Source organism: Burkholderia sp. MSMB1459WGS, from assembly GCF_001534535.1.
Lineage (GTDB): Bacteria > Pseudomonadota > Gammaproteobacteria > Burkholderiales > Burkholderiaceae > Burkholderia.
This window is the reverse complement of record NZ_LPMU01000041.1, coordinates 1-56,702: the sequence shown is the minus strand read 5'-3', so window position 1 is coordinate 56,702 and position 56,702 is coordinate 1. Positions and strand designations below refer to the sequence as shown.

The window sequence follows — 56,702 nt, the reverse complement described above, 5'->3', positions numbered from 1 at the left end:
GCCGCACGCGCGACATGCGGCTGCGCGGCGCGGTGCTGGCGGTCGCCACGCTGCTGACGACGCCGTACCTGTGGAACTACGAGCTGACGTGGCTCGGCATCGCGCTCTTCTGCCTGATCGCGCACGGCCTCGACGAAGGCTGGATGCCCGGCGACCAGGGCATCGTCGTGCTGGCGTGGCTGCTGCCGATCTTCGAAATGCTGAACCGGCTGATGAAGCTGCCGCAAATCGGGCCGGTCGTGCTGCTCGCGGTGCTGTTCGTCGTCGTGCGCCGCACGGCGCTCGCATCCCGGAGCGCATGATGAAAACGCCGTCGTTCGCCCGCCACGCGCACCCGGCAGCCGACGTGCATCCGGAACTCCCGATCGCCGGCCCGCGACGCTATCCGCACTGGCTCAATCGCGATCGCGTGCGCCTCTACGCGGCCGCCGTGCTGCTGACGGAGCTGCTGTTCGTCGTCATTTACCTGGTCCGTTTGCACTTGTCGCACGACGGCGCGCTGCAGCCGCTGTCGCAGGACTTCTCGCCGGTCTGGAGCGCCGCATGGCTCGCCGCGCACGGGCACGGCGCCGACGCGTGGCATTACTCCACGTTGTTCGCGGTCCAGAAGCTCGCGCTCCCGACGATGACGCTCGCGGACGGCACGCTGCCGTGGCTCTATCCGCCGACGATGCTGCTGCTCGTGCTGCCGCTCGGCTGGCTGCCGTACACGCTGGCGCTCGTACTGTGGCTCGGCGTCACGATCGCGCTGTTCGCGGCGGCGATGCACGCGACCGTGCAGCGCGATGCCGCGTGGCTGTGCGCACTGGCGTTCCCCGGCGCGTTCCTCACGGTGATCGTCGGACAGACGAGCCTCTTCACCGCGACGCTCGCCGCCCTCGGCCTGCTCGCGCTGAACCGTCGCCCCATCTTCGCCGGAATCTGCTTCGGGCTGCTGACGATGAAGCCGCAGCTCGCGGTGCTGTTCCCGCTCGCGCTGCTGTGTGCCGGCCAATGGCGCGCACTGGCCGCGTGGGCCGCGACGATCGCCGTCGGCGCCCTGCTCGCGACGATTGCGTTCGGCATCGGCCCGTGGCTCGCGTTCATGCACGTGATCGCCCACGTCTACACGCTCGTCGGCACCGGTCATGCGAAGCTCGCGCGCATGCCGACCGCATTCGCGCTCGCGACGCTGGCCGGCTGGCCCGCGCCCGTCGCGCGCGGCCTGCAGTTGCTGTCAGCCGCGGCTGCCGCGATCGCCGTCGTCTACGCGTGGCGCGGCGCCTGTTCGTACGCGCTGCGCGCCGCGACCCTCGCGTGCGCATGCCTGCTCGTCAGCCCCTATCTGTACGACTACGACCTGACGTGGTACGGCATCGTGATCGCGTGGTACGCGCGCTATGCGTGGACGCACGGCTGGCGGCACTTCGATCGCGAATGGCTGATGCTGCTGTGGCCGATGCCGCTCGCGGGCCTCGCGATCGTGCCGCACCTGTCGTTCCAGTTCATGCCGCTCGTGACGCTCGCGTCGCTCGCGCTGCTCGTCGGCCGGATCGCCCGGGAAAGACGCGACGTGCCGTCGATGCCCGATGCGCGCGACACCTCGACCGAGACCGCATTCGCGCACCCGGTCCGACCGCACCACCGCTCGGCGCACGGCATGCACCGCACCGGCCGCCCGACGTTCGGCGCCCACCGGTAAAGCGACATCACAAGGGGAATCATCATGCGGGAATCCATCTACACGCCGCTCGTCTCGCTGGTCGTGCCGTTCTACAACGAAGGCGAAGCCGTCGAGCGCTTCTTCGACGTCGTGATTCCGTTGTTGAGCGCGATCGACGCGATCCGCTTCGAGATCGTCTGCGTGAACGACGGCAGTCGCGACGACACGCTGGAGCGCCTGGTGCGGATCGGCGCCGCCGAGCGGCGCGTGCGCGTCATCGATCTCACCCGCAATTTCGGCAAGGAGGCCGCGCTGACGGCCGGCCTCGACGAAGCCGCCGGCGATGCGGTGATCCCGCTCGACGCCGACCTGCAGGACCCGCCGAGCCTGATTCCGGTGCTGATCGACCACTGGCGCGACGGCGCGGAGGTCGTCGCGGCCAAGCGCAGCAATCGCGCGTGCGATTCGTTCGCGAAGCGCACCGCCGCCGCGATCTACTACCGCGTTCACAACCTGCTGTCTGACGTGAAGCTGCCGGAGAACGTCGGCGATTTCCGGTTGATGGATCGCAAGGTCGTGAACGCGCTGCGCAACCTTCCCGAGCGGCACCGCTTCATGAAAGGGCTGTTCGCGTGGGTCGGCTACAAGACCGTGATCGTCGAGTACCAGCGCGATCCGCGCAGCGCCGGGCACTCGAAATTCTCCGGCTGGAAGCTGTGGAATTTCGCGCTGGAAGGCATCACCAGCTTCAGCACCGTGCCGCTGCGAAGCTGGACCTACATCGGTGTCGGCATCGCGGCGCTCGCGTTCCTGTACGGCACGTTCATCATCCTGCGCACGCTGCTGTTCGGCAATCCGGTGCTTGGCTACGCATCGCTGATCTCGGTCACGCTGTTCATCGGCGGCATCGAACTGATCGGGATCGGCGTCGTCGGCGAATACGTCGGACGGATCTACGACGAATCGAAGCAACGGCCCGTCTACCTGATCCGCCGCCGCTATCAGGCGCACGGCAAGGTGATCGAACTGCCGGTCGCGCGCGACGCCCGCCGCCAGCCGCCCCGCCGGCGCACGCAGCCTGCCAGGGCGCGCATCGGCGCACGCTGACGTGCAAGCGTCATGAGCGGCCTGCTCCAGGCCGAGCGCACGCGGCTCGTGCGCTTCGGCGTGTCCGGTCTCTGCTCGACCGCGATCCACACGCTGGTCGCGACGGCGCTGTTCGCGCTGCTCGACGCGACGCCGGTGACCGCGAATGCGGTCGCGTTCCTCTGCGCGACCGCGTTCTCGTATCTGGCGAATACGCTATGGAGCTTCTCGTCGACGGTGCGCGCCCGCAACGCGCTGCGCTTTCTCGCGGTCACGCTCGCCGGCTTCGTCGAAACGATGCTGCTCGCGCGCGCCGCCGAGGCGCTGGGTGCGTCGCGCGCGATGGGCGTCGTCGCGATCGCGCTGCTGATCCCGCCGACGACGTTCGTGCTGCACCGGCTCTGGACGTACCGGTAAGCGGCGCCCGCCGAATACCGACTTCGACGCGATCGAGCGGTGGGCGGCGCCGACAACGGCCATGACGACGGGATGGCGAACCTGCCGTGGCCGATCGCCCGAGCGGCGCCGCATGCCGGATTCAGGTGCGCGGCAACCCCGGCGGATTGGTCTGCGACCGGTCGATCGCCTCGGCGTCCAACCGCCATCGGTCGAGCGCCTTCCGGTAGCTGCCGTTGGCGATCAGCGCATTGATCGCGAGCGTCAGCGGCTCCGCGAGGCCGCTGCCCTTGCGGGTCGTGATCGCAATGTCCGCGGTGCGCGGCCAGCCGCCGCTGACGGTGCCGATCAGCTTCGCATCGCCACGCAGCGACGCCTGGTACGCGAGCATCGAGTTCACGCTGAAGATCGTGTCGACGCGGCCCGACTGCAGCGCGACCCAGCGCTCGGCCGCATCCGCGTAATACTGGATCTCGACCGGCGCGAGACCGCGCGCGACGTTCTGCCGGTTCCATTCGAGCAGGATCTTTTCCTGGTTCGTGCCCGAATCGGTCACGACACGCAGCCCGGCGACATCCTTCGGCTCGCGGATCGCCGCCAGCTTGCTGCCGATCTTCACGTAGAAGCCGAGCTGGTCCTTCCGGTAGGTCGAGAAATCGAATTTCTCCTTGCGCTGCTCGGTGACCGTCACGTTCGAGATCACCGCGTCGACCTTGCCGGACTGCAACGCGAGCGGCCAATCGGCCCACGCGAGCGGCACGATCTTCAGCTTGCGGCCGATACTGTCCGCGATCAGTTGCGCGAGATCGGGATCGAAGCCGACCACCGTGCGCGCGTCGGTTGCATAGGTGCTGAGCGGCGGCAGATTCGGCGCGATGCCGATCGTCAGCGTGTTCGCTTCGGCAAACCGGAAGCCGGCCGGCAGCGCCTGCTCGACCGCCGGATTTACGGCGCCGCGCTGCCGGGCCGGCTGCTCCGGACTCAGGTCGAACGACGTCGCCTGTGCGGCGACGGCGCTCCCGGCAATCAACGCGACGGCCAGCACGCGGGCGATGCGCGCAACGGGAAAAGCGGTTCTTCTCATGTCTTGTGGAATCCTGTTTTTATTCGACGATGCAGGAAACGAGTCGCGCGGGCAGCGAGCCGGCAACGTTCGGCGCCGGTCGCTGCCACGCCGGGCCGCTCACGCAGGCGTCGCGTCGAGTTCGACCGCAGCCGCGCGCGGCGGCGCCGGTTGCACGACGGGCGACGGCTGCCTCGCCTGCGCCGATTCGCCCGCATAGAGCGCCTTCGGGTCGAACACGCGCGCCTGCAGCGGCGTGAACGCGCGGAAATTCCACAGGCTGCGCGCGACGAACACGCGCTGCACCCAGCGGAACGCGCGATCGTTCTCGTCGTACTGCGGATCGAAGCGGTCGCGCGAGTGCAGCGTGAAGTGGTTGTTGACCAGCACCAGCTTGCCAGGCGACACCTGCACGCCGAACGACACTTCGCGCACCGCGCGATACAGGTTGGCCAGCGCTTCCTGCGCGCGCGCATTGACCGCCAGCACCATGTCCGGATAGAACGCGACCGTCACGCGCGGCGCATCGAGCGGCCCCGACAGCACGGCACTCAGGTCGGTGTTGTCGCGCGGCGTCGGCGCCGCGCCGCGCCACCGGTACGGCACGCGAATGATGTAGTGCTCGCCGTAGAGTTGCGCAATATCGTCCGGCGACAGCAGTCGCAGCGCGCGGCGCGCATCGGCGAGCCGCGTGTACGGTCCGCCGCCGGCCTCGCTGCGCACGCCGAGCAGCAGCAGCGCGAACGGCGACGTGTCGCCTTCCGGCATGTGCGCCTGCGCGGCGTTCTCGATATGGAAATCGAGTTCGACCTCGGAGCCGAGGCCCGTATAGTCGCGCGCGGTCGCCTTGTGCGGCGTCAGGTTGTTCACCAGCTCGCGGCCTTCGTGCGCGATCGAGTACGGCTCGCCGGCCAGCGTGCTCAATGCGACCAGCACGTTCTCGCTCAACACGCCGGCCTTGAACGAGCGGCCGGTTTCCTCGAATCGCGGGCTGCCGTTCACGCCGTCGTCGATCGGCAGGTTGTCGATCTCGATCGAGCCGTGTGCGTCCGCGGTCGGCGCCTTCGCCCGATCGAATGCGTCGACGATCCGGTCGGGAAACGCGTTGTAGGCCAGCTTGCGGACCGCGCTGATATAGCCTGCGCCGCCGGCCGGGTCGTAATCCAGCGCGCCGAGCGTCGTGCGGATGTGAGCGGATTCCGCTGCCGTCAGAGCGATGCGTTCATCTGCGAGATAGGTCATAAGTCTCTCGTATAAAGATCTGGTTCGAAGAGCGGCGTGGCATCGCCGCCGCGCTCCGCCGTCCTCGGGGCGAAGCGCTCGACAAGACTAGGAGACCGGCATTGCATTGCGAAATGATATTAATTCGATTGCAAACAAACATTATCGATATAAGTTCAGCAATCCGGCCGGAACCGGTTCACCTCGCTCAAGCCGTCCCTTAACACGAATACTTGTTAAAAAATCGCTGCTTATTATTTGTATTCGCTAACGGGTCGATGCTATTTTTCCGTCGAATTCGACGCTGCGGCCGGCGCCCGACGGGCAGCCGGCTTTCCTCGTCCGCCTCACGGAAACCCGCCCGATGAATCGATACCGCCAGCCGTCCCACACGCCCTATACGCCCTACACACCCCATACGCGTCGGGAGTCGCGATGAGCGATCGTGCCCCGGCGCTCGACCGCGTCGAGCGCGCACCGATCGCCGCCGAGGATGCGCCCCGCGCGTCGCTGCGCGCCATCTTCCCGACCGTCGCCGCCGCGAGCCTCGGCTTCGCGATCGTCCAGCTCGACGTGACCGTCGTCAACGTCGCTATCCCGAGCCTCGGCCACGCGTTCGGATCGAGCGTCCACGGGCTGCAGTGGATCGTCGATGCCTATACGCTGTCGTTCGCCGCGCTGCTGCTGACGTCCGGCACACTGGCCGACCGCTTCGGCAGCCGCCGACTGTTCGCGTACGGCCTTGCGCTGTTCCTGCTCGCGTCGCTCGGCTGCGCGCTCGCGCCGTCGCTGGCGACGCTGGTTGCCGCGCGGATCGCGCAAGGCGTCGGCGCCGCGATGATCCTGCCCACGTCGCTCGCGCTCATCACGCACGCCTGCGCCAGCGATGCCGCCGCACGCGTGAAAGCCGTCGCGTGGTGGAGCGCGACGGGCGGCGCGATCAGCGCGGCCGGGCCGACGCTCGGCGGCCTGCTGATCGATTCGCTCGGCTGGCGCGCGATCTTCTTCATCAACCTGCCGATCTGCGCGCTCGGGCTGTGGCTCACGCTGCGCCACGTGCAGGATTCGGCCGCCGCTCGCACGCGGCTGTTCGATCCGGCCGGCCAGATCGTCGCGGTGGTCGTGCTCGGACTGCTGACGGGCGGCATCATCCGGGCCGGGGCGCACGGGATGGGCGACCCGTATGCGGCCGGCGCGCTGATCGCGTCGGTCGCGCTCGGCGCGTTGTTCGTCGCGATCGAGCGGCGCGCGAGCGCGCCGATGCTGCCGCTCGCGTTCTTCCGGATCGTGCGCGTGCCGGGCGTGCTCGCGATCGGCGCGGTCACGAATGCGGCGTTCTACGGGTTGATCTTCTCGCTCAGCCTCTATTTCCAGAACGCGCGCGGCTTCACGGCAACCGAATCGGGGCTCGCGCTCGCGCCGCTCACGATCATCATGCTCGCCAACATCGCGAGCGCGCGGCTCGCGGTCCGCTACGGATTTCGCGCGACCGTCATCGTCGGCCTCGCCGTATCGCTCGCCGGCTACGTGTGGCTGTGGCGGACGCTCGCCGCGCACGCGCCGTACGCGTTGCTGGCGCCGGGGCTTGCGGCGATGGCGATCGGCGGCGGCATCGCGATTCCCGCGCTGACGTCGACGATGCTCGGCAGTGTCGAGGCCGGCCGCTCGGCCACTGCGTCCGCGATCCTCAATACCGCGCGCCAGGTGGGTGCCGCGATCGGCGTCGCGACGCTCGGCGCGCTGGTCGCCGGCCAGGGCGCAGCCATCGCGACCGGCGCGGCGCGCGCGTTCGCCGTGGCGGCCGTGCTCGTCGCGGCCTGTGTCGTGCTGGCGGTGCGCTGGCCCGGCGACCCGGCCGATACCGGCACGCGGGCCTGAGCACGCCGGCGCCCCGCATCCTTCACCCGATCCCCCATCCGAGCGAGGAATCCATGCAGCATCGCTTCATCGATACCGTCCTGATCGTCGACGGCGCGTCGACCGCCGCTTACCTGGCCCCCGCGTTTCGCGCATACGGCATCCGTTGCGTGCATGTGATCAGCGACCCCGATCTGCCGGCAATCTACCGAAACCAGTTCGTGCCGTCCGACTACATCCGGCAGGTCCAGCATCGCGGCGACATCGACGCGACGCTCGCGCAACTGAGCGACCTGCGCATCGGCGCGGTGCTGCACGGCCTCGACGCGGCGCTCGAGCTGGCCGATACGCTGGCCGAGCGGCTCGACGTGCCGTTTCGCAACCCGCTCGCGACCTCCGCCGCGCGACGCGACAAGTTCGCGATGAACGAACGCATTCGTCAGGCCGGGCTGCGCGCGCCCGCGCACTTTCACAGCACGTCGGTCGACGAAGCGCTCGACTGGGCGCGCGCCCACGGCACGTTGCCGCTCGTGGTGAAGCCGGCGCGCAGCGCGGGCGTGGCCGGCGTGAAGATCTGCCGGACGCTCGCGCAGGTCGAGGCCGCCGCGCGCGACGTGCTGGCCACCCGTTCGCTGTACAACCAGCCGAACGACGACATCGTGATCCAGAGCTATTCCGAGGGGCAGGAATACATCGTCGACTCGGTGTCGTTCGAGGGCCGCCATCGCGTGGTCAGCCTGTGGGAGGTGCATCGCGACCGCACGCACGCGCCGCGGCTCGACAAGATGCTGGTGCTGAACCACACCGACCCGCGCTACGCCCCGCTGCTCGACTATGCGGCCGATGTGCTCGACGCACTGGACGTGCGCTTCGGGCCGACCCATCTGGAGCTGTTCGATACGGCCGACGGCCCGACGATCGTCGAGCTGAACGCCCGGCTGCACGGCAGCCTCGATCCGCGGCTGACGAGCGCGGTCAGCGGCGAAAATCACGTGTCGGCCGCCGTCGAAGCCGTGCTGCATCCGGAGCGGCTGTTCGGCGACGTCGCCGCGCCGACGGATTTTCGCGGGTACTGCGGGCACGTGCTGTTGCTGTCGTCGCGCAACGGCGTGCTGCGGCAGGATTTCACGTGGCAGGCGATCCAGGCGCTGCCGTCGTTCGTCGGGCTCAAGCAATGGATCAAGGTTGGCGACACGCTGCGCGTGACCACCGATCTGCAGACGGCGCTCGGCACGGTCGGCCTCTACAGCCCGACCTTCGAGCGGCTGCTCGAGGATTGCCGGCGGATTCGCGAAATCGAGGCCGACTTCTTCGCGGACGAAGGCGCGGTCGCGCCGGCCTAGTGCGTGTTCACGCCAGGGCCGCGCAGTCTCGTATCAGCGCGCGAGCAGCGCACCGGCCTGCCGGCCGAGCACCGCGCGCAATGCGTCGAGTTCGGGCAGTGCAGGCGCTTCGTCGGGCGTGACGAGGTAGGTCGTCACGCTGCCGAGATCGTCGAACGCATGCGTGCGCAGCTCCTTGCGCGCCACGTGCTCGGCCGTGATCCGCTTCGGCAGGATCGCGACGCCCATTCCGGCCGCGACGCAGCCGAGGATCGCGCCGAACGTGCCGAACGACGACACCGATTCGATCGCGACGCCGCGCGCCTTCAGCCAGTGCTCCGCGACCGCGCGATACGGGCAGCCGTCGTGAAACGCGAGCAAGCGCACCGTGTTGCCGGCCAACAGTTGCCGGCGCGTGACGGTCGCCGCGCTCGCCAGCACCATGTCTTCCGCGAACGCGGGTTCGTAACGCAGCCCGGGCCGCACGACCGCGCGCGCGGTGAGCGCCGCGTCGATCCGGCCGCGCAACAGCGCGTCGGCCAGGTCCGGCTCGCTGCCGATCTGCACCGCGAGGCCGAGCGCCGGATCGCGTTCCTTCAGCGCGGCGGCCAACGCCGGCAGCCGCGTGGCGGCCGTGCTTTCCATCGACCCCAGCCGCAAGCCGCGGGCCACCGGCGTTTCGCGCACCACCTGCGTCGCTTCGTCGACGAGACGCAGGATGCGGTCGCAATACGGAATCAACCGGCGCCCGGCATCGTTCAGCACCAGCCGCTTGCCGTGTCGATCGAACAGCGGCGCGTCGAGCGACTCTTCGAGCTGGCGCAGCCGCGCCGTGACGTTCGATTGCGTGCAGCCGAGCCGTTCGGCCGCGCGCAACGCGCTGCCTTCCTGCACGACGGCCCGGAAAGTTTCGAGGAGAGGGATGTTCATATCACTTTCTCTTGTTACATATTCAGTTTATATCATTTTACTTCGCTCATCATCCGGATTAGCCTAGGCTGTCCGCTTCCAGGGAATCCGCATGCCATCCGCCGCCCGATTCGGCTTCACTCCCGCTCGCCGCCGGCCCGAGGTTCGCCCGTGCGCGCACTGATCGCCGCGCTGGTGCGGCGCGGCCCGACCGTGCTCGCGTGCGGCGTCGGCCTCGGGCTGCTGGCGCCGCCGCTGGCCGACCTCGCGCGGCCGCTGATGCCCGCGACCGTGTTCCTGTTCGTGCTCGGCACGCTGCTGCGCATCGAGCCGAGCGCCGTGCGCGCGGTGGCGCGGCGTCCCGCCGTGTCGCTGCTGCTGCCCGCCATGACGATGATCGCGTGCCCGGTCGCGCTCGGCATCGCCGCGCGGCTCGCCGGCCTGCCGTACGACTGGGTCGTGGCGCTGGTGATCGCGTACTGCGCGCCGCCGTCGAGCGGCACGTCGACGATCGCGCGCATGCTGTCGCTCGACGCCAGCGTCGCGCTCGTCGCGACCCTCGCGTCGATGGTGTTCGTGCCGCTGACCGCCCCGTTGCTGACGGCCTGGTTCAGCCACGACGCGGCGGTGTCGATCTCGCCGTCGAGCCTCGCGCTGCGGCTCGCGCTGCTGATCGGCAGCGCCGAAGGCGTCGCGTTGCTCGTGCGGCGCTTTGCCGGCGCTCGGCTCGCGCGCCACGCAACACCGATCGACGCGATCGTCGTCGCCGCGCTGCTGATGTTCGCGCTCGGCACGATGGCCGGCATGCAGCAGTCGATCATCGATGCACCGCACCGCGCACTGACCGCGATCGCCCTCGCATTCGCCGTCAACGCGGGTTTCCAGATCGTCGCGTACGGGCTCACGCCCGGCGACGTCCGCACGCGCCTGAACGTCGCGCTGATCGTCGCCAATCGCAACGTCGGGCTGATGTGGGCTGCGCTCGGGCTGGCCGCGACGCCGACCATGGCGCTCGTGTTCGCGTGCGCGCAGTTGCCGATCTATACGCTGCCGCGCGTCGTCCAGCATCTGCTGCCACGCCTCGAAGCGCAGCGGCTGCGCAGGCGCCCACGCTAGCCGGCTCCCTCTTCCGCCCTCGATCAAGGATTCGTCATGAAGCGACTCATCGTGATCGGCGCACGCGCCACCGGCAGCAGCGTCGCGCTGGTGCGCGCCGCCCTCGCACGCCAGGCGGCCGTGACCGTCGTCACCGCGCCCGGCCATCGTCTCGACGGCGTGTTTCCCGACGGCGTCGAGACGGTCAATCTCGCATCCGACGCCAGCCAGCTCGCCGGCTGGCTGCGCGCGCGCTTTGCGGGCGAGCTCGACACGCTGCGCGTGACGACCGCGCACGACACCTATGCACGCACCGCCGCATGGGTCGCCGATGCGCTCGGGCTGCCCGGCCCCGATGCACGGCACGTCGCGCACGCAGTGTCGAAGTCGAACCAGAAGACATTGCTCGCCACGCACGGGATCCCGGCCGCGCAGTTCGTCGCGGGCACGCTGGCCGCGCCAGCGGCGCTCGTAGCCGCGGCTGCCGCGTTGCGCTTTCCGGTCGTCGTCAAGCCGTCGGAAGGCTCCGCGAGCGACGGCGTGCGCCGCTGCGAGACCATCGCCGCCGTGCGCGCGCAACTGGACGCGCTCGCCGCCATGCAAGCCGATGCCGCTTCGCTTGCGACCGAACGCGTCGTCATCGAGGAATTCCTGGAGGGCAGCGAATACTGCGTCGAGTATTTCGACGGCCGCTACGTCGGCGCGCTGCGCAAGCTGAAGCGGCATGGCGCCGGTTTTCTCGAGCGCGGGTATACGTCCGAACTCGATCTCGACGCCGACACGCTGCATGCGCTGATCGACGTCGGCACGCGCGCGACGGCCGCCGCCGGGCTCACGTGGGGGCCCGTGCATCTCGACTGCATCGTGCACGACGGCGTGCCGCACGTGATCGAACTGAATCCGCGCATCGCGGGCAGCTTCATCTGCGACATCGTGCGCGACGGCTACGGCTTCAACGTGGTCGAAGCGTTGCTCGACAAACTCGATGGACGGACGGTGACGATTCCCGAGCTGTTCGAGCCGCACGCGTATGCGCGCGCCGAATTCCTGCTCGACAGCGATCCCCGTGCGTGGCGGTTCGCGCAGGCCGGCGAGATCGACGACGGGGCCGTCAGGATCAGCTACGGGCCGCAAGTGCTGCCCGATCGCGAACGGCGCGCGTTTCTTTACGTGCGCGTTGCGTTGCCGGCTGCGCATGGTTCGTCGGACGACGCGGGCATTCAATGCAACGGCGACCACGCCTCCGGCAAGCCGATCGTCGACGTCGCCCTTTCGATCTGCTCCGGACCGCCCGTCGGAGGCCAAAGCCCCTCCGCATAGTGTTGCTTTCTCAGCGCCATGCGTTCTTCCAGGCTCGAGAATCCCCAAATGTGCGTGATGCGTGGCGGCCCGTCGAGCGCGTACAGGTTGCAAACGAGATGCGACGTATAGGCTTGGGCCGGCCCTATCGCACGCTCCCACGCGGCAATGGTCGGCGCAATACCGCCGGCTTTCAGCCAGTAGCTGCGAATTTCGTAGAAACCGCCCAATGCCGCCGGTTCGACGTCGGGTAGAAAAGGAAAAAGCGCATAGCTTTCCATGGCCAATCGAACGGACGTGCTTTCAATTCCGAAAGGTCGCGCGGCGCACAATGCCCGATTGCGTTCATGCTGCAATTCATCCATCGTCTCGAAGCCGCGCAGCACGACCACCCGCGACAGCTCGCCAATTTCCGTGCGCCATGCGCCCAGCAGCCGCCCTCGCGCGTCGGCATCCGACACCCAGCGATGCGCACGGCGGGACACCCTGTCCTGGTCCGGAAGCGGACACGACAACGTCGTGAGTTCATACGGCATTTCAGCTCTCCTTTCGTTCGGATATCGCAATCTATTTCCAAACCGGTGGCTGATAAACGCGCGTCACCTTGAAACAGAATCCAGTACCATTGCGCAATGGATCTCCTCAAGGCGATGGCCGTATTCGTCCGTATCGTGGAAACGGGTAGCCTGACGGCAGCCGCGCAAGCGTCCAACCTGTCGCCGACCATGGTCGGCAACTACCTTCAGGCTTTGGAAAGTCGGCTAGGCGCGGTCCTCGTGCACCGCACGACCCGTAAGCAGAAAGTCAGCGCGTTCGGCCACGCTTACTACGAGCGATGCGTCGAAGTCCTCGGCCTGGTCGACGACACGGAACAGCTTGCGCTCGTTCACCTCCAGCAGCCGCGAGGGCGTTTGCGCGTGACCGCGCCCGTCGTGTTTACGAACGAGTGCCTGGTTCCCGCGCTCGCGGACTATTACCGGCGCTACCCCGAGATCAAGCTCGATATCGTCGCAACCGACTCGCTCGCCGATCTGTTCGACGACGGTTTCGAGGCAGCCATTCGCATCGGCGCGCTCGCCAACCCGGATGTGGTTGCGCGTCCGCTGGCGCCATATCGGCTGGTGCTGTGCGCGTCGCCCGCTTACGTTCGCGAACATGGTGCGCCGACTACGCCGCACGCGCTTGCCGGGCATCAATGCCTGACGTATGCGTATCCGCCCCGATCGGAATGGCACGCGGCGCAACCTCGATGGATGCTGGAAGGTCCGGACGGGCCGACGAGCATCGCCGTGGACGGCAGGCTGAAAATCGACAGTGCGGACGCGTTGCGCCGCGCGGCATTGAGAGGGCTGGGTATCGCGATGCTTCCGTCCATGTTGATACGCGACGACATTCGCGACGCGCGCCTCGTCGAGATCATGCCGGACTTCGCCGCGCCGGAACGGCCGATGAATCTGCTTTATCTGCAGGAGAGGCAGAAATCGCCGAAGCTTCGTAGCTTTACCGAATTCGTGATCGAACGGTTCGGCGCCGAAACGGTCTACGGGGCGTAATGCGGCTACCGTTTCTGCTCGAAGGCGGGCACTTCGGCGAAACCGCGAAACAGGAGTTGCCGCCCCTCGATCAAGCACGACCTCGCCGCGCCGATCGTCCATCGATGATCGGCTTGCGGGCGCGGCCGAACCGGAAGCGCCCGAAAGCTGCGCCCCCGCCCCCCTCGCGAACGCCGAAGCCACCGGTCAATGCGAAGCACCGAACAATCGAATCACGACACCGCGCAGCCACCGGTTGCCGGCCTCGTGGTGATAGCGCGCGTGCCAATGCTGCCGCACCGTAAACCCTTCGACCGGGATCGGGCATGCATGAACCGCCAGATCGCTGGCCTGGGCCAGCGTCTCGCCGATATGACGCGGTAGCGTCGTGATCAGGTCGGTGGTCTGCACGATCGCCCCCAAGCCCAGAAAACCCGGCAATTCCAGCACCACGTCCCGCTCGATGCGCGCCTGCCGCAGCGCCTGTTCGAGGAGTTGCGCGCCGGTTCCGGCCGTAATCGCGACATGCCCTTCCGAACGATATTGCTTTACCCCGAGCCGGCCGCGAATCCTCGGGTGATGTCGATTCACCAGACAAATCCAGTCCTGGTCGTACAGCTTCTGCTGATAAATGCCGCCGCCGAGCCACGGGACGTAGCCGATCGCGAGATCGGCTTCGCCCGATTCGAGCGCCCGCTCCGTATTGCCGTCGATCCGTGCGGCTTCCAGCCGGACGCCGGGCGCCTGCGCGCGAACATGGGCCAGCAGCCGCGGCAGCAGCGTGACGTGGCTCGCATCGGTCATGCAGATGCGAAAGCGCCGCTGGGCGGTCGCGGGATCGAATGCGATTTCCCACGCAGTGAAGCGCCGCAGCGATTCGAGGATTTCCCGGCATGGCCCGATCAGCGCGTCGGCTTGCGGCGTTGGCGCCATGCCGCCGGGCGTGCGAATGAAGAGCGGATCGTGCAGGTGTTCCCGCAAGTGCCCGAGCCAGATGCTGACGGTCGGCTGGCTCTGGCCGAGCTGCTCGGCGACGCGCGTGACGCTGCGCACGTCGTACAGGAGATCGAATAGCTGAAGCAGTTTCAGGTCCGGCAGATCGGCGGGCATCGGCACATTATTGTCCATGGCAATGACGCCATTGTATCCATTGCATTGTCGATATGAGCGACGGCTTCTATCGTGAGGCCATACGTCAAGGAGACACCATTGAAAATCGCGATTCTGGGAGCCGGCGCACTGGGTTGCGCGATCGGCGCCACCCTCACCGAAGGCGGTCACGAGACCTGGTTGATCGACCGCTCGCCCGCGCACGTCGACGCGATGGGGCGCGACGGCCTGCGAGTCGACGACGCCGGCGGCTCCCGGCACGTACGCGTTCACGCGACGACGCAGGCTGCCGAAGTCGGCGCGGCCGACCTGGTGGTGGTGCTGGTCAAGTCGTTCCACACCGACGCGGCCATCCGCGGTGCCCGGTCGCTCGTCGGGCCCGACACCGTCGTGCTGTCGCTGCAGAACGGCCTCGGACACGAGGACATCCTGAGCGACGCCGTCGGCCGCGAGCGCGTACTCGCGGGCAAGACCTACGTCGGCGGCGTGCTTCGCGGGCCGGGCCATATCGAATCCGGCGTCATCGGCAAGGCCACTTACATCGGCGAACTCGACGGCCGCATCACGCCGCGGGTACGGGCGATCGCCGACGCGTTCGATACCGCCGGCCTCGCGACGACGATCAGCGACAACATCGTCGGCACGATGTGGGACAAGCTGCTCGTCAACGTCGCGACCGGCGCGCTGACCGGCGTCACCGGCCTCACCTACGGCCAGCTTTACGACGAGCCACTGCTGAAGGCGACGTCGCTCGCGGCTGTCGCCGAGGCGATCGCGGCGGCACAGGCGGCCGGCGTCAAGCTGTCGATGACCGATCCCGAACAGGCATGGACGCTCGCCGCCGCGGGGCTGCCCGCGGCCTTCAAGACCTCGATGTTGCAAAGCCTGGAAAAAGGCTCGATCACCGAGATCGACTTCATCAACGGTTCGGTCGTGCGCGCCGGGCAGCGCTACGGCGTACCGACCCCGGTCAACGCCACGCTCGTCGCCTGCATCAAGGGGCTGGAGCGCGCAATGGCCGACCGCCGGCGCGAGGAGGCTGCCGCATGAATGCCACGAAAGCCTATCTCGAACACGTTGCGATCTGGGTGAAGGACATCCGCTGGCACATCCGCTTCTTCGAGGACGTGCTCGGCATGACGCTGCGCGAAGTGGACGGCACGCCCGACGCGCCGCGGCAGTACTGGACGCTCGGCGGCCTGCAGTTCATCCACGCGCCGGAACACGACGGCCCCGAAGGCCGGCTCGCGCATCTCGGCGTGATGTGCGAAGACCTGGAGGCCGCGCTGGCTGCGGCGCGGCGGTTCGACGTGACGGAGATGCCGCAAGGGCGCAACTGGCTTCGCCTGCCCGACGGGCTCGCCGTCGAGCTGATTCAGGCCCGGCCAGCTTCGTGCGTCGCACAGGCCCTGGCGATCGACCCGCGCGCGGAGGCATGACCATGACGATCGTCGAGAAATACTGGGACGACGCCCGCGAGGGCGACACATGCACGAGCCCGAGCTACGTCGTGACCAAGGAGCGCATTCTCGCGTATGCCGACCTCACCGGCGACCACACGCCCGTTCACGTGGACGAGGATTACGCGAACGCCAGCCATTTCGGCTGTCTCGTCGCGCACGGGCTGTTCGGCCTGTCCGTTGCCGACGGCCTGAAGACCCAGAGCGACTATCGCTTCCTGCCGGGCATGTCGCTCGGCTGGACCTGGGATTTCCTGCTGCCGATCAAGGTCGGCGACGTGCTGCACGTGACGTTCCGCGTCGGCTCGATGCGGGCGAGCAAGAGCCGCCCGGACTGGGGCATCGTCGTGCTGCCGTCGGAACTGATCAATCAGGACGGGCAGGTCGTTCAACGCGGCGAACATCGTCTGATGGTGCCGCGCCGCCCGGAGGCACGGTAATGCAGGCTCGTCCCCTCGAAGGCATTCGCGTCGTTGACTACAGCCATTTCCTCGCCGGCCCGTATGTCGGGCGCTGTCTCGCCGCGCTCGGCGCCGAAGTCATCAAGGTCGAGCGTCCCGGCGACGGCGACGCCGGGCGCCAGCACGCGACCGTGCTCGACGACCAGCAAAGCGGCTACTTCCTGCAGCTCAACATGGGCAAGCGCGGCGTGAGCGTGAACATGAAGGACGCGCGCGGCAAGGCGTTCATGCAGCGGCTGTGCGACTCCGCCGACGTCTTCATCGAGAACTACCGGCCGGGCGCGCTGGACAAGCTCGGGCTCGGCTATGCCGAACTGTCGGCGCGCAATCCGGGCCTCGTCTACTGCTCGATTTCGGCGTACGGTCACACCGGCCCCGACGCACATCGCGCGGGCTTCGGGCTGATCGCCGAAGCGAAGAGCGGGATCATGCAGATGGTCGGCACGCCCGGCGAGCGCCCGCCGCTGCTGCGCATTTCGCTCGGCGACATGTACACCGGCATTCATGCGGTCGCGGCGATCAACGCCGCGCTGCTGGGGCGCGTGAAGAGCGGCCGCGGGCAACACGTCGACATGGCGCTGTACGACACGCTGGTGTCGATGCACGAATACGCGGTGCAGTGCTACACGCTGAAGGGCGTGCTGCCCGAGCAGACCGGGCACGACATGCCCACCTCGACACTCTATGGCGTGTTCCGTGCCGCGGACGGCGATCTCGTGATCGCCGCGCAGGTCGACGACGCGTGGAAGCGCTTCGCACAACTGATCGCAACGCACGGCGGCCCGGCGGGTTTCGGCGCCGACCCGCGGTTTCACGACGGCACCGGGCGCAATGCGCACCGCGCGGAGATTCTGTCGGTGGTCGAACCGTGGGTGGCCGCGCGTTCCGTCGCGTCGGTACTGGACCTGCTGGACGGCATCGACGTTCCGTGCGCGAAGGTGCAGCGCATCGACGAGGTGTTGAACGATCCGCAGATCCAGGCCAGGGGCATGGTCGTCGAGCAACAGCATCCGCGCTACGGGACACTGCGGCTACCCAACCTGCCGTTCCGGTTTTCCGATTGCGATACGACGATTCGCGACGTCGCGCCCGATCTCGGGCAGCACAACGCGGAAGTCGCGCGTTCCCTTGGGTTCGATTCGGCCGAAATCGACGCGATGCAGGCCGATGGCGTCCTCTATTCGAAAGCGAACCAACGATGACTGATCGATACGCGGTGATCGGCAATCCGATCGGGCACACGAAATCCCCGCTGATTCACGGCCTCTTCGCGCAAGAGACGCGGCAGGACCTCCGCTATACGGCGATCGAAGGCCCGATCGAGCCGGCAGGCGCTTTTGCTGCAACGGTGCGTGCGTTTTTCGATGGCGGCGGCAAGGGCATCAACGTCACCGCGCCGTTCAAGCTCGACGCGTTCGCGATGTCGGACGAACGCAGCGAGCGTGCGCGCCTCGCGGGCGCGGCCAATGCACTCAAGTTCGACGGCGGCCGCATCCTGGCGGACAACTTCGACGGCATCGGACTGGTTCGCGATATCGAAGCGAACCTCAATCTGCCGATGGCCGGCAAGCGCGTGCTGGTGCTCGGCGCGGGCGGTGCGGCGCGCGGCGCGCTGTTGCCGTTCCTCGAAGCCGGCCCGGCGGAACTCGTGATTGCGAATCGCGACGTCGACAAGGCGCGTGCACTGGCCGCGCAGGTCGCCGGGCGCGGTCCGCTCGTCGCCGGCAGCTACGCGGACCTCGCGCGGATGGGACGTTTCGACCTGGTCGTCAATGCGACGTCGGCCAGCCTCACCGGCGACCTGCCGCCCGTCCCGCCGAGCGTGTTCAGTCCGACGGGAACCGCCTACGAACTCGCCTATGGCAAGCGGCTCACGCCGTTCCTCCGGCTCGCGAAAAACGCGGGCGTGCACGGCATCGCGGACGGCGTCGGCATGCTGGTCGAGCAGGCGGCCGAGGCGTTCGCATGGTGGCGCGGCGTGCGCCCCGCGACCAGTTCGGTGATCGACCGGCTGGCCGTGCCGTTCGACTGAATACGCGATGAGGTGTCGGCATGCAGGCGATCCCGATGCGCGACGGCATCGAACGCCGCAGGAGCGGCAGGCGCGACCGGGTAGACTCGGCGCGTCCATACCAACGAGCCGCGCCGGGCAACGTTGCCTTGCCGCCCCCCTTCCCCCGCCCGAGACCGTGCCGAACCCCGTCATGCCGGACACCACCCGCCCCGCTCGCCTGAACTTCGCGCTCATGTTGCCGCTGCTGCTGGCGGCCCAGCCGGTGGCGACCGACAGTTATCTGCCGGCGCTGCCTGAAATCGCCGCGACGCTCGGCTCCGCCAGCGTCAGCCTCACGGTGTTCGCATTGATATTCGGTATCGGACAGTTGCCGATGGGCGGTCTGTCCGACCGGTTCGGCCGTCGCCCCGTCTTGCTGGCCGGCCTGACGCTCTATGCGCTGACCGCATTGGCGGCGGCGCTCGTGTCGACCGCCGCGATGCTGGTGACCGCGCGTGCGATGCAGGGCTTTGCCATGGCCGCGATACTGGTATGCGCCCGCGCGACGGTGCGCGACCGGTATTCGGCGGGCGACGGCCCGTACGTGATGGCACGCGGCTTCATGGGAATGGGGATGATGGCGTTCCTCGCCCCGATCGTCGGGGCGTACGTCACGCAGCACGCCGGCTGGCGATGGGTACTCGCGGGGATGAGCCTGTATGCGTTCGGCTTGCTCGTCATGTGCGGGTACGGCTTCGAGGAAAGCGCCGCGAGAATCGCGCCGCGCCGGAACGCGACCGGGGACGTGCGCGAGATATTCGGCAATGCCCCGTTCAGGGTATGGACGCTGCTGGCCGCGTCGACGTACACCGGCATGTTCTGTTTTCTGCTGCTTTCTCCGACGATCTATATCCGGCAGTTCGGCATCTCGCCGCAGCGATACGGCTGGATCCCCGCGAGCGGGACGCTCGTCTATGTCCTGAGTACCTTTGGCTGCCGGCAGTTGCTGCGACGTCAAAGCATGCTGCGCACGGTGCGCCAGGGCGCAACGTTGAGCCTGTCAGGCGCGGCGATCCAGGCGTTGGGATGTGCGCTGCTTCCCGGCAGCATCTGGCCGCTGCTCGTCGGGCATGGCGTGTATTGCCTCGGCCACGGAATCCATCAGCCTTGCGGGCAGGCAGGAGCGGTCAGCGGCCTGCCTCATCTTGCCGGTCGCGCGGTATCGTGGTCCGGCTTCATCATGATGTTCTTCGCTTTCGGCGTGGGACAGACGGCGGCGGTTTTCATCGATCCGCGCTATCAGTCGAGCGCTTGGCCGATGGTGGTGCCGATGCTCGTCGTCGGCGTCACGCTGGTCGCGATCGCGTTTGCGTGGTTGCCGAAAATCGGCGATGCGACTTTGGTCGCGGCAACGGTTCCGGCGCGCGCGGTGGAGGGTCGCTGAGTTGCGGCGGAGAATCGGCAGGTGAAGATCGCATGGCAGCGCCAGCAGATGCCAGTCGAACGCGAAACCCGTCGCACGATAGTCGGCCACGATCTCGTCGCCCCACGATGCTGGAGGCAAGCTCGGTACCGCGTCGTCGCGTCCGGTGCCGCGCAGCGGATCTCGAACACGCACGGCAACCTCGAACCCGAAGCGCTGCGCCGATCGGCCAATCCGGCGCGGACGAAAACGCTCCCGGCTATCGGGAAAACGGGAGGTACCGCGTCCGTCATCCATGCGGATCTCGCCGACGCAAGCCCCCAAACCATCAGCCCATCGTTTGCGCGAACGATTTCAGATACTTCATGCCCGTGTCGCACATGATCGTCACGATCGTGGCGTCCGGGCCGAGCCGTTCGGCGAGTCGCAATGCGCCGGTTACGTTGGCGCCGGTCGACGTACCGCAGAACAGCCCCTCCTCGGCGGCCAGCCGGAACGCCATGGCTCTCGCGTCCTCCGTCGAGACGCGCTCGAGTTCGTCCGCGATGCCGTCGCGCCAAAGCGGCACGACATAGCCCGCGCCGATTCCGTCGATCTTGTGCGCCCCGGTCGGCCCTCCCGACAGCACCGCCGATTCGGCCGGCTCGACACCGGCGATCCGGATGCGTGCGTCATGCTCGCGCAAGCGCCGCGAAATCCCGCGCAGCGACGCAGCCGTACCGACGCTCTGGACGAAACCGTCGAGACGGCCGCCGGTCTGCTCCCAGATCTCGTCGGCCATCTTCGTATAGGCGCCGAGCTGATCGGTGTTTTCCATCTGTGCGGTGAGGTATGCGCCCGTCTCACCGGCAATCCGGTGCGCTTCGCGAATCATGTCCTTCGTCAGCTTCTCGGTTTGCTTGCCGTTGTCGCTCGGGACGAGCGTCAGCTTCGCGCCAAGCAGGCGCATGTGATCGAGCTTCTCCTTCGCGAACGCATCCGATGAAACCAGATGCAGCGGATGCCGCTTGACGGCGCACACCAGCGCGAGCGACACGCCCGTGCTGCCGCCGGTGTACTCGACCACCGCGCCGCCGGGCGTCAGACGCCCATCGCGCTCGGGCGCTTCGATCATCGCCAGCGCGATCCGGTCTTTCATGCTGCCGGTCGGATTCTGGCTTTCGAGCTTGACGAACAAACGCGCACCGTTGTTCGGGACAACGTATCGTAACGGGACGAGCGGCGTGTTGCCGATCGTGTCGAGGATGCTGCCGGGAGTCGATTTCATGTTGATCTCTGAAGTGAGCGAGCCGGTACGAGCAGGCGGATGGCGGTCGAACAGGTCCGGGAATGCCGGAGATGCTTCGCAGTCTAGACGCGCGGCGAGGCCTTGCGCCATAGTCATAAATGACATTAATGGCGGCATTTACGACACCCTTTCGGCATGTAATCCGCTCTCCGTCTGACCGGAAATCCGATGCATGGGCGGGCGCGGCGCAAGCGCGCCACGCGTCGCCCGCCGCATTCGTTCAGACCGTACGCGACACCAGCTCGCCCAGCACCGTGTCCAGCGCGACATGGCCGCGCAAGATATCGTCAGGATTGCTGTCGAAATCGATCCAGCCTTCGTTGAAGCCATCCAGCATGCGCATGCGCGGGAGCGGATGTTTCATGCCCTGCGCGCGAAACAGCGCTTCCCACGTTCGCCTGTCGACGGCTTCCGCACGCACGTCCCGGCCCAAAACGCGAGCGAAGGCCAGCGCGAGATCGTGGGGGCTCACCCGGCGCGGGCCTTCGAGCTCGACGACACGCACACCGCGCCACGTCTGCTGCAGCAGTTCCGCCGCAACACGGCCCACGTCCGCGGTGGCGACCATCGGCACGGGCTTGTCGAGCGGCTGCAGGTAACTGGCGACGACGCCCCCGTCGCGCGCGGACGCGACATCCCACGCGGCGTTCTCCATGAACCAGCCGGGCCGCAGAAACGTCACCGGCATCGGCATCTCGCGCAGCGCCTGCTCCATCAGCGTGAGTTGCGTGAGCAGATTGGTCTCGTGGGCCTGCGCGCCGATCGTCGACAGGCAAACGACCTTTTCCGGACGCGCCGTCAGAAGCGCGGCGGATACGGCTTCGATCACCTTCCGCGCCTCGGGAAACCCGGGCGCCGGATCGAACACCGGCGGCAACAGGATGAAAACGCCCGACGCGCCGGCGAACGCGGCGGCGAGCGACGAAGGGTCTTCCATGACCGCGGTTGCCATCTCGCACCCGCGCTCCGCCCATGTCCTTGCCCGTGCCGTGTCGCGTACGACCGCGCGCACCGGCCGCCCCGCGGCCAGCAGCTCGCGAGCCAGTGCGCCGCCGACCTGGCCGGTGATTCCCGTGATTGCATACATTGCTCGTTCTCCATGTGTGAATACGTGGGTCGCATTCTGGACAAACGCCGAGCGAAACAAAACGACATGGATGGCATCAGATAAGTGACAACGCGTCATCAATTGGGCATGATCGACACGGATGCCCGGCAGCAACGCACCGTGCGGCGTTCGCGCGTCGGCCTTCCGTGGGCCGCTCGCCATCCGCTCCCCGTATTCACTCGAACGACGATGAGATCCAGTAGCGAAAAACTGTCCGGCAGCATCAGCGTGTTCGCCGCCGTGGTCGATGCCGGCACGTTCGCGGCTGCCGCCGACGTGATCGGCATGACGCCCCCGGGCGTCAGCCGAGCGATTGCCCGGCTGGAAAGAAGGCTGAACATCCGGCTGTTCAACCGAACGACGCGATCGGTGTCGCTCACCGAAGAGGGCCGCCGCTTTTACGAGCAGGTCATGCCCCATCTCGCCGGGCTGGAGGAAGCCGCCGCGGCGGCCGCAGGCGGCGCCTCCGCCGTGCGTGGAAAGCTGCGAATCAATCTGGATCCGGTCGTCTACCGGGCCATTCTCGGGCCACGGCTCGATGCGTTCATGGACGCACATCCCGAGCTCGAAATCGAGCTCATCGCGCGAGACAGCCTGGGCGACCTCGTCATGGACGGCTTCGACCTCGCCGTGCGATTCGGCGAACCGCGCGCATCCAGCCTGATCGCGAGAAAGCTGCTCGACACCGGCGTCGTGACGGTCGCGGCGCCCTCGTACATCGCGCGCCGGGGACGGCCGGCAAAACCCCAGGACCTCGAGAACGGGAGCCACCGCTGCCTGGAATTTCGCAACCCCGAGACAGGCAAGCCGTTCGCGTGGGAATTCCATCGCAAGCGCAAACGCATCGTGGTCGACACCCGCGGACGCCTCACGGTCAACGATCCGGGCGCGCTGTTCAACGCGTGCCTCGCCGGTTCCGGCATTGCGCAGATGCTGCTGCTCGGCGCCGAGCCGCTGATCGCCGACGGCCGGTTGATCGATCTCTTTCCCGAATGGGCCGACGAGCGGTATCCGTTATACGCGTACTACCCGTCCCGGCATCACGTGCCGGCAAAGACGCGCGCGTTCCTGGATTTCATGATCGAACTGACGCGCGTTCACGCGGACGTCGGCACGCGCTAGCGCGGTTCCGGCGGAGCCCACGGAACCTTGCCTCGGCATGCGCGGCGTACGACGGCGCCGCCGTCGACGCAGCGACGGCGTTCGAGCCCGGTCGCTCGCGTTGGCGAAGCAATGCCGGCCGTACCGAGGACGCTACCGATTGTCGGCACGCAGTTCCCGCACCCCACGGCCGAGCCGGCGCCGCAACAAGGCCCGCAACGTCGCCGCATCCGCATAGCCGACCTCGCTTGCGATCGTCTCCAGGTCGTAACCCATCGACACGAGGTTCTGCGCCCGTTCGATCCGGAGATCCTGGAAGAACGCCAGCGGCGACTTCCCGAGTACCGCCTCGGTACGACGCTGCAACGTGCGCGGTCCGACGGCCAATGCCGCTGCGGCTGCCTGAAGCGAGAAACCCAGGGAAAGATTCTCGCGAGCCCAGCGCTCGAATCGCGCGACCAATGGATCGGCGTGTGCAAGGTAATCCGGAATGATGTATTCGGCTTGCGATGCGCGCTTGTCGATCAGCATGAAGCGCGCCACGAGCGTGGCCAGTTCGGGACTGGCCTGACGCAGCAACCACAGCGCCAGGTCGAGATGGCCCATAGCCGACCCTGCCGTAATCAGGCGATCCGCGGCGACGACCATGCGCGACTCGTTCAGATCGACCGCCGGATAACGTTGACGAAAAAAAGGCGAGAGCGACCACGTAGTCGTCGCCTCGCGATGATCCAGAAGCCCGGCTTCGGCCAGCAAGAACGTACCGATACAGGCGGCGGCCACGCCGATGCCGCCAGCATGCCACGCACGAAGGTGCGCCATCGCATCGCGCACGTCTCGACGCTCCAGCGCCTGGGCGAGGCGTTCCGGCTCCCTGATACCGGGCGCGGGCACGACCACCCAGTTCGGGTGGCGCACGCTGCTTGCCGATTCCACCGCCATCGACAATCCATGCGCGGTGCGAATGCGTTTGCGCACGCCAGCCACCGTCACGTCGAAGGGTGGCGCGGCAAAGCCTTGAGCAGCAGCCAGTTCGTTGGCCATCGCGAAGGTATCCAGCAGCACCGTGAGCCCGGTATCGAACAGACCGTCGAGGGCCAGGATAGTCAATCTCATGTCGCAAACGTCGCTGTGAATATCGTTTACGACTATAGCCCGATTTGCGGGCAAAGCCCGGCGTGCATGTCGACGCGGCGCAGACGCGCGTCACGTCGCCCTCGCTTTTCCCACCCTTTGCGAAGGACACTTGCCCAGTAGCTCGACCAGCCGTGCCTCGCATCCGGAAAACGCGTATCCGCGCCGCTGCGAGAGTCACGGCGGCGCCCGTCTACTCGATGGCGAAAGCGGCCATCGACACGCTGACCCATACGCTCGCCATCGAGCTGGGGCCGCGCGGCATCGCCGCGAACGCCGTCGCGCCGGGCTTCACGCGCACGGATGCGAACGCCGCCTTTCGCGAGAATCCCGAACGCGTCAAGGCGGCCGAGGCGCAAATCGCGCTGGGCCGCTTTGGCGAGCCTTCGGAAATCGCCGCCGTCGTCGCGTTTCTGGCTTCCGACGACGGTCATTGGGTACCGGCCAGACGATCGAGGCGAACGGCGACGTGCGGGAATGACCGAACGCGGCCGCGTGCCGACCTATCCTGTCTGCAACACGGCCGGATCGATTTCGCGCGCGGTCAGCCCGAATTTCGCCATGCGGGCGCGATGGTCCGGCGAGCCGAGATATGAACGAAGTCGTCGGTTAACCGCCGTCAGAAGATTCCGGTTTTCCCGGTTGAACGAAAACGCGCCCAGCGGAGGGGTCCGCTGGCTGCCGTTTACCTCCGGCTCATGCGCGACGTCCTCGATCATCGCGCGGCCTATCCGGCTCGCAACGATCCGGTTTCCCAAGGCCGTGCTCGCGTAGGCGTCGATCACGCCGGAGAGAACGGCCGCGATCGCGTCGGCTTGCTGTTCGAAGACGACGATCTGCCGCCGACTCACGCCCGACGCGATCGCGGAATCATGCTGCACCTGCCCTGCAATGATGCCGAGACGCGCATCGGGACGTTCGGCGATCGACGCATAGCTGCGCAACGCCTTCGGGTTGCCGGGCCGGACCAGAAAGCCGTCCCCGATCCCCCACACCGGCACGCTGAACGCGACGGTATCGGCACGCTTCGGCGTCACAAAGAGCGGCACGTTCATGTCCCAGCGACCTGCTTCGACGCCGGGCAGCAATTCGCTGAACGTCGTCGGGCAATACTCGATTCGGGTGGCGCCAATCTGCCGGAGAATCGTCCCGGCGAGCTCGAGATCGGCGCCGGTAGCGGTGCCGTCCGCTTCGGTCCAGCCGAACGGCGGCTCTTCGATGTACGCAACGGTCAACTTCATCGCTTTCTCTCGCAAGCCGAAGAATCGATCGGGAATTCATCAGCTTACCGTGGGAAGTGGAGGTTCACTAAGCGTCGACAAAATTATTCCGGGCGTAAGCAAGTCGGCGAAATTTTCTTGACGCAACCGCCGAGGGTACGCGATGTAACGGCAAAGCAGCCATTGGAGTGACTCACTGCGACCACCCGAGCGAGTGGCGGGAAATGGCCGAAGTCGAGCGCATCGCCGGGTGCCCGGAACGCTTCGAATATGAATGCTGCGAGATGCGTCAACCGACCGAGTCAACAGAACGAGTGCTATCTCCGGTGACGCGTATTCAACGACGCTCCGTAATCGGACCCTCAGCGTCAACCGTCCCAACGGCGCCGATGGCGCCGCCAACGGAAATCGGTCCATGTGCTTCCAGATCACCGCGCACGGTCAGCGAGCCATGCACGGTGAGCGGGCCGTGAAACGTATTTTCGCCCTGACGTCTACGTATGGCATGCCCGTCGGGAGGAATCCGTTCAATCGTGGCCGCGGTGACCGGGCCGCGAGCGGAGATGTCACCAGCCACCGTCAGCGAGCCGTCGACAGTAACCGGCCCGAGAACGACGAGCGATCCGTCGACGCTGAGGGGCCCCGTGACGACCGGTTCGGCATGTCCCGACGTGACGAAGACAGAGGAGGCCAGCAGAACCGCGCGCGCCATCGCGCTTCCTGCCCGCCTCGATGCCATGCTCTTTCCTGGCGCCAGATGAAGCATTTCACGTGTCCTCCTGCCCGGTGCTACTTACGCGAGCGCGAGCGGTCCACTGACTCGCGACGGGCGGCTGCGGCTAAAGCACGCCCGGACGCTATTGATCCAGTCTAGTCACGGAGTTGACGAGCACAAGCGGCATCGGCGCGATAGCGCGACGCGGCGCGACAGCACACGAGACTTCTGAACTACGCTGGCGCGTCGTGTGCTAAAAAGATTTGACTATCGCAAATGGCTTCCGTCAGGATTGACTGCTTCATCGTCTTTCCTGGAAGGGTAGTATTTCTTCTTCTGCTCAAGCTCATAGAAGAGTGTGCCGTGAATACCGTTCACGTCCTTCTTCTTCACCGGACGAGCCCATATCTCGGCGAAAGCAGCATCCAACGACGCCTCATCGGATCGGCCATAAACCTCGTCGATGAATGCAATGTCAGTCTCCTTCGGAAATATCAAGTCAAACTGCTCGTCTGTCGCCGCAAAAATGTCATAAACACAATTTTCTGCGCCGTCGATAATCTGAATATTTTTCATTTCTGAAGCGGACCTCCAAAGCAGCATCTGGCCCGCCAGATGCTGCACCATTATGCGCGATCACGGCAGGGTATGGGCTTGAACAACCGTCTCCTGCAGTCTGCAGCCAGACTCGTTCGGCTGTAGTCGACCCGAAGCGGCCGGTCAATTTGACGACAAGCGGTCATCTACATTAAGTGCGCGCGATATCGTCCGTACACGAGCAGCGCGAAAAACAGTAATAAGGCTAAAGCACCAACAAGCAGTGCCACCCTTGCTACGCGCGCCCAGCTATCAATTTGTGGGTCGTTCAGTGATCTATAGTCACCGCTCACCAGCCAGATAATCGGCGCGTAGTTGAATTTACTGTCCTTTCCAAGGAACGCGCTTTCTCCCGGATAGCGGCTCTGCAGTTTGGCGGCGATTCTACTCTGCATAAGGCCGCTGACCAGCAGGCCGATCGCGGCTAGCGCGATAAGCAACTCGAAAACGTGCATGATATCGGCGGAGTTCATGTCGTGAAATTCTTCCTGAGTGCACTACCGTTGCTACGAAACATTATCGACGGTTTTCATATAAAGGCCGACTGACCGCTTCTGGCCGGTAACGCCTATCGCCATCCCCGACCGCAAGCCGGCTGGCGAACCTCGAGCGATCGCATGCGGGCCACTGCGAACTCATCGGCTAAAGCAACTTTTCGCGATCACTCGAGCCCACCAGCAGCAAACTGCCGCAACCTCCGCCCCAAGCGATGCAGCACCACCATCCCGCGCGCCTCCGAGCGGACTCGCGCAAAGCCAACGCATCCCCGGCCCCCGCTTCCTGCCTCACACGCCTCTCGGCAGCCGCACCGCGAATACGGTTTCCGTCTGATCGGACCGCGCGTCGATCCGGCCGCGATGCGCCTTGGCAATTTCGTTGGCGATGAACAAGCCGAGTCCCAGGCCGGTATCGTCACCCGTTCTGTCCGAACGATCCGCTCCGCGCTGGAGCGGATCGAAGATGCGGTCCAGCGTGAGCCGATCGATGGCCGGGCCGTTATTGCCGATCTCGATGAGCACTTCCGCGCCGCCCGCCTCGGCCATCACCCGCACCGGTGTCCCGGCCGCGCCGTACTTGACGGCATTGCTCACCAGATTACTCAACAGTTGCTGCATTCGCTGATCGTCCCAATCACCTCGCAGATCGCCGCTCATATCGAGCGTAATTTCGCGATCGGGATGACCTGCCCGCAATTCGTCCACCACATTGACGAGCACGTGCGCGAGATCGATCTTGCGGGGAACGACGTTGATGCCCAGTCCGAGCTGGGTTCGATTGAAATCGCAGAGATCGTCGAGAAGGCCGTGCATGCGGGCACCGCTTCTGATCAGGCGCGCGGCTGCTTCCGATACCTCCTCACCTGCATTGAGCGCGGCGAGATACGACGCCGTGACCTGGATCGTCTGCAGCGGCGTGCGCATGTCGTGGCCCAGCATGCCGAGGAGCAAGTTGCGAGCCTGCTCGATCTCTTCGGTAAAAAAGGCGACGGATTCCGCCAGCGCCTGATCGATCGCCTCGTTGAAGCGAATCACGTCGTCCAGATGGGGCACGCTCGGTCGACACTCGTCGATCCACAGGCGCAACACGCTGGCGCGCAGTGCCCGATACTCGGCTGCCAGCTGGTTGATGTTGAAACCCCGCCGGGCGCGCAGGGCGGCATGAGTCTGGGCGGCCGTCTCTCCGGCATTCACTGGCTCGGGTGCGTGCCCCAGCGATTTTTGGCGTTGCGCTTCCCTCGTTTGCGGCGTCGCGATGTCCTTGGCGACGGCGGTCAGAATCTCACGCGCGTGATCGCGTAGCCCGATCGAGTTCATGTTCCGCGCGGCCGGTAGCAGGGTGGCGGCGAACGCTTCCCACTGCACCAGGATCGGTTCCATGTTCCGTACGATGAAATCAGCAAGCCGCATGTCGCCCCTCACAACGGAATGAACGATGGACACTGCAGTCGAACCGCACGATATCACGTGAATATCGGCGTCAGCCGGCGATTCGATCGCCGTCGTCGTTTCCGCCCGCGCGGGCGGAGAGCGTCGCGCGGCGGCTTCGATCGACCGCGCCCGCCGGCCACCGTCGAGCGCCGGGCGCGGCATTCGGCACCTTTGAACGATATGCTGCTGAATTGACGATCGCGACAGGGCCGAAGCGACCCTCGATTCGCACGCACGTCACGTCGGGCGACTAGCATTGCCGACAATCGGTTCGGCGATGCCGTTCGATTGCGGCGGCACCGGCAGCACGAACCTTGCGACGCGCTCGTTCGACTTCCATCCCGACGCCGGATTCGGCCACATTTTCCTGCCACGGCCGGCCGCCGGCACGAAACTGCACATGCCCAGGAAAAAATCCAGCCTCTGGTTGCGGCCTCTCGACCTGTTTGCCATCGCGACCGGCGCGCGCCCGAAGAAGCAGGTCGGCAGGTCGCGGCCGGCTGTCAAAAAGGCGACCCCAAAGGCCGCCCCACGAACCGTCGAGCCGGCCGTCACCGCCCGTACCGCCAGGCGGACAGGCTCTGCGCACGGCGCGCGCGCCCCGTCGGCCCGGCCGCCCGGCACCTGGCTCCGCTCGTTTCATTCCGCCGGCCCGAGCGCCGGCCGGCTCGTGAACCATCTGGCGTACGCGCTGTATCTCCCCGTCGCCCCGGCGGCAACCGAGGGCATGCCGGCCGTCGTCATGCTGCACGGCTGCAAGCAGACCGCCGAATCGTTCGCCGCGGGCACGCGCATGTGCCGTCTTGCGGAGCGATCCGGGTTCGCCGTGCTGTTTCCCGAACAGGCCAAGACGGCCCATGCGCACCGCTGCTGGCACTGGCATGGCGACGCGACCCAGTCCGAAGCCGCGGCCGTCGCGTCGCTGGTCGACGCCATCGTGCGGCGCCACGGCTTCGATCGCGACCGGATCTACGTGGCCGGCATGTCTGCGGGCGCCGGGCTCGCCGCGGCGCTGGCGATACGGTATCCCGACCGCTTCGCGGCGGTCGGCCTGCACTCGGGCCCGGCGATCACGCCGCCGTCGTCGACGATGGCCGCGATGAGCCTGATGCGTCGCGGCATCCGCGACGATCCGATCCATGTGCTCGACGCGTGCACCGACGTCGCGTCCTATCCCGGCATGCCGGCGCTCGTCGTCCACGGCGCGCTCGATACGGTCGTGACCGACCGCAATGCGACGCAGCTCGGCATCGCGTTCGCGCGACTCAACCGGCTCGTCGATGAACACGGCGCGATCCGCGTCGGCGAGCAACGCCGCTACGCGCAGGACGAGGCGGACTACATCGATTATCTGAAGCGTGGACGGCTGGTCGTCAGGGTGTGTGTCGTTCGCGGGCTGCGGCATGCATGGAGCGGCGGAGATCCGGACGAGCCGTTCCATTCCGCCACGGGGCCGGACGCGACCGCGATGTTCTGGCATTTCTTTCGTCGTCAGCGCCGCAAGCGATCGGCATGACACACGACGCCCGCGACCGCTCGCCGTCATGTCGTCACGCCCGTTGCTCCTGCGCTGCCGCGTGCGTGCGGTCGCCGGCGCGTCGAACCGGCAACCGTATCCGGAAGGTCGTGCCGCGCCCCGGCTCGCTGGTCACGTCGATGGTGCCGCGATGACGCTCGACGATGCCGTGCGATACCGACAGTCCGAGCCCCGTGCCCTGCCCGACCGGCTTCGTGGTGAAGAACGGATCGAAGATCCGCCGCGCGACGTCGGGCGTCATGCCGACGCCGGTATCGCTGATCGCGATCGACACCTGATCGCCGTCGCTCGACGTGCGGATCGTGATCACGCCGCGCTCCGGAATCGCTTGCGCCGCGTTGACCAGCAGGTTCATGAAAACCTGGTTCAACTGCGACGGCAGGCATTCGACGTGCGGGACATCGCCGTAATCGCGCACGATGTCGGCCTTGTACTTGAGTTCGTTGTGGACGACGTTGAGCGTGCTCTCGAGGCCCGCATGGAGATCGACCACGCTCCATTCGTCGCTGGCCGGACGCGAGAAATCGCGCAGGTCCTGCACGATGCGCCGCACACGTAGCGCGCCGTCGATCGACTCGTCGATCAACAGCGCGATCTCGTCCCGGACATAGTCGAGATCCGCCGCGCGGCGCACGGCCGCCAACGCGTCGCGGGTGGCGGGGTCGAGCTGCGGCAGCACGGCTTCATGTGCCGCGACCACGTCGAGCAGGCTGTGCACCCATGTCTTCAACGTATTGAGGTTCGCGCTGACGAAGCCGATCGGATTGTTGATCTCGTGCGCGACGCCGGCCGCGAGCTGGCCGATCGACGCGAGCTTTTCCGACTGCAGCAACTGGTCGTGCGTTTCCTCGAGCGCATGCAGCAAACGCCGCTGTTCGTCCTTCTCCTGTTCGAGCAGCGCGTGCGCGGCCTTGCGTTCGTCGATCTCGGCCGCCATGTTCTCGCGCGTGCGTTGCAGCATCCGTGTCGTTTGCTCGTAGCTATGCAGCGCGCGTTCGAGTTCGCTGGTTCTCGATCGCACGAGCCGTTCGAGCGTGTCGGTCATCCCGCGCAGAAAAGTTGTGCGCGCATCGAAACGGCACACCAGCAGCGTGACGACCAGCGTCGCCATCGTAAACAACGCGACCGTCGTCGCGAGCCACGGCGCATCGACCCCGTTCGCGGCGCCGCACCGCGCATCCGGCGCGAAATGCGCGGCCGCCATCGCCGTGTAGTGCATGCCGGTAATCGCGATGCCCATGACGACGGCCGCGCCGATGCGCTGCGCGGTCGCGTGGCGCGCCTGCTGCATGCGCAACGCCTGCGCGATCCACAGTGCAGCCGTCGACGCGATCACCGCGATGCCGATCGACGCAGCGAACAGCGCGGCATCGTAGCGAATGCCGGGCTGCATGTGCATCGCGGCCATCCCCGTGTAATGCATGCCGGCGATCCCGCCGCCCATCAGCACGCCGCCCGCGCACAGCCGCCACCAGGCCAGCCGTGCGCGCGTGACGACGTTCAGCGCGAAATACGATACGAGCACCGCGATCGCCAGCGACGCGCCGGTTTCCTGCCATGCATAGCCGAGCGGCACCGGCAGCGAAAACGCGAGCATGCCGACGAAATGCATCGACCAGATTCCGGTGCCCATCGCCGCCGCGCCGCCACCGAGCCATGCGCGCTTGAGCTTCGGATTGTCGAGCAGCGAGATGAACGCGGCGAGGTCGAGCGTCGTATAGGACGCAAGCGTCGCGATCGCGAGCGACAGCAGGACGAGCGAAACGTTGTAGATGCCATGCATGATCGGACGCCCGGAACGGGTTGAATGCATCGCCGCGGCGCGGGCGGTCGCGCGCACCGCGGCCATCGGGCCGGCGTTTCGGCGTCAGGCCGGCGGCGCGCCGGCACCGGGGGCGTGCGCCTGCCCGGCCGGACGGGCCAGCACGAGAATGTCGAACGGCGTGCCCTCGCGCATCTCGAAGCGGCGCACGAGCTCGATCTGGTGCGCGGACATCACGCTGCCTTTCGTCATCAACAGCACGCCGCGATGCGTGCGCAGATCGTCGGCGAGCTGCATCCCCTCGCGCAGTTGAGCCGACCGGATTTCCGCGACGGACGCCGCGATGCCGAGACTCGCCGGATCCCGCATCAACTCGATGAAGCGCGCAACCAGTTGCGGGTCGTAACGCACGTTCGCCTGCGAGCGCAACACGTCGATCGCCTGTTCGATCGAATGCGGCGCACCGATTTCGCCGTTGCGCAGCCCCTCGAAATCGCGCGCGATCGCGACGATCCGCGACCCGACCGGGATCGCGTCGCCGACCAGGCCGTCCGGTGTGCCACGGCCGTTGAAGCGCTCGTACTGGTGCAACACGATCGACGCGACCTTGTGCAACTGGGCAACCGGCGTGAGCACCATCTGCGCACGCAACGGATGCTCCTGAAACATGCGGTGCTCGTCCGTCGTCATCCGCGTGAGCGGCTTGTGCAGCAATTCATCCGGCAGCGACAGCTTGCCGATGCCGTGCAACAGCCCCGCGAAATAGACGTCCTGCGCGTGCAGTTCGCTCATCCCGGCTGCCAGCGCGAGCCGTCGCGCGATCTCGCCGACCCGCATCGCATGCCCGCTCGCGGCCCCGCAGCGCAGCTCGATCATGCTCGCGCACACCTGGACCATCGCCGTGAAACTGCTTTTCAGGTCGCTTTGCGCCGCCTCGAGAAACATCACCGTCTGGCCAAGCTCTTCGGTGCGCGCGCGCACCTGCGTTTCGAGGTCCGTATTGAAACGGCGCAGCGCTTCGTTCTGCGCCTCCGTCAGCGCCGCCAGCCGGGCCGCTTCGCGACGCAGACGGCGCTGCTCCAGCGCCTGCTCGATGGTCAACAGCAGGTCGTGATCGTCCCACGGCTTGTTCAGGTAGCGATACACGCCGCCTTCGTTGACGGCCTGCATGATCGACGCGATCTCCGCATAGCCGGTCAGCAAAATGCGCATCGTGTCCGGGTACAGCCCCCGCGCGCGCGCCAGGAATTCCGCGCCACTCATGTGCGGCATCCGCATGTCTGACACGATCAGGTCGATTTCGGTCGACGCCAGGATCGCGAGTGCGGCCTCGCCGCTGTCGGCGGTCACGATGTCGTAGCCGGTGGGCCGGAACACGCGCCTGAGCGCCGACAGCACGTTCGGTTCGTCGTCGACCAGCAGGATCGACGGTACGCGGGCCGCCTCGCCCGATGCCGCTGCGCTGTCGGACGTTTCGGACGGCACGGCATTCACGTCGTTTGTTGCAGATGTCGTCATAGTCCGCCTCGGATCAATTATTTACGCCCTCTCTGCAACATCGGCCGGCTCCGCATTTTCCACATGGGTGGAAACGCTAATGTGCGTGTGTCGATTTCAACCGGAATGCATCGCGCGAATGCTATGTCGTCGACGCGCCGGGTTCGCGCCGGTAGTAGATGTCCCACTCCGCTTCGCCGGTTCGCACGAAGCCGTGCCGTTCGTAGAAGCGGTTCGAGTCGCTGCCGCGCAATGCGCCGACGCGAACGGGCATCCGGTGTTCGTCGGCTTCGGCAAGGATCTCGCGCAGCACGGCGGCGCCGATGCCCCTCCCCTGGTGCGCGGGCACGATGTACAGGTGGTCGAGCAGCCAGTGATCCGTCATCGGGCGAAGCGTATAGAAGCCCGCACGCGAATGGTCGATCTCGATGAAACGGCAGAGCGCCGGATCGAACGACACGAGAAACCGGTCGCGCGCACGCTGCGGATCGAAACGGCCGATGCGTTCGAGGCTGTCGCGCATCGCGGCAATGCGGATCGCGACGAGGGTTTCGGCGTCGGCGTGCGTGACGGGGGCGAAGGTCGGGGTCATGGTAATCAGGCTGGCGGGATGCATGGGAAGGCGAGCACTCGGCTTGGCGGTGCGGCGCCACCCGGGCATCGAGGATGATGCGATCTCCTCCGGGTGGCTTGATGCGTTGCGCTCGCGTGCCGACTCGCGGCGGCTTCGCTCGAAGGAGACCTCAGCGCCGCGCGCCTCTCCTGATCGGAGGGCGCGAGGCAAGCGAACCGATTCAACCGGCTCAATGAATAAAAAGCGCTGGCCGATGAACTGGCCAGCAAATCGGTCCTGGCGATCCGAGGTTGAGTGTGCCAGGACCACATGCATCAGACGATGTACGCGTGCAGACAGACGGGCATGTCGAACGTTCGGTCACGCCGATCGGGACGTTCCGGCTCGAGCCCGCGCCCAAACTGTGATCGCAGTTCAGGCCGGGCTAACCGAAGCGATCATGTCTGCACCGACGTCCGTCAACCTGAACGCATCGACGGGCTTCGGCACTTCCCATGTTGCGATCATCGCGTCGGTCGGCAGATAGTCGGGATCGGCCGACGCGACTCCGGCCCACACGCCCTGAGACATCCGTCTGCCATGGAGATAAAAGTGCAGCTCCCTGCCAGCGCGCTCGCACGTACACTTGATTCTCTCCACCGATCGGCCCAATCCTCGAATCCGTGCGACCTGGCTGCGATCCAGCTCGAACGTGGCGCTCATCACCCCGTCGCAATCGACAATGCCGATCATGTTGCTGTCATCGGTGAATATCCACGACGGATGCGGCGTGCCTAAACGCAGCATGAAAAAATCTGCGGATTCCGAACCAACCATCATGTTTCTCCTGCAATGATACGTTGCTCTACCAACTACCACTTGATCGATACGCTCGTTCATCCAACCTGGTCTCCGCGCCACGCCCGGATGCCCGAGTGGCCGCACGCCGGCTCCTCGCACTGGGCGCGCGCAACGCCGAAACGCGCGGCGGCCGGCGGTTTCGAAGCGCCTACACACTTGCCTGACCAGTCACGGTCTCTGCGGCCATGCTGTCCGAACCGGAAAGCCTCACCGCAACAGCCGCTGCCGCCGTGCTTCCGTAGACGTTCAGGGCGGTTCTTCCCATATCGAAAAAGGCGTCGACGCCCAACAGCAGCAGCACCGCATCGGCCGGCAAGCCGATCGACGTGAGAACGATGGTGATGGCCACGATCGCCCCGGAGGGCACATTGGCCGCTCCATCGATGGTGACGATCGTCAGGATCAAAATCGTGATCACCAGCGGCCAGGACCAGGCAAGGTGATAGGCGTCGGCCAGGTAGCCGACCGCGAGGGCTGTATAGAGCACCGCGCCGTCGCGATTGAAAATATAGGCCAGAGGCAGAATCGTGGACGCCACGCCGTAAGGCACGCCCAGTTCAACCAGCTTCTTCAGGTGCAGCGGATAGGTAATTTCGGACGAACGCGTCGTGAAACCAAGGATCAGCGGTTCCCTCACCTTCCTGAGCACGGCAAGCGGCGACTGACCGGCGACGCGAATGACGATGGTGAGTACCACCGCCAGAATCGCCATGCCGAGATAGGCCACGCCCAGAAGCTCGATGAGCGAATGCGCGCCCGCAAAGCCCTTGGCCGACAACAACTGCGCGATCGCGGCGAAGATCGCGAGCGGCGACCATGCGATCACCCACTGGATCATCTTGAACAGGCCCGACAGCAGCGCCTCGAAAACGGCGATCGCAGGCTCGGCACGCTCCGGGGCGGCCGACAATGCCGCGCCGAAAATGACGCCGAACACGAGCACCGGGAGAGAATTCCCTGCGGAAAGCGCGGCGACGATGTTGGCGGGGATCAAATCGACGAGAAATTTCGTCCAGTCGATGCTGGACGCGAGCGCCGCGGGCATCGATCCGGAGTGCGTCATGCTCGCCCCGAGACCCGGTCGAAACACGAAGTTGAGCAGCAGCCCGAACGATGCAGCCAAGCCCGTCATGCAGACGAAGAAGCCGATGCTGAACAGTGCGACCTTGCCAAGCCGCTCGCGAAGCCTGCCCGCACGAAAGACCCCGACCGTGACCGACAGGAAGATCAACGGCATGACGACCATCTTGATCGCGTGGCCGAACATCGTGCTCAGAAAACCCAGCTTCGCGGCAAAGCCCGGCGCAAACACGCCGCAGGCGACGCCCAGGACGAGGCCGCCAAGCATTTGCATCGGAAGAGAAAGCCCTTTATTTTTCGTGTTCATGCCGCGCCTTTAGCAGTTTTATCCGTGCCGGCGTACCGTCAACGATGTGATTCCACATATGCTGACGCGCAAGCTCGCCGTCGTTCGCTTCGATTGCGTGAAAGATGTGCAGGTGCTCGATCGTGCCGCGCCGAACGGTTTCAGCGTCGCCGCGCGGGAGTTCGTTCAAGGCCAAGGTCTGGGCCCGCAATAGACCATACGCCGATGAGATTCGCACGTTCCGTGCGGCAGCAAACAACTCTTGATGAAACACCCAACCGATACGCTGCTCGAGCATGATGTCCGAAACATCCCGGTCGACCAGTTTCCGCATTTTTTCCGCCGCGTCGCGAAGGCCCGCCGTGACTCCCGATCTCGCTGCGAGAAACGCTGCGGTACTCTCCAGGGCCAGCCGCATTTCAAAAATTTCGCGCAGATCGCTGGTAGTCGGCGACGCGACATAAGTGCCGCTCTTTTCGATCACGACGACCAGCCCTTCGGACTCGAGCAAATGCAATGCGCTGCGCACCGGCATTTGGCCGAAACCCAGTTCGTCCGACAGGCCTCGGTGGGATACTTTCTGCCCAGGTGCAAGACGGCCGTCGAAGATCCTCGATCGAATCTCGTCGTAGGCCAGTTCTGCATCTGTCGAGACTTTCGACGTCATCTGTGATCGCAGTTAGCGTATGATTCAAAAAGAAACTGATAGGAAATTACCCTTACTGGGCGTGCCCGGCAACTGCTAATTTTGCGAGTGGGCGTGCCGAAAGAGAATTGGAAGAAAATCTGCGTCACGAAGAGAGCCGATAATTATATGACTTCACAAGAAGTGCGCTTTACCATCTGTGCCGTCCGTGCGGAAGAAACCTATCCTCTCAGAGCCGCAGTCTTGATGGCCGGGGATGAAGAGGGAAGCGCTCTAGACGGGGACCATGCTCCAACGACCATGCATTTTGCCGTTCGTGACAACGACAGTATCGTTGCCGTGGCATCGGTGTGTAAGGAAGGACAATCCGGCGTTTCGAACGCTGACGCGTGGCGCCTTCGCGGCATGGCCGTCCATCCGTCGGTACGCGGCCTGGGATTCGGACGCCTGCTGGTCAATCTATCCATTCGCCATGTTCGCGAACAGCGCGGCACCCTGCTCTGGTGTACGGCGCGCGAATCGGCATACCCATTCTACGAAATGCTCGGCTTTGAACGCGATCCGATACCGATTTCAATGCATGGCCGCGACGACATGAAATTCTATCTAATGCAACGCCAAATCGCGGGCTGATTTCATCTGCGATCGAAGTTCGATCGCCGCCACCGGGGCACGATACTGGGCGTTGGGCTACCGGCCCGGAAATACCGATTCGCCCAGCGCTCTCATTAGCCCGTTCGCCCGCGCGAAAATCGAGATCGCGCGCGATGACGGCTATCGCAACGCCCGCCTCCTTCAGCGCACCGCCGAACGGTAGCGCCATCCGCTCGTCTCGCGCGTTTCCGGCCAATACGGACGGGTACTCGACAATCGCTTTTTCCGTTTCGATTATTGCAATCCGGGAGAAAATGGAGCGATGACCAAGGACGAACCTTGGCGACCCATTTTCGGCGGCGGCTCTCCGCTGGTCTAACGATCGAATTTGACTGGTGTTGCGCAGTCGTCACCACGAACTGCAGACCGGTACTTTCCTTTCCGAGATCGTTGCTCTCAGTGGCGAGCTCTTGCAGCCCGCTATCGCCCCCCTCGCTCGCATTCGCTTGCGGTCGCCGACATCATCAGCGTGACGGCGCGCAACTCGATAACACTTCGCTCTCGTGCCGACCCTTATAAGGGAAACTCCGTAAGGCGCCAGGTCATCAAACGAGATTAACTTATATCAAACAAATTTTGACGGGAATTTATGTTCCTGATATGGTTTTTCCACTTGCAAAGTGTGACCACGTCTTATTGACGCTCGGCGAAACGATTGGCGCACGTCGCCAGTGGCTGAAGCGGACGCTTGGTCAGTCCGCAAGGATCGCCGATATTCCCAGCTCGTCTTTTGTCGCAGGTGGAGCAGCCTCTGGTTTCGCCGCCGCCGACCTCGCTCGCAAGTATGACGCGAGCATGGAGTTCGACGGTCGAGCAGCGCGGCGCTTCCCCACGCAAATTTGTAAGGATCACGAAATGATCGAACTCGATATGCCGCTTTGGCGAACATGACGCCGGCTGTCACGACCGAGACGACGTGCAAGCCGTGAATACGACAAAAGCCGTTTCAATCCATCCCGAAACCACACCTGACCGTGAAATGCAGATGAAAAACAAGAAAATCAACATCAGCGTCATCGCCGTTGCCGCCTTCGCAGCATCTTCGGCAGCCATGGCCCAATCGTCGATCACGTTGTATGGCATGCTCGATGCCGGTATCGGCTATACGTCGAACATCAACGGCCACAGCCGGTTCGGCCTCGACGGCGGCGCCGCGGGTTCGAACAAGTGGGGCCTCAGGGGGCAAGAGGACCTTGGGGGCGGCCTCCAGGCGGTATTCAAGATCGAGAATGGTTTCAACATCGCGACAGGCGGCATAGGTGGCCAAGGGCCCATCGGTTCCACGCGTTCGCTGTTCAACCGCCAGGCCTACGTGGGTCTCGCATCCGATCAGTATGGCGCGCTGCGCATGGGGCGCCAGCTCGATGCCGTGACGGAAATGGTCCAGGTCCTGACGGGCGACGCCATTTCGGCGTCGACGTTCTCGACGCCGGGCGACGTCGACAACAACGACAACACGACGAACCAGAACAATGCGGTGAAGTACATCTCGCCGATCATCCACGGCTTCCAGGCTGAAGGCGCGTACTCGTTCGGCGGCGTTGCCGGTGCGATGGGCTCGGGTCAATCGTGGTCGGCGGCCGCGACCTACGCTCAAGGCGGCCTGACGGTTGCCGGCGGCTACTTTCACGCGGCCAACCAGGGCGAGAACGGATGGTTGAACGCAACCGCTCAACCGAGTTTCGGTGGCGCGCTCGGCTATCCGAGTTCGGGCTACAACGGCGGCAATGCGTTCAAGAGTGCGGGCATCGCGCAAATCGCCGCCCAATACCAGGTGGGGCCGTACACGGCGGGCTTGCGCTACTCGAACGCTCAGTACCAGGGCAACGACGGCCAGCCGTCGATCCACTTCAACGTGCTGGGTGCGCTCCTGCAGTACCGGGTCACGCCGGCGCTGTCGCTGGCGACGGGTTACACGTATGTATACGGTTCCGCGGCCACACCCACGCAAGCGGCCGAAGGCCGCACGATGGCCTCGATCAACCAGGTGTCGCTGGGTGCGACGTACTCGCTGTCGAAGAGTACCGCGCTGTACGCGATGGGCGCCTACGTCCATGCCAAGGGCGCGCAGGCTTCGGCTGCGGACTTTGGCAACACCTCGTCGGGCGGCAACCAGGTTCAGGTCAACATCGGCATGTTCCACGGCTTCTGATCGCCGATCCGCCAGTCCGGAGTAGTGGCCGCACTACTCCGGCGAAGCACGCTTCCTTTGGTAAAACCGATGCCCGGTTTTCAATCTCATCATCAGGAATCCAAAGAAACCATCGGACTGCGTTTGCTCGCGGCGCAGCATCACCGCCCGCTCTGATCCGCGAGCCTGGCCCCCTCCTGATTCGCCATGCCTTCCATCCATGCATCGAACGCGGACACGGCCGCATCGTCGGCGCGATCGGCGTTCGTTACCAGCATGTAGTCGTCGGCGCGCCATACAGGCGATGCGATAGGACACACGAGGCGCCCCTCTGCAAGATCGCGCGCGATCAGCGGCAGCGACGCCAGCGCCACGCCGAGCCCCTCGACGGCCGCGCCAAGCTGAAGATTCACGTGATCGAATTCGACATGGCGCGCGGCTCGCAGATCGGAAGCACCCGCTTCCTTCAACCAGTGCGACCAGGCAGAGCGCGTCGTGGCCGAATGCAGCAGCGTGTGATGGCGCAGGTCGGTCGCGCTCTGTATCGGATGCTGGCGCAGCAATGCGGGATTGCAGGCCGGTACGCGCAGGTCGGGCATCAATGGGCGCAACACGACGCCCGCGCCTTGCTCCGGCCCGGAGCGGACACCGATATCGAAAGCGTCGGCGACATAGCGCAGCTTGCGCGATGTCGTCGACACCCTGACGTCGATGTCGGGATACCGCGAATGGAAATCGGCGAGCCGCGGCAACAGCCAGCAAAGCGCAAAGCTCATCGGCACGTTCACCCGCACGACACCCGATATCCGGTGCGCGAACGGGTTGTGGCGCAGCCGCACGACCGCGGTACCGAGGCGCTCGAACGCGTGGCTGACGTCGTTCAGCAACGCGGCCCCTTCGTCGGTCAGCACGACGCCACGCGGGCGCCGATCGAACAACGGCAGGCCGAACCAGTCCTCCAGCAACCTGATCTGTTTTCCGACGGCCCAATGAGTAACGTGCAGCTCCGCCGCGGCACCCGCGAAGCTGCCGTGCCGCGCAACCGCGTCGAAAGCGCGCAGCGCATTGAGCGGGGGCAACTCGTCCCGGTGCTTCACGGCGCCTCGGTTTTCGTTCATGACGTGACTTTTTCTCTCTGTCGACGGGATTTTAGCTCAATTGAAACGGCTGGCATCCCGGTCATAAAATTTGCACGTCGAACCTGAAAACCAGACCACGAGCAGGCTTCCATCCACCGCTCGTCCGGAGAGAATGACGATGCGCTTGCCGGTTTTTTCCCCTCCCGTCGTGCGGGAGACGTCACCATCGCGGCCGCGCGTGCTGTGGCTGTCGTGCATTGCCCATGCAATGCACGACGGCTATACGGACATGATCTACGCGTTGCTACCCGTGTGGCAGTCGGAATTCGGGCTCGACTTTGCAGCCCTGGCTATCTTGCGCGGCGTCTATGCCGGCACGATGGCGACGCTGCAGTTGTCCGCCGGACGTCTCGCACAACGCCTGGGCAGCCGCGCGACGCTCGCAGTCGGTACGCTGCTCGCCGCGCTCGGCTATGCGATCGCGGGCCTGTCGGGTGGCCTGCTCGGCCTGGGCGTCGCGCTGGCGATTTCGGGCGGCGGCTCCAGCACCCAGCATCCGATCGCATCGGGCGCCGTCTCCCGTATCTACGGGCGCGACGCGAGAGGCCCACTGAGCATCTACAACTTTTCCGGCGATCTGGGGAAATCGGCACTGCCGGCCGTCATTTCGCTGCTCGTCACGATGATGTCGTGGCGTCACGCGCTCTGGATCGTCGCCGGACTCGGCTGCGTCGTGGCCGCCGTCATCGCGCTCTGGTTTCCCGCCGTGCCGCGCGGTGCCGCAACGGCGCCGGCAAAAGAGCCTGCATCCGCTCGACGCGGCGGCACGGGGAGAAGCGGATTCGCCGCGCTGTTTTCCATCGGCGTGCTCGATACGGCCGTACGCATGGGACTGCTTACCTTTCTGCCTTTCCTGCTCCAGGCAAAAGGCGTCTCGCCTCACCTGCTGGGAACAGCCCTTGCACTCGTTTTCATCGGGGGTGCGGCCGGCAAATTCATGTGCGGCTGGCTCGGTGCGCGCATGGGAATGGTGAGGACGGTGCTGCTCACGGAGGGCGGTACGGCCGTGTGCATCGTCGCGACGATGTATCTTCCGTTGACGCTCACCATGGTGCTGCTGCCGATCCTGGGCATGATGCTCAACGGCACTTCGTCGGTGCTGTACGGAACCGTCCCGGAAATGTCTGCGCCCGAGCGCACCGAGCGCGCATTCGCGATTTTCTATACTGGGACGATCGCGTCGGGCGCGATATCTCCGGTTCTCTACGGTTTCCTGGGCGACAGGATCGGTGTGCACGGCGCCACGTATGCGACCGCGTTGACCGCGCTGGCGATTTTTCCGCTCGCCCTCGCACTGCGCCCGCATCTGACAAATCACTCGACAGGATGAACACCATGACGAAGTCTGACTACCCGAGCGTCGCCCTCGTCGGTCCGGGCGCAATCGGAACGACCGTCGCCGCGGCCCTTCATGAAGCCGGCCGCACGCCGGTGATCTGCGGCCGCTCGGCGCACGCGCAACTGAAGTTGCGCTTCGATGGCGGCGAGATCGTCGTGCCCGGGCCCGTGCTGACCGATCCGCAAGCGGTCGAGAAAAGGGTCGACGTCGTGTTCGTCGCGGTCAAGTCGACGCAGGTAGCAAGCGCGGCACCCTGGCTCGCCGCGCTATGCGATGCGAATACCGTCGTCTGCGTACTGCAGAACGGCGTCGAGCAAAAAGCCGCGTTCGCACCGCATGCGGCCGGCGCCGAGGTCGTGCCATCGGTCGTCTGGTTTCCGGCGCAGCGCGAACCGGATGCATCGGTGTGGCTACGCGGCAAGCCTCGGCTCACCCTGCCCGATACGCCGGCGAGCAACGTGGTGGTGTCGGCTTTGCGCGGCACGCGATGCTCGCCCGAGGTCGCGGCGGATTTCATCTCGCTCGCGTGGCGAAAGCTTTTGCAGAACGCAGTGGCGGGGCTCATGGTGCTGACCGGCCGCCGCGCCGGCATGTTCTCGCGAAGCGACATCACCGACCTGTCGCTCGCCTACTTGCGGGAATGTCTCGAGGTCGCGCGTGCGGAGGGTGCGAAGCTGGGCGACGACGTGCCGCAGGAGATCGTCGACGGATTCCATGGCTTTCCGCCCGATTTGGGTACGTCGATTCTTGCCGACCGGCAGGACAACCGCCCGCTCGAATGGGACTGCCGAAATGGCGTCGTGCAGCGATGCGGCCGAGCTCATGGAATTCCGACGCCGATCAGCGATCTGGTCGTGCCGCTTCTCGCGGCCGCCAGCGACGGGCCGGGCTGAGCGAATAGCGAGGAATGCTCTATCCGGCCGACCAGCGTGAGTCGATAAAGCGGGCAATGAGCCAGGGACAAGCAACCCTGTCGATTTTCGGACGTTGTCGCGTGATCCATTGCATGGCGGCCTCCACGATCAGTGATGCAACAGCGGGTACACGATCAGGCCCATCACGGCGGCCGCGCCGACGATCACCGGCTCCGACAGCTTCTTGAACCTGACCAGCAGCACGATCGTCGCGAGCGCCATCAAGGCGGTGGGCACATCGACGATCGAACGTCGGGCCAGCACGATCACCGACCCCGTGATCGCGCCAACGGCCGCGGCAGTTACGCCGTCGACGAAGGCCAGAATCGCCGGCAGCCGGCCGTACTTCTTGAAGTACGGAGCCGGCAACACCGTGAACAGATAGCATGGCAGGAACGTGCCGGCTGCCGCCACGCACGCGCCGGGCAACCCCGCCACCAGATAACCGATGAAGCCGACCGTGATGACGACCGGGCCCGGCGTGATCATCGCGACCGCCACGGCGTCGACGAACTGCTTCTCGTCGAGCCAATGGTGCTCGGTGACCACGCCGCCATAGAGGAACGGCACGATCGCGAGCCCCGAGCCGAACACGAAGGCGCCGGCCTTCGCGAAGAAGGCGGCGAGTTGCGCGAGCTGCGGCCAAGCGCCGATACCGAGCCACGCACCGGTGGCGGAAACGGGCAACGCCACGGCCGCATTGACGCGCCGCTGGCGTAGCCACCTCGGCGGCGAGCGCGCGAACCAGACGAGCAGGCCCGCCGCGAGAAACAGCCACGCCGCTTCCGATTCGGTGATCACCGTCACGGCAACCAGTACGAGATAGATCGCCCACAGCAGCTTGTCGCGACCGATGCTCTTCGCGGTCAGTTTGTGCGCGCTGATCGCGATGATGCCGATCACCGCCGCGCCGACGCCGTAGAACACCGACTGCATCCACGTCAGCCCGCCAAATCGCGTATATGCGTAGCCCAGCAGCACCACCATCAGAAACGACGGCAGCACGAACGCGATCCCGACCGTCGTGGCGCCCACGATACGGTAGTGCACGTAGCCGAGATAGATCGCCAGTTGCGCGGCAAGCGGGCCCGGGGCGAGTTGCGCGAGCGCCAGGCCTTCCTTGTAGTCCGCGTCCGCGATCCATTGGCGCGTGTCGACGAGATCCCGATGCATGTAGCCGGCGAGCGCAACCGGCCCGCCGAAGCCCGTCGCGCCGAGCCACGCGAAGTACAGGATCAGTTGCCACAGCGTATAGGCCGGGCGGCCTCGATGTGTATTCATGTTGCGGGCGAGCAGCAGGTCAAGGGTTTCGATTGCCACGGAAATATACGTACAACGAATCGAGTACGGCACCGATCTCGATCAGCAACGCATCGTCGTCGGCAAGGCGCTTGCGGGCACCCGCGAGGATGGCCTCGAATCCGCCGGCCTCCGGCACGGCGGCGCCCCCTACATCCAGCGCATGCACCATGGTCCCCAATCGGATGAGTCCGTCGTCGTCGCCGAGCCCGAAGCTCGCGACCAGCACCTCGAACGACACGCGATCGCCCACATGCGTGAACGGGGCGCCGTCGAAATCGAATCCGAGCGCATCGGCCGGACAATCGGCGAGGTTTTCCAGCCACACGAAGCGCGCATGCGGATCGATGAAACGCCGAATCAGCCACGCGCTGGCGACGCGATCATGAGGGCAGCATAATTGCCCGTCACGAACACTGCAATTCAATAGATGTCGCTACAAAGTTCCGGCAGCATGCAGTTCCACTCGACGCGTGAAGCGGGAAAGCAAAAATAACGACCGTCAACGACGCCCGCGCCATCCGGATCGACATATCGACGAAATGGACGGAACATCCGGTATCACGTGAACGCCGAAGCCGCGCGCGACGACATCGGACAGTGCGCATCGCGCCTTCATCGAGTGCGCGCCAACTGACGGCCGATCGCCGCGTCGCCGGCCCGCAACCCCTACCGAAACCGAATGGGTGATCGACGTCGCGGGACGACGTTACGATATCCTGCGAATCGCGCGGTTCAACGCATACACTGTAAGCACGCCACGGCGAACTCCCGCCGATTCATCGCACGCTTTCCCCGACACCGTTCCGAACGCAACCGGACGGCAAACGCAGCTCGCACACGGCACCGTCCAATGACAATCGATCCCGGCTCCATTCCTTACTATCTCGTCCTTCGGGCCGGCTGGCCGCCCTATGTGTTGAATTCGGATCGCCAGGTGCTCCGCCGTCAGGCGAGCCCGCTATTGCTGGCATTCGCGCGCACGCGCGGAGCGATCGCACATGTCGACGGCAGCGCATGGAACGTCTTCTCCGACAACGAGGGGCTCACGATAGTCGAACGTCGCGAGACCGGGTTCTTTTCGTTGGTCGCGGGAAACGAAACCGAACGTCAGCTGCATTTGCTGACGACGCTCTGACGCCGTCGCCGTGACCGCGCATCGCGCGGCGCGACGTGCATGCCGGCAAGCGCTCGGCGCCGACGAAGAAGCGTCACGCGTTCCGCCCCCCGGGCCGAAAGCGCTTGACACATCTCCGGCCGACGCGTACTGTCGGCCGCGGAAGTATTCAAGAAGCGCGATTGCTGCTCATCATCGACCGCAGCCTGCGGTATTCGTTGTCCTCTCCCTCCTTGATTCTTTTTTCCTCGTCCATTCGGGGCATATTCGCTCGTTCATTTTTCAGGATATCTAACATGGATACCGGTACCGTCAAGTGGTTCAACGACAGCAAAGGCTTCGGCTTCATCACCCCCGACAAGGGCGGCGACGATCTGTTCGCCCACTTCTCCGAGATTCGCAGCGACGGCTTCAAGACCCTCGCGGAAGGTCAGAAAGTCAGCTTCGAAACGAAGAACGGCCCCAAAGGCCTGCAGGCATCGAACATCACCCCGCTGTAATCGCCGAACCGTCTCGGCCCCGTTCACCGAGCGGCACATCGCTGCCGCTTCGCATGCCACGCCTTCCGTCGCAGGCAATGCGACTCGACGCAGGCCAGGCGCGGCCGTCCGCTTCGCATCCGGGCATCGATCGCCACGCGCACGTTCAATCGCACGAGCGCGATCGGCGCGCGTCGCGCTCACCGAACCGCGCAAGCGGCGCAGCAGGAGAACCCGCATGACCCGAAACCAGCCTCGCGGCAACAAGGTGCCTCCGCGTGCCAAGCAAGCCATGGCCCTGCCGAAGCTGGGCACCGCCTTGAACTGGGTGCCGCCCCAGCCGCCCGCCGTCACGAAATCGCGCGCGAAGAAACGCCCGCTTGCTGCGCAATAGTGCACGCGAAACCGGGCAACGCACTCGATGAAGTACTCCCCGGCCGAAGATTCCGCACGACACCGGAAAACGGCGTGACGGCCGCTGCGTACGGATCGGAATGCACGCGCCGGCAGCGTGTCCGCAGTCCGACCACCCACCCGTCGCACCATGTGCCGATGCGTGCTTGCACCAACCGGAATAAATTGGACGTTCGACAAACGATGCGCGTATGATGGGTGCATCCGAGCGATCAATCGTCCTTTGACCGTTCGCCCCTCCACCCGCCCGCTTGCTGCATCGCCCCTCCTTCGCGCTGCAACGTTGTTCCCTTCACCCACTGGCCCGCCCCGCAACGGGAATACTGGCCGGATGTGTTCGCCCATGCGACTCGTCATGGCCGAACGCCAGGAGTTTCTCATGAGCATGCACGTCTACCGTGGATTCGAGATTTATCCGCTGATCTACCCTCACGTGCCGGCGCTGAATGGCTGCCCGCATAACTACGATGCCGGGTTCGACGCGGCAGTCAAGATTTGCCTTCGCGGCACCACCGATACGCTGACGCAGAGCCAGACTTTCAGACTGGGCGACGCATCCCCATTCGACAACGCCGGCGACGCCCGTCGTGCGTCGGTGCGCTTCGCCGAGAACATCATCGACGACAATCGCGACAAGCAGGGGTTCTTTGTCAGCCCGCGCTGAAGCGGCTCGTCGGTACAGCACCATTTTTCCGCATTTTGGAGAGCGAAATGATCATCGACGAACTGCTCGGCATGATCGGACGACATGAAGTTACCCGGCTCGACACCGTCATCCCCGCCGGAATCGCCGATTCAGCGATGTGCCACCAACCGGAGCTGCACATGTTCATGGCGGTACGTGCGTTATCGATCGGCGCAGGATATTCGGAATTCGAATCCGACGAGATAGCAAGCGCCGTCATGACACGGCTCGGCTAGCTTTCCGTTCAAACCTTTTCCGACAGGATCTACATGACGACAATTACGCTGAAGCTCGACGAACCGATCGATGTCGCGCTGCGACGATTCCGGCGCGGTGTCGAGAAAACCGGGCTGATCCGCGAGTTGCGCAGCCGCACCGGCTACGAGAAGCCCACGACGGAGCGCAAGCGGAAGAAGGCCAGCGCCGTTTCCCGGCAGCGCTCGAGGGCGAAGCGCATGTTGCCGCCCCGAAAAATGTACTAGGGGAGAACGTCGTGCACAACATGCCGGCCGAGGCGCCTCCGTTCTTCCCCCTGACGAAATGCGAAGTCGATTTCGATCATCGGAGCGACATGGTGACGCTGCTGCCGAGCTTCTATGCATTCGGGTGCGAGTACACCAGCCGCGGATTGCTGATCGGGCGCAGCGATGCGCTCAAACTGATTGCCGCGATCGAGAAGGCGCTCAGCGTTCAGGGGTGAGCCGACACCCGGCGCAACCGCGAGTATCGACGATCACAAGACGGACCATGCGCGGCAGGACCAGGTACGTAGATTTGCGCTACTTCCTCCTTGTCATGCAACTCGTCACCCGCAGGCAGACGCGCGAGTGGCTTTCACCGTTCCAGCTCGTCGAATCGCTGCAAGCGTGGCGGGTCATCCATCGCGCGAAATGCGAATGGCGCGACCGCGTCTGGCTAGGCCACGCTTCGCTTCAGATTGCGCTATCGGCCCGCTCGGCCGATTGCGCCGCATTCGCGGAACCGCTCCGGGTGATAAGCTCGGCATCGACGCGCTGTCGCGCAGCCCGTCCCCCTATCGACCCTACGCCTCCCGCGAGTCCGCTCATGTCCATCGCTCCCGCTGTCGTCTCCGCCTTCACTCCCACCGGCAAGCTCCGCGCATCGATCAACCTCGGCAACCCGATCCTCGCGAACCGCGACCCGGCAACGGGCGAACCGTTCGGCGTCTCGATCGACCTCGCCCGTGCATTCGCCGAGCGCCTGTCGGCCGACCTGGAACTCGTGGTATTCGACGCCGCAGGCAAATCGGTGCAGGCGCTGACCGAAGAGCGCGCCGATTTCGGCTTCTTCGCGGTCGATCCACTGCGCGGCGAAACCGTCGCGTTCACCGCGCCGTATGTGCTGATCGAAGGCTTCTATCTCGTGCCGGACGCGTCGCCGATCCGCACCAACGCGGACGTCGACCAGCCGCACAACCGCGTGGCCGTCGGCAAGGGCAGCGCGTACGACCTGTTCCTCACCCGCGAACTGAAAGCCGCGCAGATCGTGCGCGCCCCGACGTCGCAGGCCGTCGTGTCGACGTTCGTCGAGCAGCAACTGGAAGTGGCGGCCGGCGTGAAGCAGCAGCTCGAGGCCGACGCCGCGAAAACGCCCGGCCTGCGCCTGCTCGACGAGCGCTTCATGGTGATCCGGCAGGCGATGGGCGTGCCGAAGAGTCGCGGCGACGCGGCCGCCGCCGAGCTGAACGCATTCGTCGAGGAAATGAAGGCGTCGGGCTTCGTCGCCGATTCGCTGCGCCGGCACGGCATCACGGGCGCATCGGTCGCGTCGGCCGCCTGATCGGAAACTGCGGGCTCCGCGGCATGCGCCCCCGACCCGACGACAACGCGGGCGTACACCATCGCCCGATACCCGAACAGCGTCGAGTCACGCACCCGGCGAATCGTCGTCTCGTTGACCGGCCGGCAGCGTTCGTCGACCAGGCCGTCGTACCGACTAATTGATCGACGCGGCGCGCCGTCGCGCGTCGACGATTGGCCCGAACAAGCGGATCGGTCCGCTTCCATCGATCACAAGCCTACGATCGTCGAGCGCCTTGCCGCAGCGACGATCAAACGTCTGTCGTCGCATGACAAACCCTTACCCTTGTGCGAAAATCCGCCGACATTTGAGGCCGCTCATTGTCACAACGGCAGCGGACCCTATCGCCGAATCGGAAAAATTTGCTCGCCACATTGCCGGTGAGCGCATCCGGATTCGCTACGTGAAACGCGCCGCGCCCCGCGGCCGACCCAAGCACAATCGAAACACTTGCAGCCTGACGAGGGCATGGCAACCATGAGCACCCCGATGCCGAGAGCCCGGCAGAACGCCCTTAAACATGCGCGATGATTGCCTCAATTCGTTCCTCCGCGCGCGCCCTGCTCCGGCATGGTTCGACATCGGATCCCGAACGCGAAGGCTCGCCGCAAATGGCCGTGACTGCATAACGCGGTCGCCGCACGCGCTTGCTGCAGCAGTGCGTGCATCGGGTGCCGCGGTTCGATGTTTTCTCCCGCGAGGGTGCAGCACGCATGACGCTCCTGCTCCTCCGCAGTGCCGGAGCGTTGTGCCTGTCGGCCTGGCGGCGACACGCGCCGTCCGCGCATCGCCCGTGCGCCGCGCCGCGCAGAAGACGAAGTGAAGACGTGTGCGGTATCGCCCACGTGCTGATGACAAGGATGAAGCCCCGATGCGTGTGCTGATAGTCGAAGATGATCCCGTTCATGCGAAAGCCGCGGCGCGCGTCGTGGCCCCGCTCGGACACGAAGTGGTTGAAGTGCACGACGGCGAGTCGGCGCAACGACTGTTGCGCGCGCAGCCGTTCGACCTCGTGATCCTGGACTGGCTGCTGCCGACGATGAGCGGCTTCGAAGTGCTGTACTGGATTCGCCGCACGCTCGGCACGCCACCGGCCGTACTGTTCGTGACGAGCAAGACGCTCGAAGACGACATCGTGCTGGCGATGGATGCCGGCGCCGACGACTACGTCACGAAGCCGTTTCGCGTCGCCGAACTCGCGAGCCGGGTGAACGCGCTGTTGAAACGCTCGGCGCGCGATATCGACGGCTTCGGCCTCATCGGCGCGGGCGACTACGTGCTGAACCCGCGCGAACGCACGATCCTGCTGCGCGGCGTGCCGATCAAGCTGACGCCGAAGGAATTCGACCTCGCCGAACTCTTTTTCACCAACATCGGCAAGCTGCTGTCGCGCAAGCTCGTCTGCATGAGCACGTGGGGACGCGAGCTCGATCCGGATTCGCGCACGCTCGATACCCATATCTACCGGATACGGCAAAAGCTCGAACTCGGTCCCGAGAACGGGTTGCGCCTGAGCTCCGTCTACACACACGGTTATCGCCTCGAAGCCGTGCCGTCGGCCCGCGATCACGCCGGCGCGTCGCCGCACCGCGTTCCGCTCGCGCAGCCGGCGTCGCCGCCTCCGCTGACGCCCGCCGGGTTCGAGTGCGAGTGAGGCCGCCGTCAACGCACACGCTTTACGATGAATCACCCGTGATGCTTGCCGACGATGCGCGTATGCCAGGCGGTTTCATGCGCGAATGTATCGTGACGGGTGCATTCGTGCTGCTGCTGTGCGCGACGCTGACGACGTCCGGCGCGCTGCGTCGCGCCGACCTGTTCTTCTTCGACGTCGTGCAGCCGCTGCTGCAGCGGCCGTCGCCGCAGAAGATCGTGCTGATCGCGATCGACGGTGCGAGCGCGAAGGCGCTCGGCGGATGGCCGGTCAAGCGTGCCGATTACGCGACGTTGATCGACCGGCTGACCGCGGCGGGTGCGGCCGCCATCGGGCTCGACGTCGCGTTCACGCATCCGGGCAGAATCCTGCCTGCCGGCGACGCGTGGCTGGCGAGCGCGATCAAGCGCAATGGCCGCGTGGTGCTGCCGGCCGTGGTGGCCGACGACGATGGGGACGGCTTGCCGAACGTGGTGCCGCCGCTCGAGCCGATCGCGCACGGCGCATTCGCGATCGCGCAGGTCAACGCCGCGCCGAACGCGGATGGCGTGTCGCGCAGCTTCTATCTGCGCGAAGGGCCCCCGACCATCGACTACGAGCACATGAGTGCTTCCTTGCTCCGCGCGAGCGGCGTGCCGTTCGAGGAGTGCGACGAACCGCCGGCACATCGCGACATTCACTGGACCAGCGCATGCCGCCGCTACGTGCCGCTCGGTTCCGCCCCGTCGTATTACACGGTCCCCTTCGTCGACGCCCTCGAAGGCCGCGTCGATCCCGGCTTGCTCAAGGACGCGATCGTGCTCGTCGGCCCGACCTCGGGCACCGCGGACACGCACTTCGTCACGCCGGGCCGGGAGCCGCCGCCGCGCGCCGGCGTCGAGTTCGTCGCGCAAGCCACTTACGCACTCGCGAGCGGCTCGCTTGTGCGCACCGCATCGTGGGCCAACCAGGTGCTGTTCAGCCTGTCGGTGTTGCCGTGGCTTTGCGCGGCATTATTCGCGCTCGGCCCGCGCGCCGCGCTGCTCGCTTGCGCGGCCATCGCACTGGCCACATGCGCCGCGTCGCTGGTCGTTCTGAAGACCGCGCATCTGTTCTGCTTTCCCGCCACCGCGGTCGCCGCGTGCTTGCTTGCGTACGCGCTCAGCGCATGGCGGCGGCAGGAAACGTTGCTGCGCTATCTGACCCGCGAAGCGGAACGCACGATCGCCGACCCGTGTCTGCCGGGCGACGCGCCCGCTCCCACGGACGCGATCGATCCGTTCCGCCGGCGGGTGATCGTGATGACCGCGATGATCGCGCGCCTGCGGCGCTCCGCACACCTCATTTCCGAATGGATGAACAGCCTGCCCGAAGCCACGCTCGTCGCGTCCGGTTCGGGCGCGGTGCTGCTCGCGAACCGCCGGGCGCTCAGGTTATACGAGACGGAAGCAGCGCGGCACGGTTCGCCGCCGCCCGCCACCGGCCGCCACGCGGCGCGCGTGCTGCGCGAGATGACCGCCTCGGACGACGCGGCGCACTACGTCGAGCGCGCCCTGCAAACGCTGGCCGAACGCAACGGCATCACGCCGTCGAACGAGCCTGCCGCACCGATGGACGGCATCGAGATCGTCGACGCGAAGCAGCGCTCGCTGCTGGTGAAATGCGCGGTCGTGCCCGCGCGCGAAGCAGGCGACGCGATGCTGATCTTTCACGTGGCGGACGTCACGCCGATGCGCGCCGCCGAACGTCAGCGCGATACCGCGTTGCGCTTTCTGTCGCACGACATGCGTTCGCCGCAGGCCGCGATCCTCGCGCTGATCGAGCAACGTCTCGAAGCGCCGGCTTCGTTGCCCGAAGCACGGTTCATCGATCTCGTCGGCCACTACGCGCGCACGACGCTCACGCTCGCCGACCAGTTCCTGTTGCTCGCTCGCGCGCAGGCGCGCTCGGCGAAAGCGACGAAAGTCGATCTCGCGCCGCTGCTCGCCGACGCGACCGACGATATGTGGGCACATGCGAGCGCGAAGCGGATCAAGATCCGGTTGATCGCGGAACCGGGGATGCTCGTGATCGCCGATGCGCTGCTGCTGCGCCGCGCATTCGCGAATCTGATCGACAACGCGATCCGGTTCAGCCCGGAGGGTTCGACCGTGACCGTCGCGGCCGGCGAAAGCGACGAACGCTGGCGCGTGACGGTCGCCGATACGGGCGTCGGCATCCCGGAACATCAATTGCCGAACCTGTTCACCGAGTTTTTTTGCGTCGACGCGAGCGGAGCGACGGCCGGGCATGGCCTCGGGCTCGCGTTCGTCAAGCAGGTGGTCGACGCGCTGGGCGGAGAAATTCGTGTCGATAGCGCGGTCGGACGCGGGTCCGTCTTCACGCTGCTGCTCCGTCGAAACACCGCCCGCCGCGACGGTTGAAAATCAGGCCCGCGGCACCGCGCACGACGCATTCCGTAATTTTTTTCATTTCCCATTGCCCTGAAAGCGCCCCCGCGCATGGTTACCGCGCCGTGCGGCGACATCGCCATTTCGTCAATTTAAAAATTTTACGGTCTTTCGCGCATATCACCGCTTATCCGCACCGGCCCGAATTGCATTGTTTTTGTTGTTAAAAACCATCGCAAACAATCGGAATCAGCCCGTCCCCCCCAGTCGACCGACACGCCGGAAATCCACGCAATACGGTCGCTCGCGGCCGCTCGTTTTCTTTGTTCACATTTAATTCACAATTATTCAGATTTTCTCGCTCTCTTGCCCGAATACCTTTCCCTTATTCTACGGATCAGCGGATTCTTGCCTGTTTCGATTAATCGAATTGCCCTTGAAAAGGCATAGAAAATTCGATTTGTTTAATCGCGCTCTTTCACCTTTCCGGGGTAATCGATTGATCGAAATCTCCTTTTCACAAGACCGCGCTTCCCGATAAATACAGTTTTCACACGGCTCGACAGACATTCCACGCATCCGGCATTCCTGGCTGGCCCGGTACGTGGATGGCGCGCGCCGCTTACCGGCAGAAATCCATGAATAGAACTTACCGCACTGTGTGGAATGCGGCACGCGGCGCAATCGTCGCGGTATCCGAACTCGATCGGGCCCACGGCAAGGGCAAAGCCGGTGCCGGAGCCCGAGCCGTCGCGCGCGGCACCGGCGCGGCGGCCGCGCTCAAGTCCGTGACGCTTGCCGTGCTCGGCAGCATGGCGATGTGGTCGGGCGGTGCGGCCGCGCAGGTCGCGATTTCCGGCACGAATTGCCCGGGCTCGGCGACCGCGACGACGAACAACGGCATTGCGATCGGCTGCGGCACGAACGCCGCGCTCGCGAGCGGTGAGATCGCGATCGGCGGGAACGTCACGGCGAGCGGCGTCAACAGCACGGCAGTCGGCATCTTTTCACAGGCGTCCGCCCAGGCTGCATCGGCGTTCGGTACGTCGGCGAACGCGAGCGGGATCAATTCCGCGGCGCTCGGACCCGGTGCGAAGGCTCAAGGTTCATCCAGCAGCGCGCTCGGCAGTTTCGCGAACTCGATCAGCGCAGGCTCGGTCGCCGTCGGCGCGGCGACCGCCGGCTCGACCGCGACCAACGACACAAACAACATCGCGATCGGCCCTGGCGCGTTTGCGACGGGTGGCGCCGGGGCCGCCACGCACGGCTCCGGTCAGGCGATCGCGATCGGCGATTCGTCGTCAGCCACCGCGCTGCAGGCCATCGCATTGGGCGGGAACTCGGTCGCTTCGGCACAGGACACGTTCGCAGCCGGCGCGGGTGCGGTGGCTACCCAGCAAGGCGCGATCGCGCTGGGCACGGCGGCAAGTGCGGGCAACCAGTATGCGATTGCGCTTGGTTGGCAGTCCATCGCAACCGGGTTTTACGGTGTCGCGATGGGCATCGGTTCGCAGGCGACGGCAGCCAATACCATTGCCCTCGGCCCGAACGCGCAGGCCACCGTCGCAGCCGCGACCGCTGTCGGCAATGCCGCGAAGGCAACCGGCAACACGTCGCTTGCGATCGGCGGCCAGGCGCTCGCGAGCGGCAACGGAACCGTGGCAGCCGGCGCGGGCGCAGGCGCGGGCTCCACGACCGCCAATACCGGTTCGGTCGCGGTCGGTCTCGCAACCGGCACACTCGTGAGCGGCACGCAGAACACCGCGATCGGCGGCGGCATCGCGAGCGCGATGCGCGGTGCGGGTTCGGGCGTCACCGGCACGCGCAACGTCGCTCTGGGCAGCGGCGACGGAACCGTCACGTTTGACGGCACGCTCGCGGCTTCCGCCGGCAACCTCGTGTCGGGCAACGACAACGTCGCGATCGGCACCAATGCGGGCATCGGCGTCACCGCGAGCGGAACCACGTCGGTCGGTCTGAATGCGAACGCATCGGGTACGAACGCGATCGCGATGGGCGTAGGCGCTCAGGCGAGCGGCGTGAACAGCCTGAGCATCGGCACGGGCAACGTCGTCAGCGGCGCGAACTCCGCCGCGATCGGCGATCCGAGCACCGTCACCGGCTCGGGTTCGTATTCGCTCGGCAACAACAACACGATCAACGCGAACAACGCGTTCGTCGTCGGCAGTGGCGTGTCCGTGCCGGCCGCCCTCGACGGCGCGGTCGTGCTCGGCAACGCGTCGACGGTGTCGGCCGCCGTGCAGACGCCCAGCGCCGTCATCGGCGGGACCACATACAACTTTGCCGGCGGCACGCCGGCGGGCGGCGACGTGGTGAGCGTCGGCTCGGCCGCCGCGCCGCGGCAGATCCAGAACGTCGCCGCCGGCCAAATCAGCGCGACCTCCACCGATGCGATCAACGGTAGCCAGCTCAATGCGTCGAATCTGGCGATCGACTCGCTGTCGACGTCGACGGCGTCCAGCATCACGTCGTTGTCCACGTCGACTTCGACCGGCATCGGCTCGTTGTCCACGGGGCTGAGTTCGGCCAACAGCTCGATCGGGTCGTTGTCGACGTCGACGTCAACCGGCATCGGTTCGTTGTCCACCGGCATCGGTTCGTTGTCGACCGGCTTGAGTTCGACGACCAGCTCGATCACGTCGCTGTCCACGTCGACGTCTACGGGCATCGGTTCGCTGTCCACCGGCCTGAGCTCGACCAACAGCACGGTCACCTCGCTGTCCACATCGACCTCGACTATCGTCGGCTCGCTGTCCACCGGTCTCAGTTCGACCAACAGCACGGTCACCTCGCTGTCCACATCGACCTCGACTATCGTCGGCTCGTTGTCCACCGGCCTGAGTTCGACCAACAGCACGGTCACCTCGCTGTCCACGTCGACCTCGACGATCGTCGGTTCGCTGTCCACCGGCCTGAGCTCGACCAACAGCTCGATCACGTCGCTGTCCACGTCGACGTCAACGGTCGTCGGCTCGCTGTCCACCGGCTTGAGCTCCACCAACAGCTCGATTACGTCGCTGTCGACAGCGACGTCGACCAGCATCGGGTCGTTGTCGACCGGCTTGAGTACGACCAACAGCTCGATCACGTCGCTGTCTACCGGACTGTCGAGCACGGACAGCAACCTCACGTCGCTGTCGACCGCCACGTCGACCGGCATGAGCTCGCTGTCGACGGGCCTGAGCTCGATTGCGAACAACAACACGAACCTGGGCAACAGCACGGCCGGCGCGATCGGCGGCGGCGCTACCTACGATCCGACCACCGGCGCGATCTCGGCGCCGTCGTACGTGACGTACAACAGCGACGGTTCGACCACGATCAACAACAACGTCGGCTCGGCGATCGACAACATCAACGCGCATGGCATCAAGTACTTCCATGCGAATTCGACCGCACCGGACAGCCAGGCGGTGGGCGTCGACAGCGTCGCGATCGGCCCGAACGCGATCTCGAAGGTGGACGGCAGCATCGCGCTCGGCTC

56 protein-coding genes and 2 pseudogenes (1 of these 58 running past the window's edge) are annotated in these 56,702 nt (G+C 65.6%); 34 read left to right on the top strand and 24 right to left on the bottom strand.

Features of this window, described 5'->3' with window-relative positions; all coding sequences use genetic code 11:
• The 4 genes in view from WT97_RS16615 to WT97_RS16600 are tightly spaced (at most 24 nt apart) and all read left to right on the top strand, a layout consistent with a single transcriptional unit that may run on beyond the window.
• On the top strand, positions 1-302 hold the end of the coding sequence (locus tag WT97_RS16615; protein ID WP_060353837.1) for a glycosyltransferase family 87 protein. 934 nt of this gene lie to the left of the window's left edge; 302 of the gene's 1,236 nt are visible here — the last part of the coding sequence; its start codon lies off the left edge, out of view; the stop codon is at positions 300-302.
• Complete coding sequence (locus WT97_RS16610) at positions 302-1,681, top strand: glycosyltransferase family 87 protein (RefSeq protein ID WP_060353852.1); 1,380 nt, start codon at positions 302-304, stop codon at positions 1,679-1,681. Before WT97_RS16615 ends, WT97_RS16610 begins: the two co-directional genes overlap by 1 nt.
• A gap of 24 nt (positions 1,682-1,705) precedes the next feature.
• Positions 1,706-2,749: a glycosyltransferase family 2 protein gene (locus WT97_RS16605; protein WP_059500033.1), complete on the top strand. Its 1,044-nt coding sequence runs from the start codon at positions 1,706-1,708 to the stop codon at positions 2,747-2,749.
• Positions 2,750-2,761: 12 nt separating this feature from the next.
• Positions 2,762-3,145, top strand: coding sequence for a GtrA family protein (locus tag WT97_RS16600; RefSeq protein ID WP_060353836.1), 384 nt, complete (start codon positions 2,762-2,764; stop codon positions 3,143-3,145).
• A gap of 121 nt (positions 3,146-3,266) precedes the next feature.
• On the opposite strand, the gene WT97_RS16595 is transcribed toward WT97_RS16600, so the two are convergent.
• Positions 3,267-4,208, bottom strand: a complete 942-nt coding sequence (locus tag WT97_RS16595) for an ABC transporter substrate-binding protein (protein WP_059500035.1) — start codon at positions 4,206-4,208, stop codon at positions 3,267-3,269.
• Positions 4,209-4,307: 99 nt separating this feature from the next.
• Positions 4,308-5,429: a TauD/TfdA family dioxygenase gene (locus WT97_RS16590; RefSeq protein WP_060353835.1), complete on the bottom strand. Its 1,122-nt coding sequence runs from the start codon at positions 5,427-5,429 to the stop codon at positions 4,308-4,310.
• Between the two features lie 414 nt (positions 5,430-5,843).
• Between WT97_RS16590 and WT97_RS16585 the strand changes: the two genes are divergently transcribed.
• Positions 5,844-7,286, top strand: coding sequence for an MFS transporter (locus WT97_RS16585; RefSeq protein WP_060353834.1), 1,443 nt, complete (start codon positions 5,844-5,846; stop codon positions 7,284-7,286).
• Positions 7,287-7,339: 53 nt separating this feature from the next.
• The gene (locus WT97_RS16580) at positions 7,340-8,608 is read left to right on the top strand and encodes an ATP-grasp domain-containing protein (RefSeq protein WP_059793648.1); all 1,269 of its coding nucleotides are present in this window, start codon (positions 7,340-7,342) and stop codon (positions 8,606-8,608) included.
• A 33-nt stretch (positions 8,609-8,641) separates the two neighbouring features.
• Here WT97_RS16580 and WT97_RS16575 read toward each other — a convergent pair whose 3' ends face one another.
• A complete protein-coding gene (locus tag WT97_RS16575; RefSeq protein ID WP_059793650.1) occupies positions 8,642-9,517 on the bottom strand; it encodes a LysR family transcriptional regulator in 876 nt (291 codons plus the stop codon).
• A 150-nt stretch (positions 9,518-9,667) separates the two neighbouring features.
• Between WT97_RS16575 and WT97_RS16570 the strand changes: the two genes are divergently transcribed.
• Both WT97_RS16570 and WT97_RS16565 read left to right on the top strand, forming a co-directional pair.
• On the top strand, positions 9,668-10,612 hold the full coding sequence (locus tag WT97_RS16570; protein ID WP_060353833.1) for a hypothetical protein: 945 nt from the start codon (positions 9,668-9,670) through the stop codon (positions 10,610-10,612).
• A 36-nt stretch (positions 10,613-10,648) separates the two neighbouring features.
• Positions 10,649-11,911 carry an acetyl-CoA carboxylase biotin carboxylase subunit family protein gene (locus WT97_RS16565; RefSeq protein ID WP_257128499.1) on the top strand — a complete coding sequence of 421 codons (1,263 nt, stop codon included), beginning with the start codon at positions 10,649-10,651 and terminating at the stop codon, positions 11,909-11,911.
• Here the strand turns inward: WT97_RS16565 and WT97_RS32910 are convergent.
• Entirely contained in the window at positions 11,812-12,426 is a 615-nt protein-coding gene (locus tag WT97_RS32910) for an NIPSNAP family protein (RefSeq protein WP_082751402.1), read from the bottom strand. The two genes, WT97_RS16565 and WT97_RS32910, sit on opposite strands and share 100 nt — an antisense overlap.
• A gap of 96 nt (positions 12,427-12,522) precedes the next feature.
• Between WT97_RS32910 and WT97_RS16560 the strand changes: the two genes are divergently transcribed.
• Positions 12,523-13,443 carry a LysR family transcriptional regulator gene (locus tag WT97_RS16560; protein ID WP_060353832.1) on the top strand — a complete coding sequence of 307 codons (921 nt, stop codon included), beginning with the start codon at positions 12,523-12,525 and terminating at the stop codon, positions 13,441-13,443.
• Positions 13,444-13,629: 186 nt separating this feature from the next.
• On the opposite strand, the gene WT97_RS16555 is transcribed toward WT97_RS16560, so the two are convergent.
• Positions 13,630-14,550, bottom strand: a complete 921-nt coding sequence (locus WT97_RS16555) for a LysR family transcriptional regulator (RefSeq protein ID WP_060353831.1) — start codon at positions 14,548-14,550, stop codon at positions 13,630-13,632.
• Between the two features lie 81 nt (positions 14,551-14,631).
• Here WT97_RS16555 and WT97_RS16550 point away from each other — a divergent pair, with 81 nt between their 5' ends.
• The 6 genes from WT97_RS16550 (at position 14,632) to WT97_RS16525 (ending at position 19,890) form a co-directional block, all read left to right on the top strand.
• Positions 14,632-15,582: a ketopantoate reductase family protein gene (locus tag WT97_RS16550; RefSeq protein ID WP_060353830.1), complete on the top strand. Its 951-nt coding sequence runs from the start codon at positions 14,632-14,634 to the stop codon at positions 15,580-15,582.
• Positions 15,579-15,971, top strand: coding sequence for a VOC family protein (locus WT97_RS16545; protein WP_060353829.1), 393 nt, complete (start codon positions 15,579-15,581; stop codon positions 15,969-15,971). The genes WT97_RS16550 and WT97_RS16545 overlap by 4 nt, the downstream gene beginning before the upstream one ends.
• A gap of 2 nt (positions 15,972-15,973) precedes the next feature.
• Complete coding sequence (locus tag WT97_RS16540) at positions 15,974-16,432, top strand: MaoC family dehydratase (RefSeq protein WP_034209024.1); 459 nt, start codon at positions 15,974-15,976, stop codon at positions 16,430-16,432.
• Positions 16,432-17,655, top strand: coding sequence for a CaiB/BaiF CoA-transferase family protein (locus WT97_RS16535; protein WP_060353828.1), 1,224 nt, complete (start codon positions 16,432-16,434; stop codon positions 17,653-17,655). The genes WT97_RS16540 and WT97_RS16535 overlap by 1 nt, the downstream gene beginning before the upstream one ends.
• The gene (aroE, locus tag WT97_RS16530; RefSeq protein ID WP_060033300.1) at positions 17,652-18,485 is read left to right on the top strand and encodes a shikimate dehydrogenase; all 834 of its coding nucleotides are present in this window, start codon (positions 17,652-17,654) and stop codon (positions 18,483-18,485) included. The genes WT97_RS16535 and aroE overlap by 4 nt, the downstream gene beginning before the upstream one ends.
• A 172-nt stretch (positions 18,486-18,657) precedes the next feature.
• Positions 18,658-19,890, top strand: coding sequence for an MFS transporter (locus WT97_RS16525; protein ID WP_060353827.1), 1,233 nt, complete (start codon positions 18,658-18,660; stop codon positions 19,888-19,890).
• A 307-nt stretch (positions 19,891-20,197) separates the two neighbouring features.
• Here WT97_RS16525 and WT97_RS16520 read toward each other — a convergent pair whose 3' ends face one another.
• Positions 20,198-21,136 (bottom strand): PLP-dependent cysteine synthase family protein, encoded by a 939-nt coding sequence (locus WT97_RS16520; RefSeq protein WP_060033306.1) that lies wholly within the window; start codon positions 21,134-21,136, stop codon positions 20,198-20,200.
• Positions 21,137-21,377: 241 nt separating this feature from the next.
• Positions 21,378-22,244, bottom strand: a complete 867-nt coding sequence (locus WT97_RS16515) for an NmrA family NAD(P)-binding protein (protein WP_060353826.1) — start codon at positions 22,242-22,244, stop codon at positions 21,378-21,380.
• Positions 22,245-22,454: 210 nt separating this feature from the next.
• On the opposite strand from WT97_RS16515, the gene WT97_RS16510 reads away from it, so the two are divergent.
• The gene (locus WT97_RS16510; protein WP_060353851.1) at positions 22,455-23,387 is read left to right on the top strand and encodes a LysR family transcriptional regulator; all 933 of its coding nucleotides are present in this window, start codon (positions 22,455-22,457) and stop codon (positions 23,385-23,387) included.
• Between the two features lie 132 nt (positions 23,388-23,519).
• Here the strand turns inward: WT97_RS16510 and WT97_RS16505 are convergent, their stop codons facing one another.
• Positions 23,520-24,482, bottom strand: coding sequence for a helix-turn-helix domain-containing protein (locus WT97_RS16505; protein WP_060353825.1), 963 nt, complete (start codon positions 24,480-24,482; stop codon positions 23,520-23,522).
• 218 nt (positions 24,483-24,700) lie between these two features.
• On the opposite strand from WT97_RS16505, the gene WT97_RS34110 reads away from it, so the two are divergent.
• Positions 24,701-25,096, top strand: coding sequence for an SDR family NAD(P)-dependent oxidoreductase (locus WT97_RS34110; RefSeq protein ID WP_156440264.1), 396 nt, complete (start codon positions 24,701-24,703; stop codon positions 25,094-25,096).
• Here the strand turns inward: WT97_RS34110 and WT97_RS16500 are convergent.
• From WT97_RS16500 to WT97_RS34910, 6 genes are all read right to left on the bottom strand, one after another.
• Positions 25,004-25,741 (bottom strand): transporter substrate-binding domain-containing protein, encoded by a 738-nt coding sequence (locus WT97_RS16500; RefSeq protein ID WP_060353824.1) that lies wholly within the window; start codon positions 25,739-25,741, stop codon positions 25,004-25,006. The two genes, WT97_RS34110 and WT97_RS16500, sit on opposite strands and share 93 nt — an antisense overlap.
• 316 nt (positions 25,742-26,057) lie before the next feature.
• Positions 26,058-26,486: a hypothetical protein gene (locus tag WT97_RS16495; RefSeq protein ID WP_257128498.1), complete on the bottom strand. Its 429-nt coding sequence runs from the start codon at positions 26,484-26,486 to the stop codon at positions 26,058-26,060.
• A gap of 216 nt (positions 26,487-26,702) precedes the next feature.
• Positions 26,703-27,062, bottom strand: coding sequence for a hypothetical protein (locus WT97_RS16490; RefSeq protein ID WP_257128497.1), 360 nt, complete (start codon positions 27,060-27,062; stop codon positions 26,703-26,705).
• 116 nt (positions 27,063-27,178) lie between these two features.
• The gene (locus WT97_RS16485; protein ID WP_060353822.1) at positions 27,179-27,505 is read right to left on the bottom strand and encodes a hypothetical protein; all 327 of its coding nucleotides are present in this window, start codon (positions 27,503-27,505) and stop codon (positions 27,179-27,181) included.
• 312 nt (positions 27,506-27,817) lie between these two features.
• Positions 27,818-28,939, bottom strand: a complete 1,122-nt coding sequence (locus tag WT97_RS16480; protein WP_060353849.1) for a sensor histidine kinase — start codon at positions 28,937-28,939, stop codon at positions 27,818-27,820.
• 258 nt (positions 28,940-29,197) lie between these two features.
• A complete protein-coding gene (locus tag WT97_RS34910) occupies positions 29,198-29,515 on the bottom strand; it encodes a hypothetical protein (RefSeq protein WP_257128496.1) in 318 nt (105 codons plus the stop codon).
• Here WT97_RS34910 and WT97_RS16475 point away from each other — a divergent pair.
• Complete coding sequence (locus tag WT97_RS16475) at positions 29,403-30,476, top strand: alpha/beta fold hydrolase (RefSeq protein WP_306640733.1); 1,074 nt, start codon at positions 29,403-29,405, stop codon at positions 30,474-30,476. The two genes, WT97_RS34910 and WT97_RS16475, sit on opposite strands and share 113 nt — an antisense overlap.
• A gap of 34 nt (positions 30,477-30,510) precedes the next feature.
• Here the strand turns inward: WT97_RS16475 and WT97_RS16470 are convergent, their stop codons facing one another.
• The 6 genes from WT97_RS16470 to WT97_RS16445 all read right to left on the bottom strand — a co-directional run bounded on the left by WT97_RS16470 (position 30,511) and on the right by WT97_RS16445 (position 37,203).
• Positions 30,511-32,280, bottom strand: a complete 1,770-nt coding sequence (locus WT97_RS16470; protein ID WP_060353847.1) for a histidine kinase — start codon at positions 32,278-32,280, stop codon at positions 30,511-30,513.
• Between the two features lie 84 nt (positions 32,281-32,364).
• Positions 32,365-33,777: an HD domain-containing phosphohydrolase gene (locus WT97_RS16465; RefSeq protein ID WP_060353821.1), complete on the bottom strand. Its 1,413-nt coding sequence runs from the start codon at positions 33,775-33,777 to the stop codon at positions 32,365-32,367.
• 121 nt (positions 33,778-33,898) lie between these two features.
• The gene (locus WT97_RS16460) at positions 33,899-34,348 is read right to left on the bottom strand and encodes a GNAT family N-acetyltransferase (protein ID WP_060033355.1); all 450 of its coding nucleotides are present in this window, start codon (positions 34,346-34,348) and stop codon (positions 33,899-33,901) included.
• Between the two features lie 396 nt (positions 34,349-34,744).
• Complete coding sequence (locus WT97_RS16455) at positions 34,745-35,149, bottom strand: hypothetical protein (RefSeq protein ID WP_059500061.1); 405 nt, start codon at positions 35,147-35,149, stop codon at positions 34,745-34,747.
• Between the two features lie 169 nt (positions 35,150-35,318).
• On the bottom strand, positions 35,319-36,557 hold the full coding sequence (locus WT97_RS16450) for a dicarboxylate/amino acid:cation symporter (RefSeq protein WP_082751401.1): 1,239 nt from the start codon (positions 36,555-36,557) through the stop codon (positions 35,319-35,321).
• Positions 36,541-37,203, bottom strand: coding sequence for a GntR family transcriptional regulator (locus WT97_RS16445; protein ID WP_059500063.1), 663 nt, complete (start codon positions 37,201-37,203; stop codon positions 36,541-36,543). The genes WT97_RS16450 and WT97_RS16445 overlap by 17 nt, the downstream gene beginning before the upstream one ends.
• 147 nt (positions 37,204-37,350) lie before the next feature.
• On the opposite strand from WT97_RS16445, the gene WT97_RS16440 reads away from it, so the two are divergent.
• The 3 genes from WT97_RS16440 (at position 37,351) to WT97_RS16435 (ending at position 39,988) form a co-directional block, all read left to right on the top strand.
• Positions 37,351-37,815, top strand: a complete 465-nt coding sequence (locus WT97_RS16440) for a GNAT family N-acetyltransferase (RefSeq protein WP_060353819.1) — start codon at positions 37,351-37,353, stop codon at positions 37,813-37,815.
• Between the two features lie 621 nt (positions 37,816-38,436).
• A complete protein-coding gene (locus WT97_RS34105) occupies positions 38,437-38,727 on the top strand; it encodes a hypothetical protein (protein WP_156440263.1) in 291 nt (96 codons plus the stop codon).
• Positions 38,728-38,821: 94 nt separating this feature from the next.
• Positions 38,822-39,988: a porin gene (locus WT97_RS16435; RefSeq protein WP_059500077.1), complete on the top strand. Its 1,167-nt coding sequence runs from the start codon at positions 38,822-38,824 to the stop codon at positions 39,986-39,988.
• Positions 39,989-40,128: 140 nt separating this feature from the next.
• Here WT97_RS16435 and gcvA read toward each other — a convergent pair whose 3' ends face one another.
• Positions 40,129-41,085: a transcriptional regulator GcvA gene (gene gcvA, locus WT97_RS16430; RefSeq protein WP_060353818.1), complete on the bottom strand. Its 957-nt coding sequence runs from the start codon at positions 41,083-41,085 to the stop codon at positions 40,129-40,131.
• A 139-nt stretch (positions 41,086-41,224) separates the two neighbouring features.
• Here gcvA and WT97_RS16425 point away from each other — a divergent pair, with 139 nt between their 5' ends.
• Entirely contained in the window at positions 41,225-42,436 is a 1,212-nt protein-coding gene (locus tag WT97_RS16425) for an MFS transporter (RefSeq protein ID WP_059500079.1), read from the top strand.
• Positions 42,437-42,441: 5 nt separating this feature from the next.
• Positions 42,442-43,338 (top strand): oxidoreductase, encoded by an 897-nt coding sequence (locus tag WT97_RS16420; protein WP_060353846.1) that lies wholly within the window; start codon positions 42,442-42,444, stop codon positions 43,336-43,338.
• Between the two features lie 40 nt (positions 43,339-43,378).
• Here WT97_RS16420 and WT97_RS32900 read toward each other — a convergent pair.
• The 3 genes and pseudogenes from WT97_RS32900 to WT97_RS16410 all read right to left on the bottom strand — a co-directional run.
• A pseudogene (locus tag WT97_RS32900) lies at positions 43,379-43,453 on the bottom strand (chromate resistance protein ChrB domain-containing protein); the annotation flags it as partial.
• Between the two features lie 14 nt (positions 43,454-43,467).
• Positions 43,468-44,640, bottom strand: a complete 1,173-nt coding sequence (locus WT97_RS16415; RefSeq protein WP_060353817.1) for a chromate transporter — start codon at positions 44,638-44,640, stop codon at positions 43,468-43,470.
• A gap of 19 nt (positions 44,641-44,659) precedes the next feature.
• Positions 44,660-45,043 (bottom strand): annotated as a pseudogene (locus WT97_RS16410) (chromate resistance protein ChrB domain-containing protein); the annotation flags it as partial.
• A 468-nt stretch (positions 45,044-45,511) separates the two neighbouring features.
• On the opposite strand from WT97_RS16410, the gene WT97_RS16405 reads away from it, so the two are divergent.
• The 11 genes from WT97_RS16405 to WT97_RS16360 all read left to right on the top strand — a co-directional run.
• Positions 45,512-45,796 (top strand): hypothetical protein, encoded by a 285-nt coding sequence (locus WT97_RS16405; protein WP_059500065.1) that lies wholly within the window; start codon positions 45,512-45,514, stop codon positions 45,794-45,796.
• 275 nt (positions 45,797-46,071) lie between these two features.
• The gene (locus WT97_RS16400; RefSeq protein ID WP_027786486.1) at positions 46,072-46,275 is read left to right on the top strand and encodes a cold-shock protein; all 204 of its coding nucleotides are present in this window, start codon (positions 46,072-46,074) and stop codon (positions 46,273-46,275) included.
• Positions 46,276-46,492: 217 nt separating this feature from the next.
• Complete coding sequence (locus WT97_RS34585; protein WP_179949783.1) at positions 46,493-46,648, top strand: hypothetical protein; 156 nt, start codon at positions 46,493-46,495, stop codon at positions 46,646-46,648.
• Positions 46,649-47,047: 399 nt separating this feature from the next.
• Entirely contained in the window at positions 47,048-47,332 is a 285-nt protein-coding gene (locus WT97_RS16395) for a hypothetical protein (protein ID WP_060353845.1), read from the top strand.
• Positions 47,333-47,379: 47 nt separating this feature from the next.
• On the top strand, positions 47,380-47,589 hold the full coding sequence (locus tag WT97_RS16390; RefSeq protein ID WP_059500066.1) for a hypothetical protein: 210 nt from the start codon (positions 47,380-47,382) through the stop codon (positions 47,587-47,589).
• A gap of 33 nt (positions 47,590-47,622) precedes the next feature.
• Positions 47,623-47,835, top strand: coding sequence for a 30S ribosomal protein S21 (rpsU, locus tag WT97_RS16385; protein ID WP_059500067.1), 213 nt, complete (start codon positions 47,623-47,625; stop codon positions 47,833-47,835).
• A gap of 11 nt (positions 47,836-47,846) precedes the next feature.
• The gene (locus tag WT97_RS16380) at positions 47,847-48,053 is read left to right on the top strand and encodes a hypothetical protein (RefSeq protein ID WP_059500068.1); all 207 of its coding nucleotides are present in this window, start codon (positions 47,847-47,849) and stop codon (positions 48,051-48,053) included.
• 365 nt (positions 48,054-48,418) lie between these two features.
• On the top strand, positions 48,419-49,153 hold the full coding sequence (locus WT97_RS16375) for an ABC transporter substrate-binding protein (protein ID WP_060353816.1): 735 nt from the start codon (positions 48,419-48,421) through the stop codon (positions 49,151-49,153).
• A gap of 892 nt (positions 49,154-50,045) precedes the next feature.
• The gene (locus WT97_RS16370; RefSeq protein ID WP_060353815.1) at positions 50,046-50,828 is read left to right on the top strand and encodes a response regulator transcription factor; all 783 of its coding nucleotides are present in this window, start codon (positions 50,046-50,048) and stop codon (positions 50,826-50,828) included.
• Positions 50,829-50,869: 41 nt separating this feature from the next.
• Positions 50,870-53,230, top strand: coding sequence for a CHASE2 domain-containing protein (locus WT97_RS16365; RefSeq protein ID WP_156440265.1), 2,361 nt, complete (start codon positions 50,870-50,872; stop codon positions 53,228-53,230).
• Between the two features lie 575 nt (positions 53,231-53,805).
• On the top strand, positions 53,806-56,702 hold a 2,897-nt coding region (locus WT97_RS16360), incomplete at its 3' end, for an ESPR-type extended signal peptide-containing protein (RefSeq protein ID WP_082751403.1).

Coding starts and splice junctions, on each gene's coding strand:
- rpsU (WP_059500067.1), top strand. CDS start 47,623: ATGACGACAATTACGCTGAAGCTCGACGAACCGATCGATGTCGCGCTG.
- WT97_RS16565 (WP_257128499.1), top strand. CDS start 10,649: ATGAAGCGACTCATCGTGATCGGCGCACGCGCCACCGGCAGCAGCGTC.
- WT97_RS16395 (WP_060353845.1), top strand. CDS start 47,048: ATGAGCATGCACGTCTACCGTGGATTCGAGATTTATCCGCTGATCTAC.
- WT97_RS34110 (WP_156440264.1), top strand. CDS start 24,701: ATGGCGAAAGCGGCCATCGACACGCTGACCCATACGCTCGCCATCGAG.
- gcvA (WP_060353818.1), bottom strand. CDS start 41,085: ATGAACGAAAACCGAGGCGCCGTGAAGCACCGGGACGAGTTGCCCCCG.
- WT97_RS16505 (WP_060353825.1), bottom strand. CDS start 24,482: ATGAGATTGACTATCCTGGCCCTCGACGGTCTGTTCGATACCGGGCTC.
- WT97_RS16580 (WP_059793648.1), top strand. CDS start 7,340: ATGCAGCATCGCTTCATCGATACCGTCCTGATCGTCGACGGCGCGTCG.
- WT97_RS16595 (WP_059500035.1), bottom strand. CDS start 4,208: ATGAGAAGAACCGCTTTTCCCGTTGCGCGCATCGCCCGCGTGCTGGCC.
- WT97_RS16605 (WP_059500033.1), top strand. CDS start 1,706: ATGCGGGAATCCATCTACACGCCGCTCGTCTCGCTGGTCGTGCCGTTC.
- WT97_RS16545 (WP_060353829.1), top strand. CDS start 15,579: ATGAATGCCACGAAAGCCTATCTCGAACACGTTGCGATCTGGGTGAAG.
- WT97_RS16470 (WP_060353847.1), bottom strand. CDS start 32,280: ATGCATGGCATCTACAACGTTTCGCTCGTCCTGCTGTCGCTCGCGATC.
- WT97_RS16390 (WP_059500066.1), top strand. CDS start 47,380: ATGATCATCGACGAACTGCTCGGCATGATCGGACGACATGAAGTTACC.
- WT97_RS16560 (WP_060353832.1), top strand. CDS start 12,523: ATGGATCTCCTCAAGGCGATGGCCGTATTCGTCCGTATCGTGGAAACG.
- WT97_RS16535 (WP_060353828.1), top strand. CDS start 16,432: ATGCAGGCTCGTCCCCTCGAAGGCATTCGCGTCGTTGACTACAGCCAT.
- WT97_RS16460 (WP_060033355.1), bottom strand. CDS start 34,348: ATGACCCCGACCTTCGCCCCCGTCACGCACGCCGACGCCGAAACCCTC.
- WT97_RS16490 (WP_257128497.1), bottom strand. CDS start 27,062: ATGGTGCAGCATCTGGCGGGCCAGATGCTGCTTTGGAGGTCCGCTTCA.
- WT97_RS16480 (WP_060353849.1), bottom strand. CDS start 28,939: ATGCGGCTTGCTGATTTCATCGTACGGAACATGGAACCGATCCTGGTG.
- WT97_RS16420 (WP_060353846.1), top strand. CDS start 42,442: ATGACGAAGTCTGACTACCCGAGCGTCGCCCTCGTCGGTCCGGGCGCA.
- aroE (WP_060033300.1), top strand. CDS start 17,652: ATGACTGATCGATACGCGGTGATCGGCAATCCGATCGGGCACACGAAA.
- WT97_RS34585 (WP_179949783.1), top strand. CDS start 46,493: ATGACCCGAAACCAGCCTCGCGGCAACAAGGTGCCTCCGCGTGCCAAG.
- WT97_RS16540 (WP_034209024.1), top strand. CDS start 15,974: ATGACGATCGTCGAGAAATACTGGGACGACGCCCGCGAGGGCGACACA.
- WT97_RS16525 (WP_060353827.1), top strand. CDS start 18,658: ATGCCGGACACCACCCGCCCCGCTCGCCTGAACTTCGCGCTCATGTTG.
- WT97_RS16425 (WP_059500079.1), top strand. CDS start 41,225: ATGCGCTTGCCGGTTTTTTCCCCTCCCGTCGTGCGGGAGACGTCACCA.
- WT97_RS16520 (WP_060033306.1), bottom strand. CDS start 21,136: ATGAAATCGACTCCCGGCAGCATCCTCGACACGATCGGCAACACGCCG.
- WT97_RS16375 (WP_060353816.1), top strand. CDS start 48,419: ATGTCCATCGCTCCCGCTGTCGTCTCCGCCTTCACTCCCACCGGCAAG.
- WT97_RS16415 (WP_060353817.1), bottom strand. CDS start 44,640: ATGAATACACATCGAGGCCGCCCGGCCTATACGCTGTGGCAACTGATC.
- WT97_RS16510 (WP_060353851.1), top strand. CDS start 22,455: ATGAGATCCAGTAGCGAAAAACTGTCCGGCAGCATCAGCGTGTTCGCC.
- WT97_RS16485 (WP_060353822.1), bottom strand. CDS start 27,505: ATGAACTCCGCCGATATCATGCACGTTTTCGAGTTGCTTATCGCGCTA.
- WT97_RS16400 (WP_027786486.1), top strand. CDS start 46,072: ATGGATACCGGTACCGTCAAGTGGTTCAACGACAGCAAAGGCTTCGGC.
- WT97_RS16590 (WP_060353835.1), bottom strand. CDS start 5,429: ATGACCTATCTCGCAGATGAACGCATCGCTCTGACGGCAGCGGAATCC.
- WT97_RS16555 (WP_060353831.1), bottom strand. CDS start 14,550: ATGGACAATAATGTGCCGATGCCCGCCGATCTGCCGGACCTGAAACTG.
- WT97_RS16515 (WP_060353826.1), bottom strand. CDS start 22,244: ATGTATGCAATCACGGGAATCACCGGCCAGGTCGGCGGCGCACTGGCT.
- WT97_RS16610 (WP_060353852.1), top strand. CDS start 302: ATGAAAACGCCGTCGTTCGCCCGCCACGCGCACCCGGCAGCCGACGTG.
- WT97_RS16575 (WP_059793650.1), bottom strand. CDS start 9,517: ATGAACATCCCTCTCCTCGAAACTTTCCGGGCCGTCGTGCAGGAAGGC.
- WT97_RS16495 (WP_257128498.1), bottom strand. CDS start 26,486: ATGCTTCATCTGGCGCCAGGAAAGAGCATGGCATCGAGGCGGGCAGGA.
- WT97_RS16370 (WP_060353815.1), top strand. CDS start 50,046: ATGCGTGTGCTGATAGTCGAAGATGATCCCGTTCATGCGAAAGCCGCG.
- WT97_RS16440 (WP_060353819.1), top strand. CDS start 37,351: ATGACTTCACAAGAAGTGCGCTTTACCATCTGTGCCGTCCGTGCGGAA.
- WT97_RS16500 (WP_060353824.1), bottom strand. CDS start 25,741: ATGAAGTTGACCGTTGCGTACATCGAAGAGCCGCCGTTCGGCTGGACC.
- WT97_RS16455 (WP_059500061.1), bottom strand. CDS start 35,149: ATGATGGTTGGTTCGGAATCCGCAGATTTTTTCATGCTGCGTTTAGGC.
- WT97_RS16365 (WP_156440265.1), top strand. CDS start 50,870: ATGCTTGCCGACGATGCGCGTATGCCAGGCGGTTTCATGCGCGAATGT.
- WT97_RS16465 (WP_060353821.1), bottom strand. CDS start 33,777: ATGACGACATCTGCAACAAACGACGTGAATGCCGTGCCGTCCGAAACG.
- WT97_RS16435 (WP_059500077.1), top strand. CDS start 38,822: ATGAAAAACAAGAAAATCAACATCAGCGTCATCGCCGTTGCCGCCTTC.
- WT97_RS34105 (WP_156440263.1), top strand. CDS start 38,437: ATGGTTTTTCCACTTGCAAAGTGTGACCACGTCTTATTGACGCTCGGC.
- WT97_RS16600 (WP_060353836.1), top strand. CDS start 2,762: ATGAGCGGCCTGCTCCAGGCCGAGCGCACGCGGCTCGTGCGCTTCGGC.
- WT97_RS16585 (WP_060353834.1), top strand. CDS start 5,844: ATGAGCGATCGTGCCCCGGCGCTCGACCGCGTCGAGCGCGCACCGATC.
- WT97_RS16405 (WP_059500065.1), top strand. CDS start 45,512: ATGACAATCGATCCCGGCTCCATTCCTTACTATCTCGTCCTTCGGGCC.
- WT97_RS16445 (WP_059500063.1), bottom strand. CDS start 37,203: ATGACGTCGAAAGTCTCGACAGATGCAGAACTGGCCTACGACGAGATT.
- WT97_RS32910 (WP_082751402.1), bottom strand. CDS start 12,426: ATGCCGTATGAACTCACGACGTTGTCGTGTCCGCTTCCGGACCAGGAC.
- WT97_RS16450 (WP_082751401.1), bottom strand. CDS start 36,557: ATGAACACGAAAAATAAAGGGCTTTCTCTTCCGATGCAAATGCTTGGC.